Here is a 56,892-nt window from a genome sequence, read left to right as displayed (position 1 = left end):
GTTTCGGAAATCGTTTCGGAAATCGTTGCGGAAATCGGAGCGCGAGTCCGTGCGGAAATCGGAGCGCGTTTCCACGCGCGATTCGGTGCGAGCGGGCGCCGGAGCCGGCGCCTCGTCGGCTTCCGCACGCGGGCGGCGCAGCAGGAACAGGCTGCGCCAGGTTTCGCCAAACACCATCGGCGCGGCCAGCCCCAGCACGGCCAGCATCATCAGCAGCGCGCCGGTCCAGCCCAGCATGCCGGACACCGTACCAGCCAGCGCATGCCCCAAGGCGCCACCGGCCGTGGCGCCTTCGCCCTCGCCGCCAGTCAGCGCTTCCAGCGTGGCACTGGCGCCCAGCACCAGCGCCGTACCCATCCATATACGCAGCGAGCCACGGCCGAACAGGCGGCGATCGCCGGCAAGCACACGGCCTACCGTTCGCCAGACAAGCGGCAACAGCCAGAAGGTCGACAATCCGAACCAGCCCAGACCCATTTTAGATATGACACGTTCAAAACCACGGGCAGCGATTGTAGCGGGTCTGGCTGGGCGGGACGGGGCCGGCGCGGAAAAACTTACGACTTTGCCACGCCTTATTGACTCGGCGCCCCGATGCCGGCACGGAATGGATACTTCGCGAAGATCAGCCCCACCACCTGCTCGATCATCAGCTGGCTGGTCTGCCGCTCCGGCTCGCTGGCATCGCCCTGGGCCACCCCTTCCCATACGAGCTGGTTCTTTCTGGCGTCGACCAGATCGATGTTCAGGGTGCCCTCGGTATACGTATAGGTATCGCTGTAGAAGCCGTAGCCAGGCCACGGCGCATAGAGGCCGCCCCGGTAGGCGTAGTAGCCCATATAGCCCGGCGGCGGCATCGGCGCCGGGTTGCTGACGATCTTCTGCTGGAACTGCATGTTGAAGTTGACCAGCAGGTCGGGCTGGCGCGGCGCATATTCATAGCCACGCGCCGTCATCTCCTTCGTCACCGCATCCTTCAGATACTGCGTTGTCAGGCTTTCATAGCCCTGCCGGTCCGTGCCCAGGCGCGGCAGGAAGGCAAAGGTGCGGTACTGGGAAAAATCGGTGCTGTGGTTGTAGTCGGTACGGATATCGGGGCCGGTGGCGCAACCTGCCAGCGCAGCGGCCAGCGCCGCGCCGAGGGCAGCCGGTACGCGAGACATCATCAGGCCTGCCATGGCAGTCTCCCTGGGTTCCGCCGGGTCGAGCGTTCCGGCTTGCTAGTTCGGGCTAGTTCTTGCTAGTTCCACTTGCCGTCGACACCGCCCACGCTCAGCCGGCCTGCCCCCAGCAGGGCCACGACCAGCGCCGCCGCCAGGTACATCCCCTGCAGTTCGAGCGCCCAGCCGCCCGTGGGGGCCATCTCGCCCAGTTGCTTTGCATGGACCAGCGCGAACGCAAACAGCATGTTGAGAACGACGATGACGCCGGCCAGGCGCGTCCAGAGCCCGATGATCAGCAGGATGGGCGCAACGATCTCGCCGATATAGACGCCGTAGGCCAGCGCGGCCGGCAGGCCGGCTTGCGTCACCACCTGCGTGACAAAGCCCGGGCCGGCCATCAGCTTCGAGATGCCGTGCAACAGGATGAGCACGCCCAGCACGATACGGAGAATGGCCTTGCCCAGATCCTGCGTTCCTTGCGTGCGACCCATCGCGGTGGCTCCTTGCAGTTTGATGCAGGCGCATGTGACCTGCACAACTACCTTAGATCGTGCCAGCGTGAAGGTAAAGGCGCAGCGTCGCCGTGCATGCGCCGGCGTCGATTCAATCCGCGTCTGCCTTCTGCGCGCCAGATCGCGCGGGGGGTGGCTCGGTGGGCGGCGCAGCATGCATCGGCACGCCGGCCGTCATCATCATGCCGACCTTGCGCGCGTGTTCCGGCAGGACTTCGGCCAGGAAATCGAGGAAACGGCGCAGCGCCGGCGTAACGCCCTGCCGGGACGGAAACACCGCGTGCAGCACGCCCATCGGCAGGTCCCACTGGGGCAGCACCACTTCGAGGTCGCCGCGCTCGATATCGTCGCGGCAGTACATGCGCGGCAGCATGGCCACGCCCACGCCGGCAATCGCCGCCTCGCGCAGGATCGCGAACTCGTCGGAAACCAGGCGCGGATCGTAGCCAATATTGACGGGCTCGCCGGCCTTGTCGAACAGCGTCCAGACATGGCGCCCTTCGTGCGGTTTCTGCCCCACCCCCGGCATGCCTTCCAGCGCCTGCGGCGTGCGCGGCCGGCCGATGCTGTCCAGCAGCGCGGGGCTGGCCACGAGCTTCAGGTCGCTCTTGCCAAAGGTACGCACCGCCAGGCTGGAATCGTCGAGCACATTGCGCACGCGCAGGGCCAGGTCATAGCCCTCCCCGATCACGTCGACCCGGCGGTTGGTGGCTTCGATCTCCAGTTGGATACCGGGGTTGGCGCGCATGAAATGGCCGATATTGGGTGCCAGCAGGATCTGCACGATCGCCACGGGACAACTGACCCGCAGGCAGCCGCCCGGCTGTTCGCGCGACTGTTCGATCACTTCACGCGCGGCTTCGGCGGCCTGGAGCATGTCGCGGCAATGCGCATAGTAGGACTCACCGAGTGGCGTTACGCGCACCTGACGCGTGGTCCGGCGCAGCAGCTGCACACCCAGGTCGCGCTCCAGTTGCGCGATACGGCGGGACAGGCGCGACTTGGGCACCCCCGTGGCGCGGCTGGCGGCGGAAAAACTGCCGTGCTGCACCACCTGGGCAAACAGCGACAAATCGTTGAGATCCTGCATGGTCAGCGCTCCGTTGCATCCATAGAACAATCATTTGCATTTTGCCTCACTACCGGCATCAATGGCCAGCCTATATCTTTCAGCCATCCCAACCGAACTTAGTGGAGCCAGACAATGAACATCCTGAAGATCGATTCGAGCGTACTGGGCGACAACTCCGTCTCGCGCAACCTGACCGCCGGCATCGTGGCGGACCTCGTCGCCAAGAACCCCAGCGCCAAGGTCACCGTGCGCGACCTGGACCGCGAAGCCCCTGCCCACCTCGGCAACCATCTGCTGCCCGTGCTGGGCGGCCCGAAGGACGGACTGAATGCCGCCCAGCAGGCCGAACTGGACATCACCGAGGCATACCTGGCCGAATTCATGGCCGCCGACGTGCTCGTGATTGGCGCACCGCAATACAACTTCGGCATCCCGAGCCAGCTCAAGGCCTGGATCGACCGCATCGCACAAGCCGGCCGCACGTTCCGCTACACCGAGAACGGTCCGGAAGGCCTGGCCAAGGGCAAGAAGGCCATCGTGGTGTCGTCGCGCGGCGGCGTGCGCCAGGACGGCGCGGCGCTGGATCTGCATGAAGTGACCGTCGACGTGGTGCTGCGCTTCCTGGGCATTACCGATATCTCGTTTGTCCGCGCCCACGGCCTGGCCATGGGTCCGGAAGCCCGCGAGGCCGGCCTGACCACGGCCAAGACCGAAATCGCCGCCCTGAACGACGCGCTGCGCGCTGCCGCCTGAGCCGGCTGACGGTTTCCAGCTGGTTTTCGACTGGAGCCGTATCCCCGCCTCCGTGAAGCACCCGGTGCCGCTCCCCTTGGCGCCGGTTGCTGCCTGAGACAGGTATCCCCAAACCGGGATACCTGTCTTTTTTTTGCGCCCCGGCCTGCGCACGTGGACTGTAGGCATTGGCCTACATGGATCGTGGAAGTCACCCGGCTCGCCCCCCGGCGAGGATGGGTCTATGATGATTCGACTTTCTGGACAACCTGCCAGAACCTGCGTCCGCCATCCGGGAGCCTGCATGACCGCCGCCTCAGCCCTGCTGCCTGCCAACGCCAGTCATCCTCCGCACGAACCCGCGCTGCTGAGCCAGTATCGCCATGTGCGCGCCGCGACCGAGGCGCTGGTGGCTGACCTGTCCGATGCTGACGCCACCGTGCAGTCGATGGACGACGCCAGCCCCGCCAAATGGCATCTGGCCCATACGACATGGTTCTTCGAGGAGTTCGTGCTCGGCGCGCGCATTCCCGACTACGAGCCGGTGGACCCGCAGTATCGCTACCTGTTCAATTCCTATTACGAAGCGGTTGGCGCGCGCCATCCCCGGCCACGGCGCGGGCTGCTGACGCGGCCGTCGCTGGACGAGGTGCTGGCCTACCGCGAGGCCGTGGACGACAGCATGTTCACGCTGCTGATGTCCGCCCAGACCGACGACGAAGCCGCGCTGATCACGCTGGGCCTGCATCACGAACAGCAGCACCAGGAACTGCTGCTGACCGACATCCTGCACCTGTTCGCCCAGAATCCGCTGCGGCCAGCCTACGCGCCCGCCATGACGGTGCCGGTCGTGGCCGACCCGCGCCCCGCGCCCGACTGGATCGCGCTGCCGGGCGGCATCGTTACGATCGGCCATGGCGACGACGGCTTTGCGTTCGACTGCGAAACGCCGCGCCACCAGACGCTCCTGCAGCCGTACGTGCTGTGCTCGCACCCGGTGAGCAACCGCCAGTGGTTCGAGTTCATCGAGGACGGCGGCTACCAGACCGCCGGACTGTGGCTGTCCGATGGCTGGCGCTGGGTCTGCGACCACCGCATCGAGGCACCGCTGTACTGGGAAGATCGCGAGGGTACCTGGTGGCATATGACGCTGCGCGGCATGCAGCCCGTGGACCCGGAAAGCCCGGTCACCCATGTGAGCTTCTTTGAAGCCGACGCCTTCGCACGCTGGGCCGAGCGCCGCCTGCCCACCGAGGCCGAATGGGAACACGCGGCCCGCAACCTGGCGGCGACCGGCAATTTCATCGAAGGCCGCTCACTGCGGCCGCTGCCGGACCGCCAGAACACATCGAACGTCCTGCGGCAGATGTTCGGCGATGTCTGGGAGTGGACGGCCAGCGCCTTCCTGCCCTATCCGGGCTTCCGGCCAAGCGCCGGCGCCGTGGGCGAGTACAACGGCAAGTTCATGAGCAGCCAGATGGTGTTGCGTGGCGGGTCGTGCGTCACCCCCGAATCGCATATCCGCGCCACCTACCGCAACTTCTTCTACCCGCACCAGCGCTGGCAGTTCACGGGTGTCCGGCTGGCGGATGACGTTTGAGGGCTGGCGAGCCGTCAAGCTTGTTCGCCGCATTTTCTGCGGCGAATAAAGGCGCCAATCGCCGCGACGCCGTGTATCGCGCGTCGACCACCCCATCCGGCGCCATATCGAATCCTTTTTCGTCACTTCTTGTCCGTCTTCTGGCAGCGCTTTTCGGCCGGTACGGCCACGGTTGTCTGGCAAGACATCTTGGCCGTTAATTGCGTTAATAAGCAAACCAGACGTCCTTCACCCTTCCCGCAACCGCCGCCAGAGCGTGGTGGCGCTGATGCCCAGTTGCGCGCAGGCGGCGGCGCGGTTGCCGCCGCATTCCGCCAGCACGCGGCGGATATGTTCGGCCTGGCTCGCCTTGGCCACACCCGCCAGCGACTGGACACCTGCCGCGCCCAATACCCCTGCTCCACCTGGTTCGGGAGCTTCCGTGGCGGGGGGCTGCAGGACGGCCATGTCGTGTCCGGAGAACAGTTCCGGGACGGCGGCCTGCAGTTCGCGCTGCAGGGCGGCGGGGGCGAGGTCCGTTCCGGCGACGAGCACGGCGATGCGTTCTGTCACGTTTTCCAGTTCGCGGATATTGCCCGGCCAGATATAGCGGGCCAGTCGGGCGCGCACCAGATCGGGCAACAGCTGCGGCGTGTCGATACCGAGCCGCTCCTGGGCACGTCGGTACAGCAGCGCGGCCAGCGCCGGCAGGTCGGCGGCGCGATCGCGCAGCGGCGGCATTTCGATCCGCAGGATATTGAGCCGGTAGTACAGGTCCTGGCGGAAGGTTCCTTCGCGCACCAGTGCGGCCAGGTCGCGGTGCGTGGCGGCGATCACGCGTACGTTGACCGGCACCGCTTCGAGGCCGCCAATCGGCAGCACCTGTTTTTCCTGCAGCACGCGCAGCAGTCGTGTTTGCAGGGCCGGCGGCATGTCGCCCACCTCGTCCAGGAACAGCGTGCCGTTGTGGGCTGACTCGAACAGGCCTGCCTTGCCGCCGCGCCGCGCCCCGGTGAACGCCCCCTCTTCGTAGCCGAACAGTTCGGATTCAAGCAGGGCCTCGGGAAACGCCGCGCAGTTGACCGCGACAAACGGGAACGCGCGACGCGGGCTGGCATCGTGCATGCCCTGCGCCAGCACCTCCTTGCCGGTGCCGCTTTCCCCGCTGACCAGCACGGTCGAATCGACCACCGCATAGCGCCGCGCCAACGCCCGCAGGTCGCTCATGGCGGGGGAATCGCCGGCCAGATCGTCCAGGCTGTAGCGCACGCCCGCCGCCCGGGCCCGCGTGCGCGAGCGCAGGTTACGGTCGGCACGATGAATCGCGTTGGCGTCCTGGATCGTCAGCACCGCGCCGGACGAACCGGCCTCGCCGACGATCGGAATCCGGTTCACCACCACCATCCGGTCGCCCAGCCGATGGATCGCTTCGAGTTCGCGCGCGCCGCTCTGCATCACGCCGTCGAGCGACAGGCCGGGCGCCAGCGTGGACAGCTTGCGCCCTACGGCCGCGCCGGCGGGCGTACCCAGGAAGCGCTCCATCGCCGGATTGAACGCCTGGACGCGCCCTTCGGCGTCCACGGCCGCCACCCCTTCGTTCAGATGGGCCAGGATGGCATTGACGTAGTCGCGCCGCGTGGATTCGATACGGCGCAGCCGCGCGGCCTCGATCGCATCTTCCAGCGCCAGCCGCACTGCGTTGCCCGAATACAGGAACACGCCCATCAGCCCGTACTTGTCGGCCAGGTCGGTCACCATGCCGGGCCCCACCACCACGCGGATGCCCTCTTCCTTCAGCGCGCGCACGCGCGCCGTGGCGTCGTCTTCGGTCAGGTAGGTGTAGCGGGGAATATCGAGCCCGAAGGCGCCCACGAACTCGTCCACCTCGGCGTACGTGGACGCATGCGTGACCAGCGCCACCTTGGGCGATATGCGCCGCGCCGTGGCCAGCGCGCTCATGACGTCGAAGCCGGTGACCTTGACCAGCACTACCGGCACGTCCACGTGCTGGCGCAGATAGGCGCCGTTGGAGCCCCCGGCCACCACCACATCGACGCGGTTCTCGCGCGCTTCGCGGTTGATGGCACTGGCCGCCGACTCGAACGCCCGCCCGACGATGCGAAATTCCGCGCGGGCGGCGTAAGCCGGAATCAGGTCGGCGAAGGCACGCGACAGCCGGCTGATCCCCATCGCCCAGATGCGTGGGCGGGCGCCGGGAACGGCCGGGGAAGCCGGATTGAGCGGAATCGGGGTGGGTAGCGACGACATGGCAGCGAGACACGGTGGAACGACCTGCCGATTGTGCGCGCATGCCCCGTGCATTTCAACTTTGAAATGCAAACCGTGCACACCTGAAATTCACGCCAACGGATTTGTGATGCCGACAACCTTTCACGGGACCGTCCGCTGTGCGCAAACATCACCTAACCCACTGACCCATAAGGGTTTCTGCCTACCGGAATGACGCACGGGCCGCGCCAGCCGCCGGCGCCGGCCCGCTGGCACACCCCTTGCGCTAAAGAGCCGCCCTGCCCCCGAAGCAGGATTGAACCAACAAGAGATTCCACGCCATGACTTTTTCCGCCAACGAACTTGCCCGCTCCGCGGGTGCCCGCTTCCGCCAGGCCCTGATCGACGAAACCCCGCTGCAGATTCCGGGCACGATCAACGCCAACCATGCGCTGCTGGCCAAGCGCGCCGGGTATCGCGCGATCTACCTGTCGGGCGGCGGCGTGGCCGCGGGCTCGCTGGGCCTGCCCGACCTGGGCATCTCGAACCTGGACGATGTGCTGACCGATATCCGCCGCATCACCGATGTCTGCGACACGCCACTGCTGGTGGACGTCGACACCGGCTTCGGCTCGTCGGCCTTCAACGTGGCACGTACCACGCGTTCGCTGATCAAGTTTGGCGCCGCCGCCATGCACATCGAGGACCAGGTCGGCGCCAAGCGCTGCGGCCATCGCCCGAACAAGGAAATCGTCGGCCGCGACGAGATGGTGGACCGCATCAAGGCCGCCGTCGACGCCCGTACCGATGAGAACTTCGTCATCATGGCCCGCACCGACGCGCTGGCCGTCGAAGGCCTGGACGCCGCCATCGAGCGCGCCGTGGCCTGCGCCGAAGCCGGCGCCGACGCCATCTTCCCGGAAGCCATGACCGACCTGGACATGTATGCCAAGTTCGTCGACGCCGTGAAGGTGCCCGTGCTGGCCAACCTGACCGAGTTCGGCGCCACCCCGTACTTCACGCTCGACGACCTGCGCGGCGTGGGCGTGGCCATGGCGCTGTACCCGCTGTCGGCGTTCCGCGCCGCCAACAAGGCCGCCGAGAACGTCTTCGCGGCCATCCGCCGCGACGGCACGCAGAAAAACGTGGTGGACACCATGCAAACGCGTGCCGAACTCTACGAGCGGATCGACTACCATGCCTACGAGCAGAAGCTCGATGCACTGTTCGCCCAAGGCAAGGCCCGGTAACGATCACGCACACGTTCACGTTATTTTGTGCGATGCGGTCTTTTGCGCTGCAATAGGACACCCCACCATGGCTGCACGCACCCCAAACACTCGAAATCGAATCAAGGAGACCCAGATGTCCGAAGCCCAACCGCTGGCCACGCCGAAGCCCAAGAAATCCGTCGCCCTGTCGGGCGTTGCCGCTGGCAACACCGCCCTGTGCACCGTTGGCCGTAGCGGGAACGATCTCCACTATCGCGGCTACGACATCCTCGACATCGCAGAAACCTGCGAATTCGAGGAAATCGCCCACCTGCTGGTGCACGGCAAGCTGCCGAGCAAGGCCGAACTGGCCGCCTACAAGACCAAGCTGAAGGCCCTGCGCGGCCTGCCCGCCAACGTGAAGGCCGCCCTGGAATGGGTGCCGGCCAGCGCCCACCCGATGGACGTGATGCGCACGGGCGTGTCGGTGCTGGGCACCGTGCTGCCGGAAAAGGACGACCACAACACGCCGGGCGCGCGCGACATCGCCGACCGCCTGATGGCCAGCCTGGGGTCGATGCTGCTGTACTGGTATCACTACAGCCACAACGGCCGCCGCATCGAGGTGGAAACCGACGACGAATCGATTGCCGCGCACTTCCTGCACCTGCTGCACGGCGAAGCCCCCAGCAAGCTGTGGGAACGCGCGATGCAGACGTCGCTGATCCTGTACGCAGAGCACGAGTTCAACGCGTCGACGTTTGCCTGCCGCGTGGTGGCCGGCACCGGTTCCGACATGTACTCGGCCATCTGCGGCGGCATCGGCGCACTGCGCGGCCCGAAGCACGGCGGCGCCAATGAAGTGGCGTTCGAGATCCAGAAGCGCTACGACACCCCGGACGAGGCGGAAGCCGACATCCGTCGCCGCGTGGAAAACAAGGAAGTGGTCATCGGTTTTGGCCACCCGGTGTACACGATCTCCGACCCGCGCAACGAGGTGATCAAGGAAGTGGCGCGCAAGCTGTCGAAGGACGCCGGCTCGACGAAGATGTTCAACATCGCCGAGCGCCTGGAAACGGTCATGGCCGACGCCAAGAAGATGTTCCCGAACCTGGACTGGTTCAGCGCCGTGAGCTACCACATGATGGGGGTGCCCACCGCGATGTTCACGCCGCTGTTCGTGATCGCCCGCACGTCGGGCTGGGCCGCGCACGTGATCGAGCAACGGGTCGACAACAAGATCATCCGTCCGACGGCCAACTACACCGGCCCGGAAAACCTGAAGTTCGTGCCGATCGAAAAGCGCGCCTGATTTACCGCAACAACAACAGTGCCGCCACCCGGCCCGGCTACCTGCCGGGCGGTGGCAGGCACGCAAAGTCCTCACGTCGCCATGAACACTGCCTACCGCAAGCCGCTGCCCGGGACAAAGCTCGATTACTTCGACGCCCGCGCCGCCGTCAATGACATCTCCCCGGGCGCCTGGGACAAACTGCCGTACACGTCGCGCGTGCTGGCTGAAAACCTGGTGCGCCGCTGCGACCCCGCCACGCTGACCGATTCGCTCAAGCAGCTCATCGAACGCAAGCGTGACCTCGATTTCCCGTGGTTCCCGGCTCGCGTGGTCTGCCACGACATCCTGGGCCAGACCGCGCTGGTAGACCTGGCCGGCCTGCGCGATGCCATCGCCGACCAGGGCGGCGACCCGGCCAAGGTCAACCCGGTGGTGCCGGTGCAGCTGATCGTCGACCACTCGCTGGCCGTGGAATGTGGCGGCTTTGATCCCGACGCGTTCACCAAGAACCGCGCCATCGAGGATCGCCGCAACGAAGACCGCTTCGATTTCATCAACTGGACCAAGAAGGCGTTCCGCAACGTCGACGTGATCCCGCCGGGCAACGGCATCATGCACCAGATCAATCTGGAGAAGATGTCGCCCGTGATCCATGCCGACCACGGCGTGGCCTACCCCGATACCTGCGTGGGCACCGACAGCCACACGCCGCACGTGGACGCGCTGGGCGTGATCGCCATCGGCGTGGGCGGCCTGGAAGCCGAGAACGTGATGCTGGGCCGCGCGTCGTGGATGCGCCTGCCGGACATCGTCGGCGTGGAACTGACCGGCCGCCGCCAGCCCGGTATCACCGCCACCGACATCGTGCTGGCCCTGACCGAATTCCTGCGCAAGGAAAAGGTCGTCGGCGCCTATCTGGAATTCCGTGGCGAAGGCGCGTCGAGCCTGACGCTCGGCGACCGCGCCACGATCTCGAACATGGCGCCCGAGTACGGCGCCACCGCCGCGATGTTCTTCATCGACGGGCAGACCACCGAATACCTGCGCCTGACCGGCCGCGACGAAGCCCAGGTGCAGCTGGTGGAAACCTACGCCAGGGCCACCGGCCTGTGGGCCGATGCGCTGAAGACGGCCGAATACGAGCGCGTGCTCCATTTCGATCTGTCCACCGTGGTCCGCAACATGGCCGGACCGTCGAACCCGCACAAGCGCCTGCCCACGTCCGACCTGGCCGCGCGCGGCATCGCCGGCAAGTGGGAAGAAACGCCGGGCCAGATGCCCGACGGCGCGGTGATCATCGCCGCCATCACGAGCTGCACCAACACCAGCAACCCGCGCAACGTGATTGCCGCGGCGCTGCTGGCCCGCAACGCCAATGCACGTGGCCTGACGCGCAAGCCGTGGGTCAAGTCGTCGCTGGCGCCGGGATCGAAGGCGGTGGAGCTTTACCTGGAAGAAGCCAACCTGCTGCCCGACCTGGAAAAGCTCGGCTTCGGCATCGTGGCGTTCGCCTGCACGACCTGCAACGGCATGTCGGGCGCGCTCGACCCGAAGATCCAGCAGGAAATCATCGACCGCGACCTCTACGCCACGGCCGTGCTGTCCGGCAACCGCAATTTCGACGGCCGCATCCACCCGTACGCCAAGCAGGCGTTCCTGGCGTCGCCCCCGCTAGTGGTGGCCTACGCCATCGCCGGCACGATCCGCTTCGATATCGAGCAGGATTCCCTGGGCACGGATGCCAACGGCAAGCCGGTGTACCTGAAGGACATCTGGCCGAGCGACGAGGAAATCGACGCGATCGTGAAGCAGAGCGTGAAGCCCGAGCAGTTCCGCAAGGTCTACGAGCCGATGTTCGCGCTGCACGCCGAGAACGACACGTCGATCGACCCGCTGTACGACTGGCGCCCGCAGAGCACGTACATCCGCCGTCCGCCGTACTGGGAAGGCGCGCTGGCCGGCGAGCGCACGCTGCGCGGCATGCGCGCGCTGGCGGTGCTGGGCGACAACATCACGACCGACCACCTGTCGCCGTCGAACGCCATCATGCTCAACAGCGCGGCCGGCGAGTACCTGGCGAAGATGGGCCTGCCGGAAGAAGACTTCAACTCGTACGCCACGCACCGTGGTGACCACCTGACCGCCCAGCGCGCCACGTTTGCCAACCCGACGCTGCTCAACGAGATGGCCGTGGTCGACGGCGCGGTCAAGAAGGGATCGCTGGCACGCATCGAGCCCGAGGGCAAGGTCGTGCGCATGTGGGAGGCCATCGAGACCTACATGGACCGCAAGCAGCCGCTGATCGTGGTGGCCGGGGCCGACTATGGCCAGGGCTCGTCGCGCGACTGGGCTGCCAAGGGCGTGCGATTGGCCGGCGTGGAAGCCATCGTCGCCGAAGGCTTCGAGCGCATCCACCGCACCAACCTGATCGGCATGGGCGTGCTGCCGGTGGAATTCCTGCCCGGCACCAACCGCCTGACGCTGGGCATCGACGGCACCGAGACGTTCGACGTGGTCGGCCAGCGCCGCCCGCGCGCCGAACTGACGCTGGTCATCCATCGCAAGAACGGCGACCGCGTGGAAGTGCCGGTGCTGTGCCGGCTGGACAGCGACGAGGAAGTGTCGATCTATGAAGCCGGTGGCGTGCTGCAGCGCTTTGCCCAGGACTTCCTGGAATCGTCGCGCGCCGCAGCCTGACCGGTGATTAGGAAAATTACGATGGCTCACGTACCTCAAATCAAGATTCCCGCCACGTACCTGCGTGGCGGCACCAGCAAGGGTGTGTTTTTCCGGCTGCAGGATCTGCCCGAATCGGCGCAGAAGCCAGGCGAAGCCCGCGACCGCCTGCTGATGCGCGTGATCGGCAGCCCCGATCCGTACGGCAAGCAGATCGACGGCATGGGCGCGGCCACGTCGAGCACCAGCAAGACGGTGATCATCGCCAAGAGTTCGCGTCCTGACCACGACGTGGACTACCTGTTCGGCCAGGTGTCGATCGACCAGCCGTTTGTGGACTGGAGCGGCAACTGCGGCAACCTGTCGGCGGCCGTGGGGCCGTTCGCGATCAGCAACGGCTTTATCGAGGCATCGCGGATTCCTGAAAACGGCACCGTGACCGTGAAGATCTGGCAGGCCAATATCGGCAAGACGATCATCGCGCACGTGCCGATCACCAACGGCGCGGTGCAGGAAACCGGCGATTTCGAGCTGGATGGCGTGACCTTCCCGGCGGCCGAAGTCCAGCTCGAATTCATGGACCCTGCCGCCGAGGAAGGCGACGACGGCGGCGGCGCGATGTTTCCGACCGGCAACCTGGTCGACGACCTGGAAGTGCCCGGCGTGGGCACGCTCAAGGCCACGATGATCAACGCCGGCATCCCGACGATCTTTGTCGAGGCCGAGGCCATCGGCTACACGGGCACCGAACTGCAGGAGGCCATCAACGGCGATCCGAAGGCGCTGGCGATGTTCGAGACAATCCGGGCCTACGGCGCCAAACGCATGGGCCTGATCCAGGATATCGACGAAGCCAAGAAGCGCCAGCACACGCCCAAGGTGGCGTTCGTGGCCCGCCCCACCACCTATACCGCGTCGAGCGGCAAGACGGTGGAGGCCAGCGGCGTGGACCTGCTGGTGCGCGCGCTGTCGATGGGCAAGCTGCACCACGCGATGATGGGCACGGCGGCGGTGGCCATTGGCACGGCAGCGGCTGTGCCGGGCACGCTGGTGAACCTGGCGGCCGGCGGCGGCGAGCGCGAGGCTGTGCGCTTCGGCCATCCGTCGGGCACGCTGCGTGTGGGCGCACAGGCCGCGCTGGTCGACGGCCAGTGGACCGTGCAGAAGGCCATCATGAGCCGCAGCGCACGCGTGCTGATGGAAGGCTGGGTGCGCGTGCCGGGAGACGCGTTCTAGCCGATCACGCCTTCAGTGAGACTGGCCTGGGCCGGTCTCGGACTTCTCTGAAATTGTCATCACCGGGCGGCATGCTTCCTCATCGAAGCATGCCGCTTTGTCTTATCTGGCATACGTTTCCGGGTTGCAAGGATTCTGTTGAAGTTGTCGACGCAACATCGGGGCGTGGTTATAGTTCTCGCTCCGTTGACGAACCATTGCGGATCGCGACGGCTCCACGAACCAATCAAAAGCGGCCTATGCTGTTTCCACAAGAATCACGCACCGCGCCGACAAGAGGAGAATCATGCAACGACCTGCCAAGCTCACCACCCTTGCCACCCTGCTGCTGTCGGCCGCGCTGCTGACCGGCACCGCGCACGCGCAACTGGCCCCTTCGGCCAGCGCCACCGCGCCTGCCGGCACCACGGCTGAAGCGCGCAAGGCCAACATCGTCATCATCGGCACCGGCGGCACCATCGCCGGCGCGGGGGCATCGGCCACCAACACCGCGGCCTACCAGTCCGCCGTGGTGCCCGTGGACAAGATCATTGCCTCGGTGCCGGAAATCTCGAAGGTCGCCAACGTCAAGGGCGAGCAGATCTTCCAGATCGGTTCCGAGAGCTTCAACAACGAGCGCCTGCTGAAGCTGGCCAAGCGCGTGTCGGAACTGCTCAAGCAGCCTGACGTGGACGGCGTCGTCATCACGCACGGCACCGACACGATCGAGGAAACCGCGTACTTCCTGAACCTGACGCTCAAGAGCGACAAACCCGTGGTGGTGGTGGGCTCGATGCGCCCCGGCACGGCGCTGGGCGCCGACGGCGCGCTGAACCTGTACGACGCGGTGCTGGTGGCATCGAGCCCGGCCTCGAAGGGCAAGGGCGCGCTGGTGGTGCTCAACGATGAAATCCACACCGGCCGCGACGTGACCAAGACCAACACGTTCAAGACCGAAACGTTCCGCTCGCCGTTCGGCCCGCTGGGCTACGTGGTGGAAGGCCGCACGCTGTACTACCGTACGCTGGCCCGCCCGCACACGCTGCAGACCGAATTCGATATCGACAAGATCGACAAGCTGCCCGAAGTGGCCGTGGTCTACGCCTACGGCAACGTGAATCCGGCCAGCATCGACGCGGCCGTGAAGAACGGCGCCAAGGCCATCGTCTACGCCGCTACCGGCAACGGCAGCGTGGGCGATTACATGGTGGAGCCGCTCAAGGCCGCGCAGGCCAAGGGCGTGCAGATAGTGCGGGCCTCGCGCACGGGCAGCGGCATCGTGGTGCGCAATGCCGAGCAGCCGGACGACAAGTACAACTGGATCGTCACCGACGACCAGCTGCCGCAGAAGGCGCGCATCCTGATGGCGCTGGCACTGACCAAGACCAACGACCCGAAGGCCCTGCAGCAGATTTTCTGGAAGTATTGATCGCTTGACGCGGGCCCCGGCACCCCGGGGCCTTGCCTTACAGCAGCGCCGTGCTCATCAGCGCCTTGGCGGCGAGCACGGCCTCTCCTTCGCGCTCGGCATAGACCGACACCTCGGTCACCACCTGGCGCTTGCCCCGGCGTACCACGTCGGCCACGGCACGCAGCGTCGCGGACTTTGCCGGCGCCAGAAACTGGATCGACAGCGATCCGGTCGCCCCACCCTTCACCACCTCCAGATCCACCGCGCTGAAGGCCGCCGCCGCGCCGGCCACATCGATCAGCGTGGCGATGACGCCGCCGTGGACCATGTCGCCCACCGTGATGTGGTTCATGCTGAATGGCAGCAGCAGCTCCACGTGATCGGGCGCCACCACATCGAAGCGAATCCCGAGCGAGCGCGCCACGGGCGATCCGCCCAGCACCGATTCGAGCATGGCGGCATTACGGGGATCGACAGACCTTGTGGACATTGAGCGCCTCCCTGGCATCAGCTGGACTGGAATCATGACCCGTCAAGGGTAGGTGCCAGTCAAGCGGTCCACAATGACTTCAGGGGTAATTCCCAAGTGCCGAAAGCGCCGGTGCGGGGCGTTTATAATGTGCGACCGGCCGATACACGGCCTCTTTCCGCAGCCCCCGCTTCATGTCCGCCAATACCCCCGATTCGTTCACTCCGCCAGCCACTTCCGCCCAGGACGAGGCCCAGACGCGCCTGAGCGACCGCCCGGACAGCCCCTGTATCGGCATCTGCTCGACCCTGTTCGACGAGATTTGCCAGGGTTGCGGCCGCACCGCCGCCGAAGTCAGCAACTGGGTGTTCTATAGCGAGGAAGAAAAGCAGGTGATCTGGGAACGGATCACGCGCGAAGCCACGGCGTGGCGATTCCGCCAGGAATAGCCGAGTGGACGCGACTTGCGCTTTTTCTGTCGCACTTTCACGATAGTTTTGACAAGTTGATGCGCGCCAAGATCGGCCATTTCTGATCTCCCCAGAATGCGCGAGCGGAAAGTTCCGCTGCATCGGGAGATTGAGCATGGCAACACGTGCATTGCAGCGCCGACCATGGCGCACCGGCTGGGCTCGCCACCTCGGGTCCTTGCTGTTCTGGCTGTCGGTGGCTGCCAGCGGGCAAGCCCTGGCCGGCCAGGCATGCGTCTACACAGACACGGATTACCAGGGCGAAAAGCGCTGCTTCGACATCGACGCGCGGGTCGATGTGCCGGATGGCTTTGCCTTCAAGTCGGTCAAGCTCGCTTGGGATACCGAGCTTGTTGTCTCCACCGGCGCGAAATTCGCAGGTCAGGTGCGGCGCTTCACCGGAGACTATCCGCAGACGTTTGGCACTTCCGCCATGACCTTCAGCACGTTCCTGGCGGTGCCAAGGGCGTGCGTCTACAAGGACGCCAAGTTCCAGGGCCGGGAAAACTGCTTCGCGCCGGGCGCGCTGGAGTGGACGCTGTCCGACAGCGTCGACAGAAACGCATCGTCGTTGCTGATGGCGAAGGATCTCGCCTTCTATGCGTTCTCGGACCAGCTCGGCAGAGGCGAATCGTACAGCCGGTATTCCGGTGTCAACTTTTTCGAGGCGTTCAACGACAAGGCGCGGTCGCTTCAGGTCGTCAGAACGCGTCTGAATTGCAGCGTCGATTGTCCCGTTGGGTTTTCGGAGGGCTACAACCTTGCCGATATCCTCGAACGGGAATCCGCCAAAACCCCTGACGGCAAGCGCCACCCTTTGAGTCAGGTGGTAATGACCGTCGAAACCAGCTCTCGGCAAGACTTTTACGTCTATGTCGGCAACGCACTGCGCATCAACTTCACCGCGCGTACTGCGGATATCGAGGATGCGTACACGTTTCGTCCCGTCGCCAAGTTCGACCTCGATGCTGACACGGCATTCGTTTCCATCGCGCTGGCCTACGATGACCCCGAGCACCTGGATGTCCAGCTTGTCTCCTCGGACCGGATGCGGAAAGTGGTGGGTACATCTCCCATTGCCACCGTGCCACGGCCTGCCGCCCCGCTCGGCACGACACTGGCGATCGATAACGAAAGCAGCGAGGCGATCCGGATTGCGGGCCTGTCATTCGCCCTGGTAAAGCCGGAAGCGCGGCTGCAACCGCCGACCCGTTGCTGGCACAGCGAGATGCTCGCCGTCGCCACCTACTTCCTGGGTCAGTGCAGCGCCCCATCCTTGAGTCCGGCGGGCCAGGATCGGGATGCCATTCGTTACTCGGCAGGGGCTGCGGCGTATACGGGCTTCAACGCCGTGATATCCGGGAAGCCCAGAACCGCAGCGCCGGAAACCAGGCTCGTGTCCTATACGGCCATGGGTCGCAATCCCATGGCCGTCTATGCGGCTGCCCGCGTCTGCCGCGCGGAAATCGAGCACATCGCCACACCACGCATGCGACGGGGCGTGGACGATCCAGCCGATTGCATCAGCCGGACGATGACGATCATTGCGCTGTTCCAGACGCTGTTCGGCCCCCAGTGGGATTCGGACAGGTTCGAGCAGGTCATGTCGAGCATCCTGACCCACGGCACCACTGGCTATGCAACATCGAACCCGGAGGTCGAAAATCAACTGATCGCCGCCGTACAGGAGCGGGATCGCACGACGACGCGTGACAATCGCCGGCAGACCGCGATGGCTGCGTATCGCGCTGCCGACCAGGTCTTCCAGGTATCACGCAACGGCACGATGGACATGGAGGTGGCTGCAGCCCGCATGCACGCTGCGGGCAACGGTCAACTCGTGCTGTCCGATGCGGCCCCGGCGACGCTCGCTGAAGCGCAGAGCGCGCCACTGGGTCGATATCAGATTGACTTGCGCACCTACCAGCCGCAAACCGTAACGCCCCGGGTTTTGAGGAACGGGCGCTGGGAGCAGGACGCACGGAATCCGTTCACGTACGAGATCCATAGCTGGGACAACATTCCGATCATGCTCCGCCTGTCGAGCGTGCTGCAGGGCTGGCGCGACGACTATCGCCGCTTCGCCGGCGACAACGCCCTGTCACCGGGCCAGGTTTCCCTGGCGCATACCGGCCGAAGGATGGCCGACAGCATGGTCACGTCCATTGCGGAAGGCGAACCTGCGATCTATGTAGTGGTGCTGTACCGGGGCTTTCCCGTCTCCGTCCTGCTGGGCAGCATCGACGAGGACGACCCCACCAAGGCGGATGTGGGTACGGTCGTCAGCGCGCCGCAAAATGTCCTCTATCGTGACAGCGCCGTACGCGGCGCCGCGAGTCACGGATTGCAGGCGTATCTGAACCATCTCCACGGCAGGGGTGTGACCGATGTCTTCACATCAGCCATCACGGCACCCTCCGCGCTGGTCAAGCAACGGGCGGGTTTCAAGCTCATAGAGCCCCTGGACCAGGACGACGCCAGTTCCGACGACGACGCAAGGCGTCGCCGCTAGGTCGCCACGCACTACGTACCAATGCTGGCTGAGGGAACGATCATGGAGCCGGCCTCACCCTCCAGCCAGCCGTTTCTCCATATCCTCGACGACATGGTTCGCCACGCGCTGGCGGGCCAGCTTGCGCCAGCTTTCAGCCAGCACAGGCAGTTCCGCCATCGCGGCAAGCGCCGCCAGGTTGAGCCGATCCACGTAGAGCACGTGCAGCAGCCGCTGCAGGTTCCAGTCGGGATACGGCCGCGCCACCAGCACCAGGTGATCGCCAGCGGACACCTCGCCCTCCTCGATCACGCGGTAGTACCAGCCCGTGCGGCCACTGCCTTGCACGGCGCGCGACATGCCCGCAAACCCGAAGCGATGATTGAGCTTCCAGCACGGCTGGCGGGCCTGCGAGACCTCGACCAGTGCCGTGCCCAGCCGGAAGCGGTCGCCGATACAGACATCGGCCTCGGTCAAACCCGTCGTGCTCAGGTTTTCGCCAAACGCGCCGGCGTGCTGGAGCAAGTCGCCATTGCCGCCGTGCCCCGCCAGTTCCTCGCGCCAGCCCGCATAGTGGTCGCGCGGATAGTGGTGGAGTGCCTTCTCGGGGCCGCCGTGGTGTTTCGGATCGCCCTGCTCGTCGATGTCGAGCCCGATGGTGGTGACGCGCACCGGCCCGTCGACCGCCGCCTTGGCAATGCCACTCGGCACGCCCTTGGGGCCGAACGGCCGCACCCGGCCTGCCAGCAGCACATCGATCCGGACGTCGATATTGTCGGTACTACCCCTGCTCACAGCCCCGCTTCCTCCATCCATCGGGCAAACATCAGCTCGCCGGCACTGGCTACGGTGGCGCCAATCTCGGCCGTACGGCGGCGGATCGTGCGCGGGTCGACACCGGCCTTGGCCAGCTCCACGGTATGGCCGATCAGCCAGGTCTCGATATCGCCGGCCTTCACTTCGGGATGGAATTGCAGCGCCAGCACGTGCCTGCCGATGGCGTACGCCTGGTTCGGCGTGGCGGCAGTGGATGCCAGCCGTTCGGCGCCCTCCGGCAGGTCGAAGGTATCGCCGTGCCAGTGCAGGACTTCCCAGTCGGCGTTGGCCAGCACCGCCAGCGGCGAACGGCGGCCGGCGTCGGTCGGCTGGATCTGGCCCCAGCCAATCTCGCGCGTACCCGGATAGACCCGCGCGCCCGAGGCGGCGGCAATCAGCTGCGCGCCCAGGCAGGCGCCAATGATCGGCAGTTCGTCTTCCAGGCGTTGGCGGATCACGCCGATCTCGGCCTCCAGCCATGGGTAGGCTTCGGTCTCGTAGACACCGATGGGGCCACCCAGCACCACCAGCAGGTCGGCCGGGTCGGTCTGCACCAGCGTGAGGTCGTCCACGCCCGCCTGGTAGATGCGGATGTCATGGCCGCGGTCGCGTGCCACATCGGCAATCACGCCCGCATGCTCGAAGGCTACGTGCTGGATGACATCGGTCCGTAACTGGCGCCTGGGTTCGCTCATCGACTGACACTCCTGCTGGAAATTGTGGCTGGGATATGAATGCGGTCCCATACGATACCGCACTGCATCATGGCTTGTCTTTCACCGGCTGCAAGACCAGCGTGTCGAAGCTGTCGCCCCCGGGATTGCGCCGGTGCCCACCAATCGTGATGTACTGCACCGCCGCCCATTTGTCGGTCCAGTCCCGGTAGTGCGGCGACAGCGCATTGCCCGATTGCCCGGTCGACGACATGAAGCGCGAATCGGACAAGTCAGACAGGTCGTAGATCGCGCGCAGGCTGGCCGCATGGGTATTCTCGAACGGCGCCGCTTCGTCGCGCAGGCTGTGCCGGCCCACGTCCACGGTGTAGGTGTCGCCGCCGGTGCGCACGCGGATATTGAACAGGCCGGCCAGATACGGCACCTTGCCGAACGGCTTGTGCTCCGAGCGCGCCGCATGGGCCTTGCCCCAGCGCCATTTGGCCGGGTCGTCGCCGTAGCGCTGGTCCAGGTCCGCGATGGCGCGCTGCCAGGCCAGGCCGATCGTCGCGGCGCAGGTCTCGCGCGCGGTGGTACGCGCGTTGTCACACCAGAACGCCCCGAGCCCCTTCGGATCGCGCATCGCATTGAGCATCGGCAATTGCACGTTGCGCTGGTCCCACAGGCTGTTGAACATGGGGTCCCCGACCTTGTCCTCGAACAGCAGGCGCGACAGCTCGCGCAGCCAGGCCGTCACCACCAGCGGCTCGGTCCGGTCGGCGTCCATCGTGCCATCCCACTTGCGCAGCGCGTCGAACAGCCGACGCTCGCGTTCCGGGCGCGCGGCGTCGCTGGCCACGGGGGCAGCCAGCAGCAGCGGCAAGGCATCGCGCACGGCCAGCGACACCACATCCTTCTGGATCTTGCCGAAGGTCTCCGGCGTGTGGCGCGGCTCGGCGTCCAGCAGCGTCTGGATGCGCTGGGCGCGATACGGCACGCTCCATTCGCTGGTGATATAGAACGGGTAGTCGTTGTCGACGATCTTCTGGTTGGCCGTCACGATCGTCCCCGACGGCGGATTGAAGCGCCGCGGCAGCTCATCGAACGGAATGAAGCCCTGCCAGTCGTAGCGCGCGTCCCAGCCCGGCGCGGGCGCCAGCCCCATCAGGTCGTTGTCGGCCCGGCGGATCGGCACCAGTCCCGGCGCGATATAGCCGATATTGCCGTCCACGTCGGCGTAAACGATGTTCTGCTGCGGCGAGTGAAATTCGCGCAGCGCGCCGACGAAACTCTTCCAGTCCGTGGCCATGCCCATCTTCAGGCTGGCCTGGAAGGTCCGGTCGTCCGGCCGCAGCGCCGTCCACTGGAACGACACCACATACTGTGCGCCCAGCGGCTTGGCCGCCGTGCTGATCGGCTCGGCCACGTCCGACATCACCGGGCCATGTCGCGTTGTCCGGACATTGAGCGTCAGGTCGGGCTGCCCCTTGATCCTGATGACCTCCTGGCGCGTCTCGAATTCGGCCCAGCCGTCGGGGGTCTGGTAGCGATTCGGATTGGCCGGGTCGATCCGTTCGATATACAGGTCCTGCACATCGGGCGCGGTATTGGTGAACCCCCAGGCGATCCGCTTGTTGTGGCCCAGCACCACCAGCGGCGCGCCGGGCAGCGTGGCGCCGGTCAGGTCCAGCCCCGGGGCCTGCAGGTGCGCGAAGTACCAGAGTCCGGGCGCCTGCAGCCCCAGGTGCGGGTCATTGGCCAGCAGCGGCTTGCCGCTGCGCGTGTGCGCGCCCGACACCACCCAGTTGTTCGACCCCATGCCGTCGACATAGCCAGCCGGCGCGCGTTCGGACAGCTGCGCCATGGCCGTGGCCACGGGGGCCAGCTTGCGATAGAAGCTGGCGTAGTCCATCGTCCGCAGCGGCTTGTCACCGGGATACGGCGCCAGGATTTCGGCGATGCGTGCCGTGGGCAGTTGCTGGGCCAGGCTCATGCGCAGCACTTCCTGCCGCCAGTTGCCGCCCAGGTCCCAGGCCATCATGGTCTGCCAGCCCAGCGTGTCGGCGGGCTCCCAGTGCTCGGGCCTGGTGCCGAGGATCAGGAATTCGGGGGGCAGCGCCGCCTTGCGGGTATCGATATAGGCATTGACGCCGTCGGCATAGGCTTGCAGCACCGCGCGTGTCTCAGGGGGCGTCTGGGCCAGCACGGCTTCGGCATTGCGCCGCACGCCCATGGTGCGCAGGAAGCGGTCGGTGTCGAGCGCGCTCGGGCCCAGGATCTCGGCCAGCCGGCCAGCCACGATGCGCTTGTTCATCTGCATCTGCCAGAGCCGGTCCTGGGCATGGACGTAGCCCAGCGCATAGTAGGCATCCAGCGCGTTGCCGGCCTGGATATGGGGTACGGCGTTGCGATCACGTACCACCACCACGCGGTCGCGCAGTGCGGGCAGGCGCATCGTGCCGGCGGTATCGGGCTGCGAGGCCTGGCGATACCAGATATAGCCGCCGATGGCGCCCGTCAGCCCGATCAGCAGCACGCCCGACAGTATCCAGCCCAGCCGTTTGAACCAGCGCATTCGACGTATCTCCCCGTGGAAAGACGCAAGCATCGCAGATTTCCGCGCAGACAAGAATGCCCGGACTCGCCGGGCATTGCGGTTGGCGTCGGTCGGAAGACCCGTCAGGCGGGCTTCTTCAGTTGCAGCGACTTGTATTCGAGGAATTCCTCCAGCCCGAACTTGCCGCCTTCGCGGCCGTTGCCCGACTGCTTGAAGCCCCCGAACGGCGCATTCATGTTGAACGGGCCGCCATTGATATCCACCTGGCCGGTGCGGATGCGCCGCGCCACCTTGATGGCACGCGTTTCGTCGCCAGACCAGACACCGCCGCCCAGGCCATAGACGCTGTCGTTGGCGATGCGGATCGCGTCGTCCTCGGTGTCGTAGCAGATCACCGACAGCACCGGCCCGAAAATTTCTTCCTGGGCGACGGTCGCCTTCGGGTCGACATTACCCAGCACGGTCGGCTTGACGAAGAAACCGCGGTCGAAGCCGGCCGGGGTATCGGGGCCGCCGGCCACCAGTTCGGCGCCCTCTTCCAGCCCGCGACGGATGTAGCCGGTGACGCGCTCCTTCTGCACAGCGGAAATCAGCGGTCCCATGCGCGTGGTATCGGCCAGCGGGTCGCCCACGGCAAAGCCTTCCACGACCTTGGCGGCGATGGCCTTGATTTCGTCATAGCGGCTGCGCGGCACCAGCATGCGGGTATGCGCCGAGCACGTCTGGCCGGAATTCAGGAAGCAGGCGCTGATGGTGCCCTTGACGGCCACCGCCAGGTCCGCGTCGTCCAGGATCACCGACGCCGACTTGCCGCCCAGTTCCAGCGCCACGCGCTTCACCGTGTGCGCGGCCAGTTCGGACACCCGCTTGCCGGCCCGGGTGGAACCGGTAAACGACACCATGTCGACGTCCGGATGGCTGGCCAGCACCTCGCCCACCACCGGCCCGTAGCCCGTCACCAGGTTGAACACGCCAGGGGGCAGCCCGGCCGCCTCGATCACCTCGGCCAGCACGAAGGCATTGAGCGGGGCCACTTCCGACGGCTTGAGCACCACGGTGCAGCCCGCCGCCAGCGCCGGCGCTACCTTGAGGGTGATCTGGTTCAATGGGTAGTTCCACGGGGTGATGGCCGCCACCACGCCCACGGGCTCGCGCACGACCAGCGAATTACCCACCTGCTCCTCGAAGGTGAAGCCCTCCAGCAGCGCGGCGGCCTGGCCCCAGTTGTATACCGGCCCACCCACCTGGATGGCGCGCGCCAGCTTGATCGGCATGCCCACTTCGCCGGCGATCAGCTGGGCCAGTTCCTCGGTGCGGTCCTTCAGGCCTTCGGCAATCTTGCGGATGTAGCGGGCGCGCTCGGCGGGCGGCGTGGCGGCCCAGCCATCGAATGCCGCACGGGCGGCCGAGATGGCGTCCTCGGCGTCACGGGCGTGACCCTCGGGAATCTTGCCCATGACCGCCTCGGTGGCGGAATGGATCACTTCGATGCTGCCGGTGCCGTGGGGTGCCACCCACTTGCCGTTGATAAACAGTTTGTCTCGTTGTTGCATGGCCACAGCCCTCATCAGGTGGATCGGCAATTGCAAAATTTTTGTTACTTTTATGGAGCACCACATTGTAGGCCGGTTTGCGGATTCGGATTTTCAACGCCGCGCGCCGGTCCGGACAACAAGATGGCGATAATCGGCCGCGCAGACACTCGATCCGAGGGCCTCGCCGCGGGCGGCCGATCCATAACAAAAGGAGCGAGACATGGTCGACCCGATCTATCACAAGACGGAGGCTGGTCAGGAGGAAATCCGCACCCGCGCACGCAAGCTGGACCAGAAAATGCGCGCGCTATTGCTGATCGTGAACGGAGAACGCGCCAAATCGGCGCTGTTGGCGCAAGTTGGTGGGCTGGGCGTGGCCGAGGAGGCCTTCGACACCCTGCTGGCGCTGGGGCTGATCGAGCCACTGCCCGACCTGTCCGGACAGGCATCGCCTTCGTCCGGGGCGTCGGCGTCTTCGTCCGCGCGGCCCACCCGGCAGGCAGGCGCCCGCAAACCCGCCGACACCAATCTGTTCGCCGCGTATTCGGGCTTCAATTCGGCGGGTGGCAAGGGCATCGACGACCGCGTGGAAGAGCGCGACATGCTGGCTGACACCACCATCGCGCCGGCCATGGCGCCCGTGGCCGCCAGCGCCCCGGCCGGCGCCGACGGCTACAAGCGGCTTTACCACTTCTATACCGACGTCATCGGCAACCACCTGGGCCTGCGCGGCTACGTGCTGCAGGTGAAGGTAGAAAAGGCCTCGACCGTGGTCGAACTGGCGGCCCTGCGCGACACGCTGGGCACCGCGCTGCAGAAATCCAAGGGCGACATCACCGCGCACGCGATCATCGACCAGCTCGACGACCTGCTGGCGGAGATGGGCGTAGCGCCGGCGCGATAGGCCGCCGCCGTACGTGCGGTCTGGGCTGCGCTGCAAGATTTCCGGCTGGCACAGCCCAGTAATATCGACACCCCGAAAAAGGGGGCTGGCGCGCCCCCTTGCACGGCTCGCCTACGCCCCGGCATCCTCCTGCGGTGCCGGCGCCGTACTGCCCACCGAATACCAGTCCACCTTGCGCGTGATGGCCATGATGCCGGCCAGCATCACGAACAGCAGCAGCGAGCCCAGCACCAGTGCGTTGTCCTCGGACACCAGCAGCCCATACAGCGCCCCATACAGTGCGGTCAGCAGCCCCGCAAAGCCCGCGCCGCGTTGCCAACTGCGCAGCACGAAGGTGAGATAAAAGCCCAGCAGTCCGATGCAGGCCGTGCTGGCCGCCAGGTAGGCCACCAGGAATGGCGCGTGCTCCGACAGGCTGGCCAGCAGCAGGAAGAACATCGCCAGGGCCAGCCCCGCCAGCAGGTACTGGATGGGGTGGATGCGCAGCGCCTTGACCAGCTCGAACATATACAGCCCGGCAAAGGTCAGCAGCACGAACAGCAAGCCATATTTCACGGCCCGCTCGGCCTTGACGTAGACGTTCACGGGCTCCATCAGCGTGACGGACGCCGCCTGCAGCGACATCCGGTTGCCAGGCCCCGGGTTGCCGGCCAGCTGGTCGCGCACGCTGGTATTGAAGGCCGTGACGGCCCATTCCGCGGTAAATCCCTTGTCGGTCACCGTACGCTGGCGCGGCAGGAAATTGCCGTCGAAGCTCGGATGCGGCCACGGGGAGCGCATCGTGAACTGGTTGTGATCGGCCACCGGCACCAGCGCCATCGACCGCGCGCCCAGTACCGCCAGCGTCAGGCTGAACGGCACGGTACGGGCATCGAGCGGCTTGCCCGCGGCACCGCCCACGTCGATCCGCGCGTGCAGGCCTTGCGGCAGGCTCTCGAACCAGGCGCCCTGCTGAAGCCGCACCGGCTTGCCGTCGAGTTGCATGACGGGCTGCGACACCAGGCCGCGCATGTCGCCCACCCCCAGCACCACATACGGCTGGCCCATCTCGAAGCGGACATGGCCGACTGACTTCGACAGGTCTTCGTCCGACTTCAGGTCTGGCAACACGATCGTGCCCTGCCATTGCGTGGCGGTCTCATGGACGATGGTCTTGTGGATGCCGCGATAGCGCTCGCCGGGCGTCACGTCGGCACGCACCTGCAGCGTCTTCGGAAACACCAGCAGCCGCCGGCTTTCCTCCCGATTCTGCTGCGGCGCGTTGCCGGCCACTGCCACGGCCACCACCTCCTTGTACGGCACGACGATGATGGGGCCCGTCAGGGTCTGGGGGCCGGCATAGCTCTGCCAGATGCTTTGTTCGGCGGCGTCGCGGTACTGGCTGCGTTCGCGCACGATGCCAAGCACCATCTGCAGCGCAACCCACAACAGCAGGATGACGCCGGCAATGATCGCGATTCGGTAAAACAGGGCCTTGTTCATGGGAGTCTTGCGAGTGGAGATGCCGCAAGACTAGCCACCGTGCGTGAGCGCAGGATGGGGCCGGCAAGGAGCCAGCGAGACGCCGGCGTGAAGTGTGTGAAGTGCGTGAAGTTGCCCGGACTGGCCGCGAAGGCTGCCGCATCAGGCTACCGCATCTGGCCGCCGCCCTGCGCGACCTCAGGCCACCACCGGCAGCACCAGTTCCGCGCGTGTCCCGCCATCTTCGCGGTTGGCCACGGCAATCGTCCCCTGGTGCAGCAGCGCCACCTCGCGCACCAGGCACAGGCCCAGGCCAGTGCCACGCTCTCGACCATCCGGGCGCGGCAACGAGTAGAAGCGCTCGAACAGCCGGGGCATCGCAAAGTCCGGGATGCCCGGCCCACGATCGTCAATCCTGAGCACGACCTGATCGGGCCCCGTCGAGTGCGCCAGGGATACGTCGATGACGGAACCCGCCGGCGCGAAATCGAGCGCGTTCTCCAGCAGATTGACGATGGCCTGGCGCAACAGGAACACGTCGCCGTTGATCGCCGGCAGCGCGTCGGGCGGCTGCCAGCGCAGTTGCACGCCCCGCTGGCGCGCCCTCGGCTCCAGCGACTGCACGATCTGCCCGATCTCCTCCGCCAGCAGGACCGGCTCGCGCTTTTCCAGGTGCTGGCGCTGTTCGACTTCGGCCAGCGTCAGCAGTTTGCGGATCAGCAGGTCCAGCCGTTGCGTCTGTCCCCGGATATTGCCGAGAAAGCGCTGGCGGTCGGCGGCCGGCATGTCTTCCTCCAGCAGCTCGGCCGCGCCGCCGATGGCCGCGAGCGGACTCTTCATCTCGTGGGTCAGCGTGTGGATGTAGTGTTCCACGTACTGCTTGTCTTCCAGCCGCAGACGCATGGTCTCCACGGCCCGGCCCAGCTCGGCAAGTTCGCTGGCGCCCCGCAGCGGCATCTCGGCACGTTCGCCGGCGGCCACCGCACGGGCATAGCGCTGCAGCTTGCGCAGGCCGATCACGAGCCAGAGCGTACACAGCACGCCAATTGCCGCCGCACCGCCGATCAGCAGCAGGCCGTAGGTCAGGATCACCCCCTGGCTGCGCGCGATGAACGGTGCCACGGTCTGGTTCGGCTTGGCCACGGTCAGCGCGCCGATGATGCGCGAGCCGTCGCGGATCGGCGCGGCCACGTACATCACCGAACTGCTCTCGTCGGCGGGGTCCGAACGGGTACTGCGGGCGCCATACTTGCCCTGCAGGGTCAGGTAGACGTCGTTCCAGCGCGAATAGTCGGCACCGACCGCCTGGCCCGCCGTGTCGAAGCGTACGATGCCGTGGTCATCGGTGACGTAGATGCGGTAGCCCACCGCGTCCTTGTGCGTGCCCCAGACGCTGGCATCCACCGGCTGTTCGCGCAGTTGGGCCAGGCGCCGGGCGAAGGCCCCGTCGGCAATCTGGCCGGCCTTCAGGTCGTCGGCCGCCAGCACGGCCAGCACATGGGCGGTGTCCACCAGCGTGTCTTCCATGGCTTGGCGCACCCCCGGCTTGACCTCCTGCACGAACACCCGCAGCGTCAGGAACGTCGCCAGGCCGACCACCAGGAAAAAGCCGAAAAAAATGCGCAGGCCGATGTGCATGGGCGGGATCGGTCGGTTCAGGCGTGGGGTGCGTGGGGGACGCTGGAAGCGTCAGGCGCTTCCAGCGAATAGCCCATGCCACGATGGGTGCGGATCGGATCGCCTGCCGGGTCCACGTCGCGCAGTTTGGCGCGCAGGGTCTTGATATGGGTATCGACGGTGCGATCGACCGTGTCGAGCGCGTCATGCCAGACCAGGTCCATCAACTGGGCCCGGCCATAGATGCGGCCCGGATGCTGCACCAGCAACGCCAGCAGCCGGTATTCGTATCGCGTGAGATCCAGCCACTGGCCTCGGTAGGCCACCCGCGCGCCTTCCGCGTCGTGCTGGAAGCCTGTCGGTCGCCCGGCCGTGGTTGCCGTCGGCACCGCCGCCGGGGCTGCCGGTTCGGCCTGTGGCCGGGCGCGACGCAGGATCACGCGCACCCTGGCCGCCAGTTCCCGGGGCGAGAACGGCTTGACCACATAGTCGTCGGCGCCAATCTCCAGCCCCACGATGCGGTCGATTTCCTCATGGCGCGCGGTCAGGAAGATCACGGGCACATCGGAAAACGTCCGCAGCGTGCGGCAGACCTCAAACCCGTTGATGTCCGGCAGGCCGATATCGAGCACCACCAGATCGGGCCGCTGCATGCGCAACCGGGCCAGCGCGTCGCCGCCCAGCATGCAATGCTCGGCCTGCATGCCATCCGTACGCAGCGCGTACAGGATGGTATCGGCGATGGCGGATTCGTCTTCCACCACCAGGATGGACGGTTGTTTCATGGGCGGGCGCGGCAGGATGGGCGGTGCGTATTATCCGCCATCGCGCTGGGCAGTGGTCGAACCTTCAGGTACGGCCAGCAACCGGCGGAGCCGGCTGAGGAAAGCAGGGATGTCAATCTGGCGGCGGCGATGCATGGCAGGCTCCGGAGGCGAATGGAGCGGCCAGTGTCGTGGCGGTCGGTGAAGGGACGGTGAGGCGAGCGTGAAGTGGCGACCGGCCCGTTGGCATCGGCTGTGAAAAAAGGGGGTTCGTCGGCTGGTGACTGGCAGGTCAAGGCGAACTGTTACCCAGCCCGGCAGCGATCTGCATGATCGAATCCGCGCCATCCTCGCCGACGACCGACTTGGCGGCCGCCTGCGCGCGCGCCCATGCCGGTCCTGCACGCCCCAACAGCGACGTTCCGGCCTTTGTGATGCAAAGCGGCCGGCTCCGCCCATCTTCCTCTGGAAAGCTCTCCGTCACCCATCCCTGCGCAAGTAGCGGTTGCAGGTTGCGTGTCATCGTGGACCGGTCGTGATGGTTTCGCCGCCCCAGGTCTGCACGGCTGATGGGTCCAAGTTCATGTACCAGAACCAGAAGCGTCAGTTGCGGGGCATTGATGCCGAAGGGGCGTAGCGCGTCATCGTAAATCGCGGTCAGCACCCTGGAGATTTGCCGTGTCCGCGTGATCAGGCAGGTCCTGAGTATCTCCTGGGCCATCGAAGGTCGCGTGGCGGAACTCATTTCAGCATTCACTTAGTTGTCGAACACGCGTAAGTCTAGAGCAGTTCGCTGCTGAATGCTGCCGATCACCGAGGGCGAGACTGAGGTCCGGCGCAGCCGCTCCTGTCTTGTAACCCACGGTAACTCAACTAGCCTCAGATACACATCGATACGTTTCTGGCTCCTCGACGCCATACGCGAGATACATCGTTTTTCTTCAATGCTGCATATGCAACATAACGACACCGACCGATATGCAACCCGTTCTGTCCCGGTCCGTTCGTCGAGATGAAAGTCGAGGTGAAAGATATGAACATGCAACATCAGGCAACCCTGCGCAGCGCGCTTGCCTCTGTGACACGTACGGCCGCCGCCGTCGGGATGACACTTGCTGCCGCGCTCGCGTCGCCGGCGCATGCGGATGCGCCCGGACCAGACATCAGTCATCTGGCTATCCATGACGATATGCAGCTTCGGAGGATGGTCACGCACAACGACCATGCCAAAGGGACGGTATTGCTTTTGCATGGCTTCCCCGAAACGCTGCATGCCTGGGACAGCATTGCCCAGACACTCGGTGCGGAATATGAAGTTCACGCCTTCGACTGGCCCGGATATGGCGAGTCATCACGTCCGACACCCGACCGGTTTGCATACGCGCCCGCGGACTACGCGAAGGTGCTCAAGGCCTATATCGATCGTGCGGGCATCGACAAAAGCAAGCTGGTGATCTACGCCACCGATATCGGCGCACTGCCTGCGCTGATCGCCGCCTTGGACGACCCTGGCGTCGCCAAATCCATCATTGTTGGAGACTTTGCCCCCTTCGATCGCCCCCAGTTCATGCAGGAGCGGCTCCAGGCGTTGAAGGACCCAAAGTCCGCAAAGGCGGTGCGCGACGCCTTCAACACCACGCGCGATGAAATCCTTGAGAACGCCTTCACGCGCGGTCTCGCCCCTGCGCTGCGCTACGAGTTGTCTGCCACGTACAGGGCCGACCTGGCGCGCGGGTGGCAAAACGGCGCGCTGACTTCGGCAGATGCGTTCTATCACTATTACTCGCACTTCACGCGCGACCAGGACGCCTTCGAGGCGAGGCTCGACAAGCTGAAAACGCCGATCAAGGTCATCTGGGGCGACCAGGACCTCTACATCCACAAGGAAATGGGCATCGAATTCGCGCGGCGACTCGGTGCGCCGATTGAATTGCTTGCGCAAACCGGTCATTACCCGCACTTGCAGCACCCACAGCACGCCGTGCGCGAAATCCGCGCGGCATTGCCTTGAACGCATGAAACCGAGTCGCGCCGGCCTCGCCACATCGGCGCGATTTCAGAAACCCCGTGGCGGATTCCCATCCACTCCCTGCAAACCATCATGAGCACCTCCAACGATAAAGTTATCTATACCGGTACCACGCGCGTCACGGGCGGGCGCAATGGCAGCGCAACAAGCTCGGACGGCCGGCTTGCCGTAGCGCTGTCGAAGTTCGGCAGCCATGGCGCGGGTACCAATCCCGAACAGCTTCTTGGCGCAGGTTGGTCAGCGTGTTTCCTGAGCGCAATGGGCAAGGCGGCACTCGTGGCAGACGTCGCCCTGCCAGCCGACGCAGCGGTGGAAGCGCACATCGACCTGGTTCAGGCCGGTGACGCATTCCATTTGGCTGCACGGCTGCATGTCAGCCTCCCCGGCGTCGACCCCGCCTTGGCGCGTACGCTTGCCGGCCGGGCGCATGAGATCTGCCCGTACTCGAAGGCAACACGCGGCAATGTCGACGTCCAGATCCATATCCTCTGAGGACGCGACATGACAACGACACGGCTTCTCTTTGCAGCATTGCTTGCGGCGTCCGGCGCGCTGCACACGGCAACCGGGCTGGCGCAAGCGCCTGGGATCCATCGAACCGATCTGATCCAGCGCGACCTCGTCCTGCCTGGCCATCAGGGCGTGCAAGTCAAGGTCGACTTCGATGTAGGTGCATTTGCGCCGAAGCATGTGCATCCCGGCGAGGAAATCGCCTATGTGTTGGCGGGCACGCTGGAATACCAGCTCGGCAACCAGGCGCCCGTAACGCTGCAGGCCGGGGACGCATTGTTCATCCCGGCAGGGATGCCGCATTCCGCACGCAACGTTGGCAAAGGGAAAGCCTCGGAGCTTGCCACGTACATCGTCCAGAAAGACGCGCCGCTGGTGACGCCAGCGAAGTAATCGGCGCGAGACGCATCTCTTGAAGGATCCAGAAATGACTTCCTACGACTCCCCCACCGCCGACGAACTTGTCGGCACACCGGATCGCGCTCGACGCAGGCTGCTGCTCGGTGGCATGGCATCGGGCGCCCTGGCGATGATGCCTGGCGCCACGGCTATCGCCGCGTCTGCCCAGGCAGCCCTCGACGCGACTCAGGACAATATTCGTCCGTTTCGGGCGAATTTCCCCCAAACGGCGCTCAACGATCTGAAGCGACGCTTGGCCGCCACGCGATGGCCCGACGCCGGGCCGGTCGCCGATCGGTCACAGGGCGTCCAGTTGGAAAGGATGCAGTCGCTGACGCGCTATTGGGCCACCAGCTACAACTGGCGCAAGGCCGAGTCGCGGCTGAACGGCTACCCGCAGTTCGTCACAAGAATCGATGGCGTGGACATTCATTTCGTCCACGTACGTTCTCGGCATGCCAATGCCTTGCCGCTCGTGATGACGCACGGGTGGCCCGGATCGATTTTTGAACTGCTGGGTACCATCGGCCCGCTTACCGACCCTACGGCCCACGGCGGTACGGCTGACGATGCCTTTCATCTGGTATTGCCATCCATCCCCGGCTTCGGCTTCTCGCAGAAGCCGGTGGACGGGGGGTGGAATCCGGAACGGATTGCACGTGCCTGGGATACGCTGATGAAACGTCTGGGCTACCACCGCTATGTATCCCAGGGCGGGGACTGGGGCGCCATCATCTCCGATGCCATGGGAAGACTTGCGCCTGAAGGATTGCTGGGTATTCACGTCAACCGGATCGAACGCGGCACCACGTTGCCGGCCCCCATAGCCATGGCATTGAAGACCGGGAGCCCCGCGCCAGCGAATCTTACGGCTGAAGAAAAGCTTGTCCTCGACGAGGCCAGGGATTTTCTGAACAAGGGGTTCGGCTACGCGGCCATCATGCAAACACGGCCCCAGACCATTGGGTTCGGCCAGTCCGACTCGCCCGTGGCGCTGGCCGCATGGATTTACGACAAGCAGGCAGACTGGGTTTTAACACGGGGAGACCCGGAACGGGCACTGGGGCGAGACGCCCTGTTGGACAACATCACGTTCTACTGGCTCACGAATACCGGGGCATCCAGCGGACGAATCTATTGGGAAACGAGTGTTGCAGGCGCCAAGAGCGCACCCATCACGGTGCCAGTGGCAGTCACCATTTTCCCCGGCGAAGTCTATCGACCGCCCAAACATTGGCTGGAGCAGACTTATCCCAAGCTCGTCTACTACAACCGCGTACAGAAAGGCGGTCACTTTGCCGCCTGGGAGGAACCGGCCCTGTTCAGCGAAGAAGTACGCGCAGCGTTCCGACCGATGCGCAATGCCCTGAGCCCTGCCCTGCCATCTGACGCCTCGAAGCCAGGTTGACGGGCAGTGCCACGCTGAGTTGTCGACCACAGGCGTCACTACCGGCGCCTGCGTGAGGAATCCGGCGGCAACCGTCGCACTGCGATCCCATGCGCGGCCCGCTGCAGCGGGCCGCGCGGATACGCCGGGCTACTTGCGGACTGCCCCGGTCCTGTCAGGCCATTTCCGTGGCAGCTTCCCCAGCCAGCTCGGCTTCCGTCTCGTCGGCCGCCGTGATTTCCGCGTTCGCGTTGTCAACGTCGGCAACCATGTCGCCCAGACCGATGGCGACCGTGATGTTCGGCGTCCAGTTCTGGCGGTCGGTGCTGACCTCCGCAAACGTGGTCACCGTCGCGGTGTAGCCCTGCGCTCGAAGGTCGTCGGCCAGTCGCTGCGCGCGCGGTTCCAGCGCCGCTTGCGGATTCTCTTCGTTGATGTCGAGTACCAGCTTGGTCTCGAATTCTTCCTTGCCCTTCTGGATCGCCGCTTGCATGGCCTTGAGTTGCTTGTTCGCGAGCGCGACGAGCTTGCTGTACCTGGATTCTTCCTGACTGGCGCGCAGTGCCTTGGCGGCGTTGATGATTTCGGTGCGGTCCACGAACATGATTGCCTTTCGAGCTTGGAGGGAGAGAAAGCGCAGGCGCCGCACGGGCCTGACCACAGGAGTCAGCTTTTTCCGGGGGGCGACAACTACTGTATAAATATACAGTGTTCGCCACCTGACCCGCAAGGAGTAAAGGGGAAAAAGTTTCTGACCACGGAAGCGCGGGCGCCCTTCCCCGAAATTCGCCCCAGACATGAAAAAAGCCGGCGCGCCTGATGGCGGGCCGGCTTTTCTGGCGAAATGACGATGCGGCGAAGCCGCGGAAATTACGCCTCGATGCCTTGCGACTGCAGGTACTCGTCGTACGTACCCAGGTAATCGGTGATCGTACCGTCGGGACGCACTTCGATCACGCGCGTGGCCAGGCCGTTGATCAGTTCGCGGTCATGCGACACGAAGATCAGCGTGCCGGGGAACTTGTCCAGCGCGATCTGCAGCGATTCGATCGACTCCATGTCCATGTGGTTGGTCGGCTCGTCCATGGCCAGCACGTTGTGGCGGCCCAGCATCAGCTTGCCCCAGATCATGCGGCCCTTCTCGCCGCCGGACAGCACCTTGACGTTCTTCTTGATGTCGTCGGCCGAGAACAGCAGGCGGCCCAGCGTGCCGCGCAGCGACTGGTCGTCGTCACCGGCCTGGGTCCACTGGCTCATCCAGTCCATCACGTTCACGTCGTTCGGGAATTCCTCGTACGTGTCCTGCGGCATGTAGCCGACGTTGGCGTTCTCGGCCCACTTGACCGCGCCGCGGTCCACTTCCACCCCGCGCTGCACGCCCGTTTCCACAATGGTGTTCAGCAGGCTGCGCAGCAGCGTGGTCTTGCCCGCGCCGTTCTCGCCGATGATGGCCACACGCTCGCCGGCCTGGACGGCCATCGACAGGTTGTTGATGATCTTGCGGTCGTACGTCTTGGTGATGTCCTCGACTTCGACGGCCAGGTTGTGCAGCTTCTTCTCGAACTCGAAGCGCACGAACGGATTCTGGCGCGACGACGGCTTGATGTCCTCGACCTTGATCTTTTCGATCTGCTTCGCGCGCGACGTGGCCTGGCGGGCCTTCGACTTGTTGGCCGAGAAGCGGCGCACGAAGTCCTGCAGTTCGGTGATGCGTTCCTTGGCGCGCGCGTTGGCGGCCACCTGGCGCTCGCGGGCCTGCATCGACGCCTGCATGTAGTCGTCGTAGTTGCCCGGGTAGACCTTCAGCGTGCCGTAATCCATGTCGGCCATGTGCGTGCACACCGAATTCAGGAAGTGGCGATCGTGGGAAATGATGATCATGGTGGAGTTGCGCTCGTTGAGCACGTCTTCCAGCCAGCGGATCGTGTTGATGTCCAGGTTGTTGGTCGGTTCGTCGAGCAGCAGGACATCCGGGTTCGAGAACAGCGCCTGGGCCAGCAGCACGCGCAGCTTCCAGCCCGGGGCGATGTCGCTCATCGGACCCTGGTGCTGGTCGGTCGGGATGCCCACGCCCAGCAGCAGTTCGCCGGCACGCGCCTCGGCCGTGTAGCCGTCGTACTCGGCGTACTTGGCTTCCAGTTCGGCGGCGCGCATGTAGTCTTCGTCGGTGGCCTCGGGGTTGGCATAGATGGCATCGCGCTCGCTGGCGGCGGCCCACATTTCCACGTGGCCCATCATCACCACGTCGAGCACGCGGTTGTCTTCATACGCGAACTGGTCCTGGCGCAGCTTGCCCAGGCGGATGCCCGGCTCCAGCATGACCGTACCCCCCGACTGCTCCAGGTCGCTGCCCAGGATCTTCATGAAGGTGGACTTGCCGCATCCGTTCGCGCCAATCAGGCCGTAGCGGTTGCCCTCGCCGAACTTGACCGAGATGTTCTCGAACAACGGCTTGGGGCCGAACTGCATGGTGATGTTTGCGGTAGAAAGCACGTCTGAACCTTGTCTGGAATGTGGGTGTGCCCTGTGGGCATCACCTGCTGGCAGCCGGTTTCTGGCGGCACGCACCCGATTGGCGTGCCCGGCGCAGCGAAAATGAGGAAATAACCCGTGATTTTACCACTTACGGAGGGCATTCGTCAGCCATCGGCCACGGGTGCGGCCCCGACGGCCCACAGGCTGGGCGCTGTTACAGCGTCGGGTATCCCGTCAATGCCAGGGTGAAGCCGTCGCCGCTGGCCTCCAGCCGCGCCTGGGCGCCCACCGGCAGCGTCAGCTTGCGTGGGCAGTGCCCGAACGGCAGGCCGGTCAGCACCGGAATATCGAGCTGTTCGCGCAGATAGTCGAACACGGCATCCATGTTGTAGCCGTTGTCGTAGTCGGTGGTGCGGTAGTTCGAGAAGTCGCCCATCACGATGGCCTGCTGCCCCGCCAGCACGCCGGCCTGCAGCAGTTGCAGCAGCATGCGCTCCACGCGGTATGGCGGTTCGTTGATGTCTTCCAGGAACAGGATGCCGCCCGGCACCTTCGGCATGTAGGGCGTGCCCAGCAGGCTGCACAGCATGGCCAGGTTGCCGCCCCACAGCGTGCCTTCCACCGTACCCGCAGCCGCCGCTTGCGGTGCGGCCACCTCGATCCGGTATGCCGGGTCGCGCAGGATGGCCTCGAAGTGCGTCCACATGAACGGATCGACGTGTTCCTCGCCGAAGTCGGCCAGCAGCATCGGCCCGGCAAACGTCACACCGCCCGTCGCGGCCAGGTAGGCCAGCTGGAATGCGGTGAAATCGCTGTGACCGATGATCGGCGTGCCGCTGGCGCGCGCCTGTTCCGCAATGCGCGCGAAATCGATGCTGGCCAGCAGCCGCGCCAGGCCGTAGCCACCGCGCACGGCCAGGGTCAGTTCGCCGGGCGCGCCAGTGCCGATGGCATGCAGGTCAGCCAGCCGCTCTGCATCCGTGCCGCCAAAGCGCAGGTAGCGGCGCGCGAGGATGTCCGGATTATTGACGTGGTAGCCGTGGTGCTTGAGCCAGGCGCAGCCGCGCGCGGCAATGGCCACGTCGTGCGGGTAGCCGGAAGAGGCGATCAGTCGAACTTCGATGGGTTGGCGCATGCTTCGGATGTTGACGGTACGACGCTCGGAAGCAGGAATTCTCGCCTAATCGGCTGCCGTTGGCGAGGATGGCGAGGGCGGCGCAGCCTGCCCCTGATCGACCTGTGCTTCGCCGCCAGCCCGCGCCGCTTGCTCGGCGGACTGCTGGGCGGCTTGCTGGGCGGCTTGCTGGGCGGCCTTCTGCGCACGGCGCCGCGCGCCAAAGAAATCGCGCAGCATCTGACCGCATTCGTCAGCCATCACACCGCGCGCCAGCGTGGTCTGGTGGTTCAGCGTGGCCTGCGCGAACAGATCCACGACACTGCCCGCTGCACCGGTCTTGGGATCGGTGGCGCCAAACACCACGTGCTTGAGCCGCGCATGGAGGATGGCGCCGCTGCACATCGCGCAAGGCTCCAGCGTCACGTACAGCTCGCACTCGGGCATGCGGTAGTTGCCCAGCACCTTGGCGGCGGCGCGCAGCGCCTGCATTTCGGCGTGGGCGGACGGGTCGACCGAACGAATCGGCAGGTTGTGGCCGCGCGCGATGATCTGGTCGTTCCACACCACCACGGCACCCACCGGCACCTCGCCGGCCGCCTCGGCCAGGCGCGCTTCTTCCAGCGCCACCGTCATGTAGAAACGGTCGCGCGTGGCTTCGTCCTGGAACTGGGGCGCGCCGGACATGGACAGATCAGTCCTGGGCCGGCAGCGAGAACGGCGCGCTGACCTCGGCCCAGCAGTTCGGCGTCTCGAACAGCACCAGCTTCGTCAGTTGCAGGTGGTGGCCGAAGCAGTCCTTGAACACGGGCGCCAGGATGTCGAACGCTTCCTGTGCCAGGTTCTCGACGGTCGGGATGCTGTCGATGACCACGGTCTTGTGGTTGTCCATCGACTGCAGGAAGTTCAGCAGCGCGGTGTCGCCACGATAGATCAGGAACGCATGGTCCCACTTCGACACCAGATGCTCGTTGGCCAGCGTCTTGATGTCGCCAAAGTCCAGGATCATGCCGTCATCGGACGCGCCTTCCTGGCGCAGCACCTCGCCAGACAGCGTCAGGTCCAGCCGATAGCGATGGCCGTGGATGTTGCGGCACTGGCCGCCGTGGCTCGGGATGCGATGGCCGGCATCGAATTCGAGCCGGCGTGTGATGGATACTTGTTTGCTCATGTGTCAGCGAATGCCCAGCAGCTTGTGGGTCTGCAGCGACAGGCGCCAGCGCGGATGACGCTGGCAGAAGTCGACCGCGGCGGCCGTATTCTGCCGCGCCAGCGGGCCATCCATGGCCTGCACCAGGAAATAGCGGAAATCCAGTTGCTCGTATGCCGCGAAGTCCTGACCCGCCTGCGGCATCACCACCTTGAGTTCGTCGCCCTTCTTCACGACCAGTTCCGAACCCATCTTCGGGCTCACGCAGACCCAGTCGATGCCCTCGGGCACTTCGATCGTGCCATTGGTCTCGATGGCGATCTCGAAGCCCTGCGCATGCAGCGCGTCGATCAGCGGCGCGTCAAGCTGCAGCAGCGGCTCGCCGCCCGTGCAGACCACCAGCGGCTGGCCGCCGGCGCCCTGCGGCCATTCGGACGCCACCACGGCCGCCAGCTCCTGCGCGGTCTTGTATTTGCCGCCGCGCGTACCGTCGGTACCCACGAAATCGGTATCGCAGAACTGGCACACGGCGCGGGCGCGATCTTCCTCGCGGCCGGTCCACAGGTTGCAACCCGAGAATCGGCAGAACACCGCCGCACGGCCGGCGTTGGCGCCCTCGCCCTGCAGCGTATAGAAGATTTCCTTGACGGCGTATGTCATGCGTATGCGACGGTTGGAGTGCGTGTGGAGTTCCTGCTCAAAAATTAGGCAATAGCCGTGGCGCGAGCAACCGGCGATTGTATCAAGAACCTAGGGTTTCTGCTAAGTCCATCGCAATGGGCCGAATTAATGGCCGTCTGGCACCCCCTGGCGAGCATTTCTTGATTTCAGATCAAATATCTTCTGCCGATCGACGGCTTTTTCGGCAAGAAAGGCGCTGGCACACTGCGCTCCGACCTTGAATACCGGAGCTTGCCATGCCCATTGCCCTGCTGGCACTGACGATCAGTGCCTTTGCCATCGGAACCACCGAATTCGTGATCGTCGGCCTGATTCCCACGATCGCCGCCGACCTGCACATCAGCGTGCCCTCGGCCGGCCTGCTGGTCAGCCTCTATGCGCTGGGGGTGGCCGTGGGCGCCCCGGTGCTGACGGCGCTGACCGGCCGCCTGCCGCGCAAGGCGCTGCTGCTGTCGCTGATGGCGCTGTTCACGGCCGGCAACCTGCTGGCCTGGCAGGCGCCAAGCTATGAATCGCTGGTGGCCGCGCGCGTGCTCACCGGCCTGGCGCACGGCGTGTTCTTCTCGATCGGATCGACCATCGCCACCAGCCTGGTGCCCCGCGAAAAGGCAGCCAGCGCCATCGCCATCATGTTTACGGGGCTGACTGTCGCGCTCGTTACCGGCGTGCCGCTGGGCACGTTCATCGGCCAGCACTTCGGATGGCGCGAGACCTTCCTGGCCGTCTCCGCACTCGGCGTGATCGCGTTCATCGGCAGCCTGCTGTTCGTGCCGTCGACGATCCGCCACGCCGCGCCAGCGACGTTGCTGCAACAGGCACGTGTGCTGGCCGAACCCCGCCTGCTGCTGGTCTATGCCAAGACCGCCATCGGCTACGGCGGATCGTTCATCCCGTTCACGTTCCTGGCGTCGATCCTGCAGGATGTGTCGGGCTTCAGCGCCGGCGCCGTTGGCCTGGTGATGCTGGTTTATGGCGTATCGGTCGCCATCGGCAATATCTGGGGCGGCCGCCTGGCCGATCGCCACGGCCCGATTGCCGCGCTGCGTATCGTATTTCTACTACTGGCCGTCGTGCTGTTCGTGCTGACCTTCACCGCGCCGCATCGCTGGCTGGTGCTGGCCACAGTGCTGGCCTGGGGCGCCGTCGCCTTCGGCAACGTGCCGGGCCTGCAGGTGTACGTGGTCAAACAGGCCGAACATCACACGCCGCAGGCCGTGGACGTGGCGTCGGGACTCAATATCGCCGCCTTCAACCTGGGCATTGCTGGCGCGGCATGGGCCGGCGGGCTGATCGTCGAACACTTCGGCCTGATGCATACTCCGTGGATCGGCGCACTGGTGGTGCTGGTGGCCTGGGCTTTGACCGAACTGAGCGGCCGGCTCGACCGTGCCGCAGGCATCGACGTACGGGCTGGCGGCATGCCCGCCGGGGCCCTGCAGCACTGACCTCGATCGCGCGCACGCGCCTCCAAAGGAAAACGGGCCCGCGGGCCCGTTTTTCCTTTTGGGGTTTCGGTTTAGCGCGGCGCGCCCAGGAAATCCATCTTGCCGATCTGCACGCCCTTGTGGCGCAGCAGGTCGTAGGCCGTGGTCACGTGGAAGTAGAAGTTCGGCAGCGCAAACCCCAGCGTGTAGCTCTTGCCGTCGAACGTCACCGGGCCAGCGCGCAGTTTCAGCTCCACCACGCGCGTCTCGCTGCCTTCAAGCTGCTCGGGACGGATCGACTTCAGGAAGCCCACCGTCTTGGCGATACGTTCCTGCAGTTCCGGGAACGTGGTCTCGTTGTCCGGATACGACGGGATGTCGATACCTGCCAGCCGCGCCGCGCAGCCCTTGGCCGAGTCGCTGGCCCGTTGCACCTGTGCGGGCAGCGCGTCCATGTCGGCAATCAGACGGGTCTGAAGCAGCTCGGCGGCGTCCATGCCCTGGGCCTTGGCATGCGCCGCGCCTTTTTCGAGGATCGCGGACAGGTTGGTCAGGGCCCGGATAAACACCGGGATCGATACGTCGTACATCGAGAGGGCCATGGGGGCTCCTTGGATGGGTCGTGGGATGTCGTGGGTGGGCGTGACAAGTGCGTGGTCCGGCGGCGCGTGGCGCAGGGTGCGCTGCGGGCTGGCACCTGCCGGTGTCGCAGGCGAGAGCATAGACCGGAACCGCCGGGTCTGCTGGGCTAGCGTCCGAGCCTTGCCAGCCATGCGTCGGCATCGTCGATGCGGAACTCGATCCACATTGGCAGGTGGTCGCTGATGCGATAGGTACGCCAGTCCTTGAAGCTGCGCCCGGGCCGGGCCTGCCGTTCCGATGCGTAGGCATCGGCGTCGGCCAGGCGGTAGACATGCTCGTACACATCGAATACGCCAGCCCGGCCGGTCGGCGCCATGCACGACAGGCGTCGCAAATAGGCGATCTGGTCGTAGTGCCGGTTCTTGTCCACATTCGACCCGGGTACGGACTGCAGCGCCTCCGGCACGACAAACCCCGCCCGCGTGATCGCTTCCATCGTCACGTCGTGCCAGTTGAAGATATTGAAGTCGCCCAGCAGGATCAGGTTGCCCGCGTCGGCCTTCACACCGGGCGCCGGCTGCGGTGCGGCCGACAGTTTGCCCGCCGCCTTGGCGATGGTCTGGCCGAAGGCCGTGATCTCCGCCAGCCGCCGCGCGTCGTCGGGCTTGCCGGTGCCGTAGTAGATATGGACGGTGGCCAGCGTCAGGTAGGCCCATCCGGCCTGGAATCCCGCCAGATACGGCGAGCGCGCCAGTTGCACCGGTGCCGGCCCTGACCTGCCCGCACGGGGCAGCACCAGTTCGGCAGCCAGCCCGGTGAAGCGCACCTTGCGCCGGTCGTACAGATAGGCCATGCGCTCGGCGTTGCCGGACGTGCCCAGCGTGACATCGGTCACCAGATACCCCCACCACGGCCCAAGCATGCGCTGCAGCCGCTGCAACGGGTACAGGCCATCCCTGACTTCCTGGATGGCGATCAGGTCAAAGCGGCTCAGGATCTCGGCGATATAAAGGTAGGACTCGTCCGAGCGGTAGCCATACTTGCCGCTGTCGAACTCGCGGATGTTCCAGGTGGCCAGCAGTAGCGTATCGGTGGCCGTCCGGGCGGGGATGTCGGTCGCAAGGGCCTGGCGCAGGCGCGTCAGACCTTCGATGGCACGGGCACGCGCTTCGGGCTCTGCGATGTCCGCGATGAAGTCGTAATGGGTCATGGGATGGCTGTCGTCAAATGCCGGCCATCGTCAGGGCCACACAGGGCAGTCGCATTGGCATGCGTCAAGGCCCCACCGGGATGGTGCCGATTCAAACGAACGACGATGCCGCGCCAGCATCCAGGGACTGCATCCACACCAAATGGCAGGCAGGCGGCGCCGAAACGCCAAAACTCGGCCGGGAGATCTCAGGAAGCATCCGCGGCCTGCCGTAATTCCAACGTAGAATTCGACAGCCGGCGCACACCATCGGCGCAATGTCTTTAAATCTGGATGTACGTCGATCTCCTCACCCTTTACCTTCTAGCGATTGGAACGCTGCTCGCCAGCGCGGGCATGATGTTCTGGGAGCATCTGGCCAACCCCCGGCACAGCCAGGCCCTGCGGATTCTGACGGCAGGATTCACGACGCTCGCCGTCGGCTGCGTGGCGGTGCTCTTTCGGCGGGCCATGCCAGGTGTGCTTGGTTCAGCACTTGCCAACCTGCTCATGCTCTGCGGCTACCTGCTGATCCTGAACGGCGTCGCGGCCCTCAGCGGACGGCGCTACCGCGTCACCGTGGTGGTCGTGCTGGTCGGCACGGCAATCCTGTGGGCAGTTTCGGGCACACGATGGATCGATGCTGTCTGGAATTACATCAGCGCCTTCCCGATTGCTGTCATCAGCGCCATGACGGCGCGCGAAATGCTGCGCTGTGACGCGCTGAAGCCGTTCTTCGCGCGGCACATCGTCGTGGTCGTAACGGGTGTCCACGCCCTGCTCTATGCCGCGCGGGCTTTTGCCTTGCCCTGGCTCGTGACGGCATACGGGCCAGCCATGCAGTCCATTGCCAGCAAGATCACCATGTACGAGGGCGTGCTGTATTCAGTGATCCTGCCGATGACGATCCTGAAGCTGATCCGCGAGGACAGCCATACCCAACTGCTGAAGGAATCCCAGACCGATTACCTGACCCGCCTGGGCAACCGGCGTTGGTTTTTTGAGCAGGGCAAGCGCATTCTCGATGCCGAAGACCTGCGCGGACCGATAGCCGTGCTCGCTTTCGACCTGGATCAATTCAAGGCCATCAACGACCGCTACGGCCATCAGGCCGGTGACGAGGTATTGAAGTCATTCGCGGAGATCGCCCGCAGCGCAATGGGCCCTGAAACCCTGCTCGCCCGCATCGGCGGCGAGGAATTCGCCGCGTTGCTCTATGGCGCGGATGCGCACCGTGCCAGGACACTTGGCGAGACCGTGGCGGCCCAGTTTGCTGAAAATATCGCGGCCCGAATCGGCGGCGTTGGCATCCCGGCGACGGTCAGCATCGGGCTGGCACAGTTCGAGCATGGCACACGTGTGCTTAGTGATGCACTCGTTGCGGCGGACAAGGCGTTGTACCGGGCCAAGGCGCTGGGGGGAAACCGACTCGAAATCGCGCGGACCGAGGAGCGGTCGACGGCGGTGTAAGGCTGGCGAAGATGGCTGCCGGAGAAGGTGGCGAACGAAGGCAGCGGAGGAAAGTGGCCGTGGAGGCCGTGTGAAGCGAGGTCTGGGAGGCGGATATCCGCAGATATCCGCCCAACCCGAGATCGGAACCCGCGCATCCGGCCCTGCAAGGCGCCGGATGGCTCAGGCCCCGGGGATTATTCCCACTCGATCGTTGCAGGCGGCTTGCCCGAAACGTCGTACACCACGCGATTCAGCCCGCGCACCTCGTTGATGATGCGGTTCGAGCAGCGGCCCAGCAGCGCGTACGGCAGGTGCGCCCAGTGCGCGGTCATGAAGTCCGTGGTTTGCACGGCGCGCAGCGCCACCACGTAGTCGTACGTGCGGCCATCGCCCATCACGCCAACCGACTTCACGGGCAGGAACACGGCAAAGGCCTGGCTGGTCAGGTCGTACCAGCTCTTGCCCACCTGGTGCGCCTCGCACATGCCGGCGGCGGCATCCTGCTCGGTAGCGATGGTCTTGCGCAGTTCTTCGATGAAGATCGCGTCGGCGCGGCGCAGCAGATCCGCATAGTCGCGCTTGACCTCGCCCAGGATACGTACACCCAGGCCCGGGCCCGGGAACGGGTGGCGGTAGACCATTTCCGGCGGCAAGCCCAGCGCCACGCCCAGTTCGCGCACTTCGTCCTTGAACAGGTCGCGCAGCGGTTCCAGCAGCTTCAGGCCCAGCGTCTCCGGCAGGCCGCCCACGTTGTGGTGGCTCTTGATCGTCGTCGCTTTCTTGGTCTTGGTGCCGCCCGATTCCACCACGTCCGGGTAGATCGTGCCCTGCGCCAGCCACTTGGCATTGCTCAGCTTCTTCGCTTCGGCCTGGAATACTTCCACAAACTCGCGGCCGATGATCTTGCGCTTCTGCTCCGGATCGGTCACGCCGGTCAGGTGCCCCAGGAACTGATCCGAGGCATCCACGTGGATCACCTTGGCGTGCAGCCGGCCGGCGAACATGTCCATCACCATCTTGCCTTCGTCCAGGCGCAGCAGGCCGTGATCGACGAACACACAGGTCAGCTGGTCGCCAATGGCGCGATGGATCAGCGCGGCGGCCACCGACGAATCGACACCGCCGGACAGGCCCAGGATCACCTCTTCATCGCCCACCTGCTCGCGGATCTTGGCCACGGCCTCGGCAATGTGGTCGCCCATCACCCAGTCCGCCTTCGTGCTGCAGATCTGCAGCACGAAGCGCTCGAGCATCTCGCGACCCTTCGCCGTATGCGTGACTTCCGGGTGGAACTGCACGGCGTAGTAGCCACGGGCCTCGTCGGCCATGCCGGCGATCGGGCAGCTCGGCGTCGAAGCCATCAGCTTGAAGCCGTCGGGCAGCGCCGTCACCTTGTCGCCGTGGCTCATCCAGACCTTCAGCATGCCGTGGCCTTCCGGCGTGTTGAAATCCTCGATGCCCTTGAGCAGGTTCGTGTGGCCATGGGCGCGGACTTCTGCGTAGCCGAACTCGCGCGAATCGCTCCATTCCACCTTGCCGCCCAGTTGCACGGCCATGGTCTGCATGCCGTAGCAGATGCCAAGCACCGGCACGCCCAGGTCCCACACGGCCTGCGGCGCGCGCAGCTGGTGGTCTTCGTAGGTGCTGGCGTGGCTGCCCGACAGGATCACGCCCTTCGGCGCGAACTCGCGGACGAATTCGTCGGTGACGTCGTTCGGATGGATTTCGCAGTAGACGTGCGCTTCGCGAACGCGGCGGGCGATCAGCTGCGTGACTTGCGAACCGAAATCAAGAATGAGGATTTTGTCGTGCATGATTGGCAGTGGGCAGTGCGTCCGGATCGGGTTCGGTCATGACCTCGGTGCCCGGGCCATAGCCGGGCGGCGGCGTGATGACCGGCTCGCGCCGGTATTCGGGGGATGCGGGGGATGCGGGGGACGTCGCCGGTCGCGCCGGGCGGCCAATGCCGCCGTCGGCAACATCGGTCACGTCGGTAACGTCAGTCGGATATTGAACGCCGGCCGCGCGTGCTTCGCGGTCGGTCCTGGCCTGCTCGGCCAGCGCCCGTTCGCGCAGTCGCACCTTCTTGGCCGACGGGATCTGCACGATGGCGAAAAACAGCAGCATGGCCGCCAGCGTCAGCAGCCAGACCTTGCCGGCCGGCTGGACGGGCATGTCCAGGAACAACGTCCATGCGGCCACCAGTATCGCGCTGGCCAGGTTGATCAACCCTGCGACGCGCGCCACGGGCACCGTCATGTGGCCGTTGAACGTGGCCGTGAACAGCAGCCACGACATGCCAAGCGTGACCACGCCCAGCAGCTGGCCGAACAGGGCCGGCACGGGCGCCGGCAGTTGCAGCGCGGCATACAGCGTGGTGAACGGCGACATCAGCAGCAGCAGGCCAAGCAGCAAGTCGAGCAATGCATCGAAAAACAGCACGGCTCGCAGCAATACCTTCATGGGCGCTCCTTATTACGGCGCGGCCGCGCGGGCCCCGTCAACCTCGACAGAACCGGCGCGGCCGTGGTGCCCGTCAGGGCAGGCCAGATCGACATCAATCGATATGGTAGTTCGGCGCTTCCTTGGTGATCTGCACGTCGTGGACATGCGACTCGCGCATGCCCGCTGCGGTGATCTGCACGAACTCGGCCGATTCGTGCCACTGCGGAATCGAGCTGGCGCCGCAATACCCCATCGACGCGCGGATACCGCCGGTCAGCTGATGGATGATCGCCTGCACCGGCCCCTTGTACGCGACGCGGCCCTCGATGCCTTCCGGCACCAGCTTGTCGACGTTGGCGGTGTTGTCTTCCTGGAAGTAGCGGTCAGCGGCGCCGTCCTTCATCGCACCGACCGAACCCATGCCACGGTAGCTCTTGAACGAGCGGCCCTGGAACAGGAACACCTCGCCCGGCGCTTCCTCAGTACCCGAGAACATGCCGCCCATCATCACGGTGTGGGCACCGGCCGCCAGGGCCTTGGCCACGTCGCCCGAGTAGCGGACGCCGCCATCGGCGATCAGCGGCACGCCCGTGCCCTTGAGCGCCTCGGCCACGTTCGATACGGCGGTGATCTGCGGCACACCCACGCCTGCCACGATACGCGTCGTGCAGATCGAACCCGGGCCGATACCGACCTTGACGCCGTCGGCGCCATGCTCGACCAGCGCCAGCGCGGCGGCGCCGGTGGCGATATTGCCACCCACCACCTGCACCTGCGGGAAGTTCTGCTTGACCCAGCGCACGCGGTCCAGCACACCCTGGCTGTGGCCGTGCGCGGTATCCACCACGATCACGTCGACGCCGGCCTTGACCAGCAGTTCCACGCGTTCATCATTGTCCGGACCCACGCCCACTGCCGCGCCTACGCGCAGTTGGCCGTGTGCATCCTTGCTGGCCAGCGGGTTGTCCACGGCCTTCTGGATGTCCTTCACGGTGATCAGGCCGCGCAGCTCGAACGCACTGTTGACCACCAGCACACGCTCCAGGCGGTGGCGGTTCATCAGGCGCTTGGCTTCTTCCAGCGGCGCGCCTTCGGCCACGGTCACGAGCTTTTCGCGCGGCGTCATCTTGGCACGCACGGGTGCGTCCAGTTCTTCCTCGAAACGCAAGTCGCGGTTCGTGATGATGCCGACGACGATCTTTCCTTCGAGTACCGGGAAACCCGAAATGCCGTGCTGTTGCGACAGCGCAATCACATCGCGAACCTTCATGTCCGGCGAAATGGTGATCGGGTCACGCAGCACACCCGATTCGTAGCGCTTCACGCGCGCCACTTCACGGGCCTGGTCGGCGGGCTTCAGGTTCTTGTGAACAATACCGATACCGCCGGCCTGCGCCATGGCAATCGCCAGGCGCGCTTCCGTCACCGTATCCATGGCAGCGGACAGCAGCGGAATATTGAGTTCGATCGAACGGGTCAGTCGGGTGCGGAGGGAAACATCCCGGGGCAGGACGGCCGAATAGGCCGGGACGAGCAGCACGTCATCGAATGTGAGTGCTTTCTGGACAAGACGCATAGCGAATCCTCTAGGCGCAAAAGCAGATTATACAGGAATGCAGGATTTGCTGATGCGTTGTTGCAAGCCGTTTGCTATTCTCGGCCACCTTTTTCAAGCAAGGCATCTGGAGACTATGGGAATCGGCGTACTGTGCGGCCTGCTGGCAGGCGCTTTCTGGGGGATGGTGTTTATCGCGCCCAAGCTGCTGCCGGTGTTTTCCCCGTGGGAATTGGCAATCGGCCGATACCTGGCGTACGGCGTGGTGGCGCTGATCGCCGCCCTGCCGCTGATGCGCCGCATTGCCCGCAAGCTGACGCGCGCCGATTGCGTAGCCCTGCTCCGGCAGGCCTTTACCGGCAACCTGCTCTATTACGTGCTGCTGGCGTTCGGCGTGCAACTGGCCGGCGTGGGGCCCACGTCGCTGATCATCGGCATCCTGCCGATCTCGGTCACGTTGATGGGCCGGCGTGACCATGGCGCCGTCCCGCTGCGCCGACTGGTGTTGCCGCTGCTGGTGGTGGCGGCAGGCATCGCCTGCATCAACGTCGACCTGTTCGGCGGCGGTGGCGGCGCACATGGCGCGGCCGTGTCGGACGCGATGATCCGTCCCGTGTGGCAGAAAATTGCCGGCGTGCTCTGTGCAGCCGGGGCACTGGTCTGCTGGACGCTCTACGCCGTGGACAATGCACGCTACCTGCAGCGCCACCCGCACTTCAGTGGCAACGAGTGGTCGGCGCTCTATGGGCTGTCCACCGGACTGGTGTCGCTGATCCTGGCGATTGCCGGCTGGCTCGCATTCGGCGACACGCTGACGGCCCCCGGCAACGCACGGGACTGGCAGTGGTTCTGGACGGTCAATACGGCGGTTGCGCTCGGAGCGTCGCTTATTGGCAACAATCTCTGGAACATTTCCAGCCGCCGATTGCCGCTGACGTTGTCTGGTCAGATGATCGTCTTCGAGACGCTGTTCGCGCTGGCATACGGGTTTGTGTTCGATCACCGCTGGCCAAGACCGCTGGAAATTGCCGCAATTGTGTTGCTGATGGCCGGCGTGGCCTGGTCCGTACGCTTGCATGCGACGGACAAGTCTCAGTAGACTAGCGCCCAATGCTGTGGGGGTCACATCGAAAGTCAACCCCACTAGCGTCTAGTGCCCAGACAACCGCTCGACCCGCTCACGAATTCGCCATGAAACGATCGTCCGCGCTGTACCTGCTCATTGCCGCAAGCCTGGCCATCCCCGGCACCGCCTTCTCCCAGTGGCAATGGAAGGAAGCCAACGGTCGCACGGTCTACAGCGATACCCCTCCGCCGCCCTCCGTCCCGGAACGCGCCATCCTGGCCGCACCGGGCCGCATGGCCGGCGCCTACCGCCCGCTGGAGTCGGAAACCGCCAAGGCAGACGGGAAGGCAGATACCAAGGCCACCCCGGCGAATGGCCCACGCATGCAGACCGTCAGCGCCAAGGCCAAGGCCGACAAGCCCGTCGACGCCGACGACGCGTTCCGCGAGCGCCGCGACGCGCGGATCAAGGCCGACCTCGATGCCGCCACCAAGGAACGCGACCAGTTGGCCCGCGACGACCGGTGCCAGCAGCTGCGCAACTACGCCACCGGCCTGAGCGCTGGCGTGCGCGTGTCCCGCTCGGCTGCCGACGGCGCGCCGGTTCGGCTGAACGACGACGAGCGCGCGGCCGAACTGGCGCGCACGAACGATTCGATCAACCAGCAGTGCGCCAGCTGACACGCTGACGCCTTGACAGCAGGATTGCCGCCGTTGGGCGGCAATCGATGGCTGAGGCTCAGGCGCCCTGCCCGCCCCCACGACGCAGCCATTTCTGGCCCTCGCGCAACCCGGACGACCGGGTTTTCTGCACGCGCTTGCGCCGCGCCGTCTTCGGATCGGCCGTCAGAATGCGGTAGACCTCAACCCGGTCACCCTCGCGCACCACGGTTTCCAGCGTCTTGAGCTTGCCGTAGATGCCCACCCGCATCGTGGTGGGGTCGACTTCCCGGTGCGTCTCGGTCAACCCGCTGGACTGGATCGCGCCGACGATGGTCGTGCCCGCCGGGACGGCGACTTCCTTCAGGAAAACGGCATCCGGACGGGCATAGCAGACCGAAACGTGCACGGTAGCCGCAACCTCAGTTTTGCTTGGCATAGACCACCTCGGCCCGTTTGACAAAGGCATCGACAAACGTATTGGCGATCACGCTGAACGCCGGACCGATGATTTTTTCGAGAATGACACTCGAAAACTCGTAGTGCAGGTGAAATTCGATCTTGCAGGCATCGGCACGCAGGGGTGTGAACCGCCAGGACCCGTTGAAGGTCTTGAAAGGACCGTCAGCGAACGTCATATCGATGCGTGTCGGACGTTCCTGGGTATTGCGTGTGTGAAAGTACTGCTTGATGCCACTGAAATGGATATTGATCTTGGCATCGAGCAGCGTATCGGTCTGCTCAAAGACCTCGACGCCACCGCACCATGGCAGGAACTTGGGATAGTCCTCCACGCGCGTGACCAGGTCGTACATCTGTTCGGCCGAAAAGCCGAGCAGGACGGATTTATGGACGTCTGCCATGTATACAGATTGCGGGCGCCTCGGGGCTGGGCCGGGCCGGAGCGGTTTGCTAAAATCAGGATTTTAGCCGACAGCCGCGAACACGGCACGCCCTGGCACGCTCGGCCGCAGTCATGTTGCTGCGCACCCTCACCGCCGCCGCCCTGCCAGGCCGCGCCGGCCCATATTTAGGAAATCACCTCCCGCATGACGATCGCTGACAACAAGAAGGCTTTTTTCGACTACTTCATCGAAGAGCGCTATGAAGCCGGGATCGTGCTGGAAGGCTGGGAAGTCAAGGCGATCCGGGCGAACCGCGTACAGATCAAGGAAGGCTACGTGGTGGTGCGCAACGCCGAGATGTTCCTGATTGGCGCCCACATCAGCCCGCTGCAAAGCGCCTCCACGCACATCACGCCAGACCCGGTGCGTACCCGGAAGCTGTTGCTCAAGGCCGACGAGATCAAGAAGTTGATCGGCAAGGTGGAACAGCGTGGCTACACGCTTGTGCCGCTGAACCTGCACTACACACGCGGCCGCGTGAAGTGCGAGATTGGCCTGGGCAAGGGCAAGAAGCAGTTCGACAAGCGCGAGACCGAAAAGAACCGCGACTGGCAGCGCGAAAAGGCGCGCCTGATGAAAAGCGAGAAGGAATAAAAACGGAGGCCTCGGCCTCCGTTCTCGTTTCCAGCGACGCCAGCCGGCGTCAAAGCACCTTCTCGGCCTTCTGACCTTTCACAATCTGCAGCGCCGAGGCAATCATCGAGCTCATCTCGCCAAGGTTGCCCGGCACGATCAGCGTATTGCCCTGCTTGGCGAGGTTGCCGAAGGCCGCCACGTATTCCTCGGCCACCTTCAGGTTGACGGCCTCCGCGCCGCCCTCTCCGCGAATAGCGTGGCCGATCTTCTCGATTGCCTGCGCATTGGCTTCAGCCACCGCCAGAATCGCGGAGGCCTCGCCCTGCGCCTTGTTGATGGCCGCCTGCCTTTCACCTTCGGACTTCTGGATGGCCGCTTCGCGCGCCCCGGATGCCAGGTTGATCTGCTCCTGCCGCTTGCCTTCAGACGCAGCAATCAGCGCCCGCTTTTCGCGCTCCGCCGTGATCTGGGCCTGCATCGCGTGCAGGATTTCCTTCGGCGGCGTCAGGTCCTTGATCTCGTAGCGCAGCACCTTCACGCCCCAGTTGGCCGCGGCCTCGTCGAGGGCGTTGACCACGCTGTGATTGATGAATTCGCGCTCCTCGAACGTCTTGTCCAGTTCGAGCTTGCCGATGACCGACCGCAGCGTGGTCTGCGACAACTGCGTGATGGCCACCACGAAATTACTCGATCCGTACGACGCCTTCATCGGATCGGTCACCTGGAAGTACAGCACGCCGTCGACCTGCAGCTGCGTGTTGTCCTTGGTGATACACACCTGGCTCGGCACATCGAGCGGAATTTCCTTAAGAATGTGCTTGTAGGCCACGCGGTCGATAAACGGCACGACAATCGACAGCCCTGGCGTCAGCGTCGCATGGTATCGCCCCAGCCGCTCCAGCACCCAGGCGTGCTGCTGCGGCACGATCTTGATGGACTTCGCAATCAGTACGATGGCGGCGATGAGCAGAATCAGCGGAAACAGACCGAGCTGATAGGCAAGCATGTACGACTCCCGTCAAAGAGAAAAAATTGCAAGGCGGAAACAAGCGTCAGGCTAGCGCGCCGACACAATAAGCGTAGCGCCACGGACTTCGACAATCCTGTAGCGACCGGGCGCCGGATCGGTCCCAGGGGCCAGTTCCACGTTCCAGTCGGCGCCGCGATAAGGCACGCGGGCGCGCCGGAAGGCATCCCAGGTGGACACTTCGACTTCCTGTCCGATATCGAGATTCACATCGGGATCGGTCGCGGCATCCGTGCGACGCAGCCTGCCGAACCGCGTACGGCGCAGCGCCACGATGGCCACGATGGCGACCAGTGCCGCCGTAACCGTCTGCATGGGCACCTCGGCACCGAGCAGCGCCGCAATGCCCCCGGCTGTCACGCCGCAGGCGACCATCAGGAGATAAAACGTGCCGGAGGCCATTTCCGCGATCACCAGCACCACGGACGCAGCAAACCAAAAGTAGTACGACGTCATCCCGTTCCTTTCCAGCCAGGAAAACACCAGCCCGAAAAAACAAAACCCCCGCCAAACGCCTACGGCGTCTGCGGGGGCAGTTGGAACACCTGACCGCAGGGCCGGTGCCACACGGCGCGCCAGCCAATCAGGCCGGACACCGTTAGTTCGGGTACGTCGCTATTGTGACGCGAAATGCCTTAGGAAGCCAGTTGCTGCCAGGTTTGCACGACCGAATCAGGATTCAGCGAGATCGACTTGATGCCTTCCTTGGCCAGCCAGGCCGCAAAGTCCGGATGGTCGGAAGGACCTTGGCCGCAAATGCCGACGTACTTGTCCAGGCGCAGCGCCGTGGAAATGGCGCGCTGCAACATGAAAATCACGGCCGGATCGCGCTCGTCGAAATCCTTGGCCAGCAATTCCATGCCCGAATCGCGGTCCAGGCCCAGCGTCAGCTGCGTCAGATCGTTCGAGCCGATGGAGAAACCGTCGAAGAACTGCAGGAACTCTTCGGCCAGAATCGCGTTCGACGGGACTTCGCACATCATGATGATGCGCAGACCATTCTCGCCGCGCTTCAGGCCGTGCTTGGCCAGCAGTTCGATCACACGCTCGGCCTGGCCCAGCGTCCGCACGAACGGCACCATGATTTCGACGTTGGTCAGGCCCATCTCGTCGCGCACGCGCTTCATGGCCTTGCATTCCATCTCGAACGCTTCGGAGAAGTCGTCGGCGATGTAGCGCGAAGCACCACGGAAGCCCAGCATCGGGTTTTCTTCGTCCGGCTCGTAGCGCGAACCACCGATCAGCTTCTTGTACTCGTTCGACTTGAAGTCGGACAGACGCACGATCACCGGCTTCGGATAGAACGCGGCGCCGATCGTGGCAATGCCCTCGGCCAGCTTGTCGACGTAGAACGCACGCGGGCTGGCGTGGCCACGGGCCACCGACTCCACGGCCTTCTTCAGATCGGCATCGACCTGCGGATAGTCCAGAATCGCCTTCGGGTGAACGCCGATGTTGTTGTTGATGATGAATTCCAGGCGAGCCAGGCCAACACCGTGGTTCGGGATCTGCGCGAAATCAAACGCCAGCTGCGGATTGCCGACGTTCATCATGATCTTGGTCTCGATCTCCGGCATTTCGCCGCGCATGACCTCGGTGACTTCGGTTTCCAGCAGACCGTCGTAGATACGACCTTCGTCGCCCTCGGCGCACGACACCGTCACCAGCGTGCCGTCCTTCAGCAGGTCGGTGGCATCGCCGCACCCGACCACTGCCGGCACGCCCAGTTCACGCGCGATGATCGCGGCGTGGCAAGTACGGCCGCCACGATTCGTGACGATGGCCGCGGCGCGCTTCATCACCGGCTCCCAGTTCGGGTCGGTCATGTCGGCCACCAGGACGTCGCCCGGCTGCACACGTTCCATCTCGGACGGATCGTTGATCACACGAACCGGACCGGTACCGATTTTCTGGCCGATCGCACGTCCGCTGGTCAGCACTGCCGACGTACCCTTCAGCTTGAAGCGCTGCTCGGCCTTGCCGGCTGACTGGCTCTTCACGGTCTCCGGACGTGCCTGGAGGATGTAGATCTTGCCGTCCTTGCCGTCCTTGCCCCACTCGATGTCCATCGGGCGGCCATAGTGCTTCTCGATGATCATCGCGTAGCGGGCCAGCTCGTTCACATCGTCATCGCTGATCGAATAACGGTTGCGCAGTTCTGGCGGTACATCCACGGTCTTCACGCGACCGGCTTCGCCCGGCTTCGTGAATTCCATCTTGATCAGCTTCGAGCCGATCGAACGACGGATGATCGGATACTTGCCGGCCTGCAGCGTCGGCTTGAAGACGTAGAACTCGTCCGGGTTCACGGCGCCCTGCACCACCGTTTCGCCCAGGCCGTAGCTCGACGTGATGAACACCACGTCCGGGAAGCCCGACTCCGTATCGATCGTGAACATCACGCCCGATGCGGCCAGGTCCGAACGGACCATGCGCTGCACACCCGCCGACAGGGCCACCACGTCATGGGCGAAGCCCTTGTGCACGCGGTACGAAATGGCGCGGTCGTTGTACAGCGACGCGAACACGTGCTTGATCTTGTCGAGCACGTCGTCGATGCCGCTGACGTTGAGGTACGACTCCTGCTGACCTGCGAACGAAGCGTCGGGCAGATCTTCGGCAGTGGCCGACGAACGCACGGCGAACGATGCCTCGGCGCCTTCGCGCGCCGACACGCGTGCATAGTGCTCACGGACTTCTGCTTCGAGTCGCGGCTGGAACGGGGCCGAGGCCACCCAGCTGCGAATCTCGCCACCGGCCTCGGCCAGGGCCTTCACGTCATCGACGTCGAGCGTCTTCAGGCGTTCGGAAATGCGGGCGGTCAGGTTGTTGTGTTCGAGGAAGTCGCGGAATGCCAGCGCGGTGGTGGCAAAACCGCCGGGAACGCGCACGCCGGCACCGGCCAGCTGCGAGATCATCTCGCCAAGCGACGAATTCTTGCCGCCGACGGTTTCCACGTCCTGCATGCGCAGTTCTTCAAACGGCAGCACGTAGGCGCCGTTATCTACCTGGTTGGTCATAAAAGCCTCAAAACAAAGTAAGAAATCTTTTGCACCGACCGGTATGTTGTTGGAGTTCTGGCCCCGGCGGATCGCTTGGCTGAGCAATTCCGTGTGACATCGGATACTTCCGATGCTGCAATGCACATTGTCGACAATCCGGCTGCATATCGTTGCCTGACCGGGATTGGCGGAATTGCTTAGCCAAAAGATCGCCGCTATTCTACCGTGCCGCACCGCACTTTCGCTCAGCGGCTGCTCCAAAAATAATTGTTCAGACATGTCCTTGCCCGAAGCGCCTGACGCGTCGCAACCTGCGCCAGCCATGACTTCCCAGTCTTCTTCATCCCCGGCCGGCTCCCAGCCTGCGGCTGAGACGGCTGCCGCCGATCGCCCTGCCGTCCGTACGGTTTTTATTGTGTCGGATGGCACAGGCATCACGGCCGAGACATTCAGCCATTCGATCCTGGCCCAGTTCGAGATGCGCTTCCGCAAGGTACGCATGCCGTTCGTGGACACGCCCGAAAAGGCACATGTGGCCGTCAGCAAGATCAACGAGGCGTTCTACAACGAGGGCGTGCCGCCCATCGTCTTCACCACGCTTGTCAACGCCGAGTCCAACAAGGCGATGCGCCGTGCCAAGGGCATGATCCTGGACATGTTCCAGACGTTCATCGAGCCGCTGGAGAAAGAACTCGGGCTGAAGTCCACGCACGCGATCGGCCGTTTCCACCAGAACGCGGATACCGAGGCTTACAAGAACCGGATCGAGGCGATTAACTTCTCGCTGGCTCATGATGACGGGCAGTCACACAAGAACCTCCAGGACGCCGACGTGATCCTGGTTGGCGTGTCGCGTAGCGGCAAGACGCCGACCAGCCTGTATCTGGCCATGCAATACGGCCTCAAGGCTGCCAACTATCCGTTGATTCCCGACGATTTCGAGCGTGGCCGCCTGCCGTCGGCGCTCTATGCGTTCAAGCCCAAGATATTCGGGCTGTCGATCGATCCCCAGCGGCTGACGGAAATCCGTAACGAACGCCGTCCGGGCAGCAAGTACGCGGCGGTAGAGAACTGTCGCTACGAGGTCAACGAGGCCGAAGCGATGATGCGCCGCGAAGGCATCAAGTGGTTGTCGTCCACGCACAAATCGATCGAGGAAATCGCGACGACGATCCTCCAGGAAATCAAGGTCGACCGCGACAACTATTGAAGCGCGCGATTTTTGAGAATCGTCTTCTTGGCAGGTGATGGCTGGAGGTGAAAGATGACGTCATCGACGTTTTCATTCATGAACCATGTCCATCGCCATGACAGCAGACCAGTTTTCAGATCACCCTGGATCGGGGCATGCCGGCCCCGCACCGCAGCATCGCGCCAAACCGCACCACGACTGGCGCATCGCCGCCACCATCTTCACCGCCGTTTTCATCGCCCTCGGCGGCATCTTCGCCATCCTCGAGTATTCCGGGCGTCAATCTGACAAGACGAACGAGAATATCTACTACCGGTTCGATGCGGTGGATGAACGGCTTGGCGTGATGGACCGCCAATTCCAGGCAGCAGACAAGCGATTCGACGGCGTCGACCGCCGGATCGACAGGCTTGAAGCGAAGGTTGACGAGGGCTTCGCCAAGGTAGACCAGCGATTTGAAAAAGTGGACGAGCGATTCGACAAGATGGACGAACGCTTCAACAAACTTGAGGCAAGGTTCGACAGGAAATTCGATCAGATCGAAAAAAACTTCGATCAAATCAACGAGAACTTTGCCCAGGTTACGGACGTCCTGCAAACGCTGGTCGAACAAAAGGCACCTTCCGGTGCGGCAGCATCTGACCAAGCACGGGGCAGCCGCCCTCGCTAACGGACCTCGCTCAACCCGCTCGCCGCTGGCGCACCGCTTCAAACAGACAGATGGCTGTCGCGGCTGCTACGTTTAGCGACTCCAGGCCGCCAGGTTGCGGAATGCTCACCTTGCGCGAGACACGTGCCATCCATTCGGGGCTGACGCCTGCCCCTTCGTTGCCGACTACCCAGCCTACCGGCTGGGTCAGGTCGGTATCAAACACGGTGGCGTCGGCATGCGAGGACGTTGCAAGCAGCGGCACGGCCAGCCGGGGGGCAAGCATATCGAGCGTGCAGTGCTCGACGATATTGAGATGAAAGTTCGCGCCCATGCCGGCACGCAGTGTCTTGACGGACCAGGCGAACGCACATCCTGTGATCAGGAATGCGTGGGCGATACCAGCAGCCGCGGCACTGCGCAGGATCGAGCCAACATTGCCGGCATCCTGGACGCCGTCAAGGATGATGCAATCCGTCTTAATCTGCGCGGGCAGATGACCCGCAGGCGTGTCGATCACGAACAGCAGGTCAATACCGTTCGCCACATTGCTGATCTGGCTGAACAGCGTATCGGCCAGCACGACCACGCGC

The 56,892-nt window shown here is 64.8% G+C and carries 52 protein-coding genes (2 of these 52 only partly in view); 21 read left to right on the top strand and 31 right to left on the bottom strand.

All coding sequences use genetic code 11. The annotated features are described in order from the left end of the window. From CYJ10_RS25605 to CYJ10_RS25590, 4 genes are all read right to left on the bottom strand, one after another. On the bottom strand, nt 1–477 hold the 5' end (the start) of the coding sequence (locus CYJ10_RS25605; RefSeq protein WP_101684251.1) for an FtsK/SpoIIIE family DNA translocase. It extends 3,000 nt beyond the left edge of the window; the window shows 477 of its 3,477 coding nt (coding positions 1–477); it begins with the start codon at nt 475–477; its stop codon lies off the left edge, out of view. A gap of 98 nt (nt 478–575) precedes the next feature. Continuing rightward, entirely contained in the window at nt 576–1,178 is a 603-nt protein-coding gene (locus CYJ10_RS25600) for a DUF4136 domain-containing protein (protein WP_257993529.1), read from the bottom strand. A 62-nt stretch (nt 1,179–1,240) separates the two neighbouring features. Continuing rightward, nucleotides 1,241–1,654: a DoxX family protein gene (locus CYJ10_RS25595; protein WP_101684250.1), complete on the bottom strand. Its 414-nt coding sequence runs from the start codon at nt 1,652–1,654 to the stop codon at nt 1,241–1,243. Nucleotides 1,655–1,766: 112 nt separating this feature from the next. After that, nucleotides 1,767–2,765 (bottom strand): LysR substrate-binding domain-containing protein, encoded by a 999-nt coding sequence (locus CYJ10_RS25590; protein ID WP_101684272.1) that lies wholly within the window; start codon nt 2,763–2,765, stop codon nt 1,767–1,769. 114 nt (nt 2,766–2,879) lie between these two features. On the opposite strand from CYJ10_RS25590, the gene CYJ10_RS25585 reads away from it, so the two are divergent. After that, on the top strand, nt 2,880–3,500 hold the full coding sequence (locus tag CYJ10_RS25585) for an FMN-dependent NADH-azoreductase (protein WP_101684249.1): 621 nt from the start codon (nt 2,880–2,882) through the stop codon (nt 3,498–3,500). Nucleotides 3,501–3,783: 283 nt separating this feature from the next. After that, nucleotides 3,784–5,079, top strand: coding sequence for an ergothioneine biosynthesis protein EgtB (gene egtB / locus CYJ10_RS25580; protein WP_101684248.1), 1,296 nt, complete (start codon nt 3,784–3,786; stop codon nt 5,077–5,079). A gap of 228 nt (nt 5,080–5,307) precedes the next feature. On the opposite strand, the gene prpR is transcribed toward egtB, so the two are convergent. Next, on the bottom strand, nt 5,308–7,248 hold the full coding sequence (prpR, locus tag CYJ10_RS25575) for a propionate catabolism operon regulatory protein PrpR (protein ID WP_374703311.1): 1,941 nt from the start codon (nt 7,246–7,248) through the stop codon (nt 5,308–5,310). A 380-nt stretch (nt 7,249–7,628) separates the two neighbouring features. Between prpR and prpB the strand changes: the two genes are divergently transcribed. From prpB to CYJ10_RS25550, 5 genes are all read left to right on the top strand, one after another. Beyond that, nucleotides 7,629–8,537, top strand: coding sequence for a methylisocitrate lyase (gene prpB, locus CYJ10_RS25570; protein ID WP_101684246.1), 909 nt, complete (start codon nt 7,629–7,631; stop codon nt 8,535–8,537). Nucleotides 8,538–8,652: 115 nt separating this feature from the next. After that, entirely contained in the window at nt 8,653–9,810 is a 1,158-nt protein-coding gene (prpC, locus tag CYJ10_RS25565; protein ID WP_101684245.1) for a bifunctional 2-methylcitrate synthase/citrate synthase, read from the top strand. A gap of 81 nt (nt 9,811–9,891) precedes the next feature. Next, nucleotides 9,892–12,489, top strand: a complete 2,598-nt coding sequence (gene acnD, locus CYJ10_RS25560) for a Fe/S-dependent 2-methylisocitrate dehydratase AcnD (RefSeq protein ID WP_101684244.1) — start codon at nt 9,892–9,894, stop codon at nt 12,487–12,489. 21 nt (nt 12,490–12,510) lie between these two features. Next, nucleotides 12,511–13,704 (top strand): 2-methylaconitate cis-trans isomerase PrpF, encoded by a 1,194-nt coding sequence (prpF, locus tag CYJ10_RS25555; protein WP_101684243.1) that lies wholly within the window; start codon nt 12,511–12,513, stop codon nt 13,702–13,704. A 286-nt stretch (nt 13,705–13,990) separates the two neighbouring features. Further along, nucleotides 13,991–15,112, top strand: coding sequence for an asparaginase (locus CYJ10_RS25550; RefSeq protein ID WP_101684242.1), 1,122 nt, complete (start codon nt 13,991–13,993; stop codon nt 15,110–15,112). Between the two features lie 37 nt (nt 15,113–15,149). On the opposite strand, the gene CYJ10_RS25545 is transcribed toward CYJ10_RS25550, so the two are convergent. Next, entirely contained in the window at nt 15,150–15,584 is a 435-nt protein-coding gene (locus tag CYJ10_RS25545) for a PaaI family thioesterase (protein ID WP_101684241.1), read from the bottom strand. Between the two features lie 173 nt (nt 15,585–15,757). Here CYJ10_RS25545 and CYJ10_RS25540 point away from each other — a divergent pair, with 173 nt between their 5' ends. Both CYJ10_RS25540 and CYJ10_RS25535 read left to right on the top strand, forming a co-directional pair. Next, the gene (locus CYJ10_RS25540) at nt 15,758–16,012 is read left to right on the top strand and encodes a DUF1289 domain-containing protein (protein ID WP_101684240.1); all 255 of its coding nucleotides are present in this window, start codon (nt 15,758–15,760) and stop codon (nt 16,010–16,012) included. A gap of 136 nt (nt 16,013–16,148) precedes the next feature. Further along, nucleotides 16,149–18,545 (top strand): hypothetical protein, encoded by a 2,397-nt coding sequence (locus CYJ10_RS25535; protein WP_146002120.1) that lies wholly within the window; start codon nt 16,149–16,151, stop codon nt 18,543–18,545. A 54-nt stretch (nt 18,546–18,599) separates the two neighbouring features. On the opposite strand, the gene CYJ10_RS25530 is transcribed toward CYJ10_RS25535, so the two are convergent. The 4 genes from CYJ10_RS25530 to CYJ10_RS25515 form a co-directional block, all read right to left on the bottom strand. After that, the gene (locus tag CYJ10_RS25530) at nt 18,600–19,319 is read right to left on the bottom strand and encodes an MOSC domain-containing protein (protein ID WP_257993528.1); all 720 of its coding nucleotides are present in this window, start codon (nt 19,317–19,319) and stop codon (nt 18,600–18,602) included. Beyond that, nucleotides 19,316–20,035: a glutamine amidotransferase gene (locus CYJ10_RS25525; protein WP_101684237.1), complete on the bottom strand. Its 720-nt coding sequence runs from the start codon at nt 20,033–20,035 to the stop codon at nt 19,316–19,318. Before CYJ10_RS25525 ends, CYJ10_RS25530 begins: the two co-directional genes overlap by 4 nt. Nucleotides 20,036–20,102: 67 nt before the next feature. Further along, on the bottom strand, nt 20,103–22,568 hold the full coding sequence (locus tag CYJ10_RS25520; protein WP_101684236.1) for a penicillin acylase family protein: 2,466 nt from the start codon (nt 22,566–22,568) through the stop codon (nt 20,103–20,105). A 104-nt stretch (nt 22,569–22,672) separates the two neighbouring features. Continuing rightward, nucleotides 22,673–24,103 carry an aldehyde dehydrogenase family protein gene (locus CYJ10_RS25515; RefSeq protein ID WP_101684235.1) on the bottom strand — a complete coding sequence of 477 codons (1,431 nt, stop codon included), beginning with the start codon at nt 24,101–24,103 and terminating at the stop codon, nt 22,673–22,675. A 202-nt stretch (nt 24,104–24,305) separates the two neighbouring features. Between CYJ10_RS25515 and CYJ10_RS25510 the strand changes: the two genes are divergently transcribed. Next, nucleotides 24,306–24,989 (top strand): hypothetical protein, encoded by a 684-nt coding sequence (locus CYJ10_RS25510; protein ID WP_101684234.1) that lies wholly within the window; start codon nt 24,306–24,308, stop codon nt 24,987–24,989. Nucleotides 24,990–25,100: 111 nt separating this feature from the next. Here the strand turns inward: CYJ10_RS25510 and creD are convergent, their stop codons facing one another. The 4 genes from creD to CYJ10_RS25490 form a co-directional block, all read right to left on the bottom strand. Further along, on the bottom strand, nt 25,101–26,471 hold the full coding sequence (gene creD, locus CYJ10_RS25505) for a cell envelope integrity protein CreD (protein WP_101684233.1): 1,371 nt from the start codon (nt 26,469–26,471) through the stop codon (nt 25,101–25,103). Between the two features lie 177 nt (nt 26,472–26,648). Next, on the bottom strand, nt 26,649–28,088 hold the full coding sequence (creC, locus tag CYJ10_RS25500; RefSeq protein WP_101684232.1) for a two-component system sensor histidine kinase CreC: 1,440 nt from the start codon (nt 28,086–28,088) through the stop codon (nt 26,649–26,651). A gap of 17 nt (nt 28,089–28,105) precedes the next feature. Beyond that, complete coding sequence (creB, locus tag CYJ10_RS25495; protein WP_101684231.1) at nt 28,106–28,852, bottom strand: two-component system response regulator CreB; 747 nt, start codon at nt 28,850–28,852, stop codon at nt 28,106–28,108. Nucleotides 28,853–29,123: 271 nt separating this feature from the next. Beyond that, the gene (locus CYJ10_RS25490) at nt 29,124–29,552 is read right to left on the bottom strand and encodes a MarR family winged helix-turn-helix transcriptional regulator (RefSeq protein ID WP_257993527.1); all 429 of its coding nucleotides are present in this window, start codon (nt 29,550–29,552) and stop codon (nt 29,124–29,126) included. Nucleotides 29,553–29,864: 312 nt separating this feature from the next. Here CYJ10_RS25490 and CYJ10_RS25485 point away from each other — a divergent pair, with 312 nt between their 5' ends. The 4 genes from CYJ10_RS25485 to CYJ10_RS25470 all read left to right on the top strand — a co-directional run bounded on the left by CYJ10_RS25485 (nt 29,865) and on the right by CYJ10_RS25470 (nt 33,177). Beyond that, the gene (locus CYJ10_RS25485) at nt 29,865–30,842 is read left to right on the top strand and encodes an alpha/beta fold hydrolase (RefSeq protein ID WP_257993526.1); all 978 of its coding nucleotides are present in this window, start codon (nt 29,865–29,867) and stop codon (nt 30,840–30,842) included. 90 nt (nt 30,843–30,932) lie between these two features. After that, complete coding sequence (locus tag CYJ10_RS25480; protein WP_101684229.1) at nt 30,933–31,352, top strand: Ohr family peroxiredoxin; 420 nt, start codon at nt 30,933–30,935, stop codon at nt 31,350–31,352. Between the two features lie 9 nt (nt 31,353–31,361). After that, entirely contained in the window at nt 31,362–31,763 is a 402-nt protein-coding gene (locus CYJ10_RS25475) for a cupin domain-containing protein (RefSeq protein WP_101684228.1), read from the top strand. A gap of 34 nt (nt 31,764–31,797) precedes the next feature. Beyond that, nucleotides 31,798–33,177 (top strand): epoxide hydrolase family protein, encoded by a 1,380-nt coding sequence (locus CYJ10_RS25470; protein ID WP_101684227.1) that lies wholly within the window; start codon nt 31,798–31,800, stop codon nt 33,175–33,177. A gap of 154 nt (nt 33,178–33,331) precedes the next feature. Here the strand turns inward: CYJ10_RS25470 and CYJ10_RS25465 are convergent, their stop codons facing one another. The 6 genes from CYJ10_RS25465 to queE all read right to left on the bottom strand — a co-directional run bounded on the left by CYJ10_RS25465 (nt 33,332) and on the right by queE (nt 38,555). Next, on the bottom strand, nt 33,332–33,805 hold the full coding sequence (locus CYJ10_RS25465; RefSeq protein ID WP_257993525.1) for a hypothetical protein: 474 nt from the start codon (nt 33,803–33,805) through the stop codon (nt 33,332–33,334). Between the two features lie 221 nt (nt 33,806–34,026). Further along, nucleotides 34,027–35,649, bottom strand: a complete 1,623-nt coding sequence (locus CYJ10_RS25460) for an ABC-F family ATPase (RefSeq protein WP_101684225.1) — start codon at nt 35,647–35,649, stop codon at nt 34,027–34,029. A 196-nt stretch (nt 35,650–35,845) separates the two neighbouring features. Further along, nucleotides 35,846–36,766, bottom strand: coding sequence for a muramoyltetrapeptide carboxypeptidase (ldcA, locus tag CYJ10_RS25455; RefSeq protein WP_101684224.1), 921 nt, complete (start codon nt 36,764–36,766; stop codon nt 35,846–35,848). Nucleotides 36,767–36,811: 45 nt separating this feature from the next. Further along, nucleotides 36,812–37,432 carry a tRNA adenosine(34) deaminase TadA gene (tadA, locus tag CYJ10_RS25450; protein ID WP_257993524.1) on the bottom strand — a complete coding sequence of 207 codons (621 nt, stop codon included), beginning with the start codon at nt 37,430–37,432 and terminating at the stop codon, nt 36,812–36,814. Between the two features lie 7 nt (nt 37,433–37,439). After that, entirely contained in the window at nt 37,440–37,916 is a 477-nt protein-coding gene (locus CYJ10_RS25445) for a 6-pyruvoyl trahydropterin synthase family protein (protein ID WP_101684223.1), read from the bottom strand. A 3-nt stretch (nt 37,917–37,919) separates the two neighbouring features. Further along, the gene (gene queE / locus CYJ10_RS25440) at nt 37,920–38,555 is read right to left on the bottom strand and encodes a 7-carboxy-7-deazaguanine synthase (protein WP_101684222.1); all 636 of its coding nucleotides are present in this window, start codon (nt 38,553–38,555) and stop codon (nt 37,920–37,922) included. Between the two features lie 257 nt (nt 38,556–38,812). Here queE and CYJ10_RS25435 point away from each other — a divergent pair, with 257 nt between their 5' ends. Further along, nucleotides 38,813–40,021: an MFS transporter gene (locus CYJ10_RS25435; protein WP_101684221.1), complete on the top strand. Its 1,209-nt coding sequence runs from the start codon at nt 38,813–38,815 to the stop codon at nt 40,019–40,021. A gap of 71 nt (nt 40,022–40,092) precedes the next feature. Here CYJ10_RS25435 and CYJ10_RS25430 read toward each other — a convergent pair whose 3' ends face one another. Then, the gene (locus CYJ10_RS25430; protein WP_101684220.1) at nt 40,093–40,602 is read right to left on the bottom strand and encodes a DUF1993 domain-containing protein; all 510 of its coding nucleotides are present in this window, start codon (nt 40,600–40,602) and stop codon (nt 40,093–40,095) included. Between the two features lie 146 nt (nt 40,603–40,748). Continuing rightward, nucleotides 40,749–41,792, bottom strand: a complete 1,044-nt coding sequence (locus CYJ10_RS25425; protein WP_101684219.1) for an endonuclease/exonuclease/phosphatase family protein — start codon at nt 41,790–41,792, stop codon at nt 40,749–40,751. A gap of 273 nt (nt 41,793–42,065) precedes the next feature. On the opposite strand from CYJ10_RS25425, the gene CYJ10_RS25420 reads away from it, so the two are divergent. Further along, the gene (locus tag CYJ10_RS25420; protein ID WP_101684218.1) at nt 42,066–43,241 is read left to right on the top strand and encodes a GGDEF domain-containing protein; all 1,176 of its coding nucleotides are present in this window, start codon (nt 42,066–42,068) and stop codon (nt 43,239–43,241) included. 176 nt (nt 43,242–43,417) lie between these two features. Here CYJ10_RS25420 and guaA read toward each other — a convergent pair whose 3' ends face one another. The 3 genes from guaA to guaB all read right to left on the bottom strand — a co-directional run bounded on the left by guaA (nt 43,418) and on the right by guaB (nt 47,244). Further along, on the bottom strand, nt 43,418–45,037 hold the full coding sequence (gene guaA, locus CYJ10_RS25415; RefSeq protein WP_101684217.1) for a glutamine-hydrolyzing GMP synthase: 1,620 nt from the start codon (nt 45,035–45,037) through the stop codon (nt 43,418–43,420). Next, a complete protein-coding gene (locus CYJ10_RS25410) occupies nt 45,012–45,686 on the bottom strand; it encodes a hypothetical protein (protein WP_101684216.1) in 675 nt (224 codons plus the stop codon). The genes guaA and CYJ10_RS25410 overlap by 26 nt, the downstream gene beginning before the upstream one ends. A 94-nt stretch (nt 45,687–45,780) precedes the next feature. Continuing rightward, on the bottom strand, nt 45,781–47,244 hold the full coding sequence (gene guaB / locus CYJ10_RS25405; protein WP_101684215.1) for an IMP dehydrogenase: 1,464 nt from the start codon (nt 47,242–47,244) through the stop codon (nt 45,781–45,783). A 115-nt stretch (nt 47,245–47,359) separates the two neighbouring features. Between guaB and CYJ10_RS25400 the strand changes: the two genes are divergently transcribed. Further along, a complete protein-coding gene (locus CYJ10_RS25400; protein WP_101684214.1) occupies nt 47,360–48,322 on the top strand; it encodes a DMT family transporter in 963 nt (320 codons plus the stop codon). A 92-nt stretch (nt 48,323–48,414) separates the two neighbouring features. Continuing rightward, nucleotides 48,415–48,969, top strand: a complete 555-nt coding sequence (locus tag CYJ10_RS25395; RefSeq protein ID WP_101684213.1) for a DUF4124 domain-containing protein — start codon at nt 48,415–48,417, stop codon at nt 48,967–48,969. A 58-nt stretch (nt 48,970–49,027) separates the two neighbouring features. Here the strand turns inward: CYJ10_RS25395 and CYJ10_RS25390 are convergent, their stop codons facing one another. Then, the gene (locus tag CYJ10_RS25390) at nt 49,028–49,387 is read right to left on the bottom strand and encodes an RnfH family protein (RefSeq protein WP_101684212.1); all 360 of its coding nucleotides are present in this window, start codon (nt 49,385–49,387) and stop codon (nt 49,028–49,030) included. After that, the gene (locus tag CYJ10_RS25385; RefSeq protein WP_101684211.1) at nt 49,371–49,811 is read right to left on the bottom strand and encodes a type II toxin-antitoxin system RatA family toxin; all 441 of its coding nucleotides are present in this window, start codon (nt 49,809–49,811) and stop codon (nt 49,371–49,373) included. The genes CYJ10_RS25390 and CYJ10_RS25385 overlap by 17 nt, the downstream gene beginning before the upstream one ends. Before the next feature lie 186 nt (nt 49,812–49,997). Here CYJ10_RS25385 and smpB point away from each other — a divergent pair, with 186 nt between their 5' ends. Then, nucleotides 49,998–50,447 (top strand): SsrA-binding protein SmpB, encoded by a 450-nt coding sequence (smpB, locus tag CYJ10_RS25380; protein WP_101684210.1) that lies wholly within the window; start codon nt 49,998–50,000, stop codon nt 50,445–50,447. 49 nt (nt 50,448–50,496) lie between these two features. Here smpB and CYJ10_RS25375 read toward each other — a convergent pair whose 3' ends face one another. The 3 genes from CYJ10_RS25375 to ppsA form a co-directional block, all read right to left on the bottom strand. Then, nucleotides 50,497–51,435, bottom strand: coding sequence for an SPFH domain-containing protein (locus CYJ10_RS25375; RefSeq protein ID WP_101684209.1), 939 nt, complete (start codon nt 51,433–51,435; stop codon nt 50,497–50,499). 51 nt (nt 51,436–51,486) lie between these two features. Beyond that, nucleotides 51,487–51,912, bottom strand: coding sequence for an NfeD family protein (locus CYJ10_RS25370; RefSeq protein ID WP_101684208.1), 426 nt, complete (start codon nt 51,910–51,912; stop codon nt 51,487–51,489). 179 nt (nt 51,913–52,091) lie between these two features. Continuing rightward, a complete protein-coding gene (gene ppsA / locus CYJ10_RS25365; protein ID WP_101684207.1) occupies nt 52,092–54,476 on the bottom strand; it encodes a phosphoenolpyruvate synthase in 2,385 nt (794 codons plus the stop codon). Nucleotides 54,477–54,735: 259 nt separating this feature from the next. Between ppsA and ppsR the strand changes: the two genes are divergently transcribed. Both ppsR and CYJ10_RS25355 read left to right on the top strand, forming a co-directional pair. Next, nucleotides 54,736–55,668, top strand: a complete 933-nt coding sequence (gene ppsR, locus CYJ10_RS25360; RefSeq protein WP_101684206.1) for a posphoenolpyruvate synthetase regulatory kinase/phosphorylase PpsR — start codon at nt 54,736–54,738, stop codon at nt 55,666–55,668. 85 nt (nt 55,669–55,753) lie between these two features. After that, nucleotides 55,754–56,320 (top strand): hypothetical protein, encoded by a 567-nt coding sequence (locus CYJ10_RS25355; RefSeq protein ID WP_101684205.1) that lies wholly within the window; start codon nt 55,754–55,756, stop codon nt 56,318–56,320. A gap of 10 nt (nt 56,321–56,330) precedes the next feature. On the opposite strand, the gene CYJ10_RS25350 is transcribed toward CYJ10_RS25355, so the two are convergent. Beyond that, nucleotides 56,331–56,892: the 3' portion of a TrmH family RNA methyltransferase gene (locus CYJ10_RS25350; RefSeq protein WP_101684204.1), read on the bottom strand. It continues 221 nt past the right edge of the window; the window shows 562 of its 783 coding nt (coding positions 222–783); its start codon lies off the right edge, out of view; the stop codon is at nt 56,331–56,333.

The organism is Cupriavidus pauculus (genome assembly GCF_002858765.1).
GTDB lineage: Bacteria > Pseudomonadota > Gammaproteobacteria > Burkholderiales > Burkholderiaceae > Cupriavidus > Cupriavidus pauculus_B.
This window is presented reverse-complemented; position numbering and strand designations above follow the sequence as displayed.

Excerpts from the sequence above, each read along its gene's own strand:
- CYJ10_RS25600 (WP_257993529.1), bottom strand. The coding sequence starts at position 1,178 with ATGGCAGGCCTGATGATGTCTCGCGTACCGGCTGCCCTCGGCGCGGCG.
- CYJ10_RS25595 (WP_101684250.1), bottom strand. The coding sequence starts at position 1,654 with ATGGGTCGCACGCAAGGAACGCAGGATCTGGGCAAGGCCATTCTCCGT.
- CYJ10_RS25590 (WP_101684272.1), bottom strand. The coding sequence starts at position 2,765 with ATGCAGGATCTCAACGATTTGTCGCTGTTTGCCCAGGTGGTGCAGCAC.
- CYJ10_RS25585 (WP_101684249.1), top strand. The coding sequence starts at position 2,880 with ATGAACATCCTGAAGATCGATTCGAGCGTACTGGGCGACAACTCCGTC.
- egtB (WP_101684248.1), top strand. The coding sequence starts at position 3,784 with ATGACCGCCGCCTCAGCCCTGCTGCCTGCCAACGCCAGTCATCCTCCG.
- prpR (WP_374703311.1), bottom strand. The coding sequence starts at position 7,248 with ATGGGGATCAGCCGGCTGTCGCGTGCCTTCGCCGACCTGATTCCGGCT.
- prpB (WP_101684246.1), top strand. The coding sequence starts at position 7,629 with ATGACTTTTTCCGCCAACGAACTTGCCCGCTCCGCGGGTGCCCGCTTC.
- prpC (WP_101684245.1), top strand. The coding sequence starts at position 8,653 with ATGTCCGAAGCCCAACCGCTGGCCACGCCGAAGCCCAAGAAATCCGTC.
- acnD (WP_101684244.1), top strand. The coding sequence starts at position 9,892 with ATGAACACTGCCTACCGCAAGCCGCTGCCCGGGACAAAGCTCGATTAC.
- prpF (WP_101684243.1), top strand. The coding sequence starts at position 12,511 with ATGGCTCACGTACCTCAAATCAAGATTCCCGCCACGTACCTGCGTGGC.
- CYJ10_RS25550 (WP_101684242.1), top strand. The coding sequence starts at position 13,991 with ATGCAACGACCTGCCAAGCTCACCACCCTTGCCACCCTGCTGCTGTCG.
- CYJ10_RS25545 (WP_101684241.1), bottom strand. The coding sequence starts at position 15,584 with ATGTCCACAAGGTCTGTCGATCCCCGTAATGCCGCCATGCTCGAATCG.
- CYJ10_RS25540 (WP_101684240.1), top strand. The coding sequence starts at position 15,758 with ATGTCCGCCAATACCCCCGATTCGTTCACTCCGCCAGCCACTTCCGCC.
- CYJ10_RS25535 (WP_146002120.1), top strand. The coding sequence starts at position 16,149 with ATGGCAACACGTGCATTGCAGCGCCGACCATGGCGCACCGGCTGGGCT.
- CYJ10_RS25525 (WP_101684237.1), bottom strand. The coding sequence starts at position 20,035 with ATGAGCGAACCCAGGCGCCAGTTACGGACCGATGTCATCCAGCACGTA.
- CYJ10_RS25520 (WP_101684236.1), bottom strand. The coding sequence starts at position 22,568 with ATGCGCTGGTTCAAACGGCTGGGCTGGATACTGTCGGGCGTGCTGCTG.
- CYJ10_RS25515 (WP_101684235.1), bottom strand. The coding sequence starts at position 24,103 with ATGCAACAACGAGACAAACTGTTTATCAACGGCAAGTGGGTGGCACCC.
- CYJ10_RS25510 (WP_101684234.1), top strand. The coding sequence starts at position 24,306 with ATGGTCGACCCGATCTATCACAAGACGGAGGCTGGTCAGGAGGAAATC.
- creD (WP_101684233.1), bottom strand. The coding sequence starts at position 26,471 with ATGAACAAGGCCCTGTTTTACCGAATCGCGATCATTGCCGGCGTCATC.
- creC (WP_101684232.1), bottom strand. The coding sequence starts at position 28,088 with ATGCACATCGGCCTGCGCATTTTTTTCGGCTTTTTCCTGGTGGTCGGC.
- creB (WP_101684231.1), bottom strand. The coding sequence starts at position 28,852 with ATGAAACAACCGTCCATCCTGGTGGTGGAAGACGAATCCGCCATCGCC.
- CYJ10_RS25490 (WP_257993527.1), bottom strand. The coding sequence starts at position 29,552 with ATGGCCCAGGAGATACTCAGGACCTGCCTGATCACGCGGACACGGCAA.
- CYJ10_RS25485 (WP_257993526.1), top strand. The coding sequence starts at position 29,865 with ATGAACATGCAACATCAGGCAACCCTGCGCAGCGCGCTTGCCTCTGTG.
- CYJ10_RS25480 (WP_101684229.1), top strand. The coding sequence starts at position 30,933 with ATGAGCACCTCCAACGATAAAGTTATCTATACCGGTACCACGCGCGTC.
- CYJ10_RS25475 (WP_101684228.1), top strand. The coding sequence starts at position 31,362 with ATGACAACGACACGGCTTCTCTTTGCAGCATTGCTTGCGGCGTCCGGC.
- CYJ10_RS25470 (WP_101684227.1), top strand. The coding sequence starts at position 31,798 with ATGACTTCCTACGACTCCCCCACCGCCGACGAACTTGTCGGCACACCG.
- ldcA (WP_101684224.1), bottom strand. The coding sequence starts at position 36,766 with ATGCGCCAACCCATCGAAGTTCGACTGATCGCCTCTTCCGGCTACCCG.
- tadA (WP_257993524.1), bottom strand. The coding sequence starts at position 37,432 with ATGTCCGGCGCGCCCCAGTTCCAGGACGAAGCCACGCGCGACCGTTTC.
- CYJ10_RS25445 (WP_101684223.1), bottom strand. The coding sequence starts at position 37,916 with ATGAGCAAACAAGTATCCATCACACGCCGGCTCGAATTCGATGCCGGC.
- queE (WP_101684222.1), bottom strand. The coding sequence starts at position 38,555 with ATGACATACGCCGTCAAGGAAATCTTCTATACGCTGCAGGGCGAGGGC.
- CYJ10_RS25435 (WP_101684221.1), top strand. The coding sequence starts at position 38,813 with ATGCCCATTGCCCTGCTGGCACTGACGATCAGTGCCTTTGCCATCGGA.
- CYJ10_RS25430 (WP_101684220.1), bottom strand. The coding sequence starts at position 40,602 with ATGGCCCTCTCGATGTACGACGTATCGATCCCGGTGTTTATCCGGGCC.
- CYJ10_RS25425 (WP_101684219.1), bottom strand. The coding sequence starts at position 41,792 with ATGACCCATTACGACTTCATCGCGGACATCGCAGAGCCCGAAGCGCGT.
- CYJ10_RS25420 (WP_101684218.1), top strand. The coding sequence starts at position 42,066 with ATGTACGTCGATCTCCTCACCCTTTACCTTCTAGCGATTGGAACGCTG.
- guaA (WP_101684217.1), bottom strand. The coding sequence starts at position 45,037 with ATGCACGACAAAATCCTCATTCTTGATTTCGGTTCGCAAGTCACGCAG.
- CYJ10_RS25410 (WP_101684216.1), bottom strand. The coding sequence starts at position 45,686 with ATGAAGGTATTGCTGCGAGCCGTGCTGTTTTTCGATGCATTGCTCGAC.
- guaB (WP_101684215.1), bottom strand. The coding sequence starts at position 47,244 with ATGCGTCTTGTCCAGAAAGCACTCACATTCGATGACGTGCTGCTCGTC.
- CYJ10_RS25400 (WP_101684214.1), top strand. The coding sequence starts at position 47,360 with ATGGGAATCGGCGTACTGTGCGGCCTGCTGGCAGGCGCTTTCTGGGGG.
- CYJ10_RS25395 (WP_101684213.1), top strand. The coding sequence starts at position 48,415 with ATGAAACGATCGTCCGCGCTGTACCTGCTCATTGCCGCAAGCCTGGCC.
- CYJ10_RS25390 (WP_101684212.1), bottom strand. The coding sequence starts at position 49,387 with ATGCCAAGCAAAACTGAGGTTGCGGCTACCGTGCACGTTTCGGTCTGC.
- CYJ10_RS25385 (WP_101684211.1), bottom strand. The coding sequence starts at position 49,811 with ATGGCAGACGTCCATAAATCCGTCCTGCTCGGCTTTTCGGCCGAACAG.
- smpB (WP_101684210.1), top strand. The coding sequence starts at position 49,998 with ATGACGATCGCTGACAACAAGAAGGCTTTTTTCGACTACTTCATCGAA.
- CYJ10_RS25375 (WP_101684209.1), bottom strand. The coding sequence starts at position 51,435 with ATGCTTGCCTATCAGCTCGGTCTGTTTCCGCTGATTCTGCTCATCGCC.
- CYJ10_RS25370 (WP_101684208.1), bottom strand. The coding sequence starts at position 51,912 with ATGACGTCGTACTACTTTTGGTTTGCTGCGTCCGTGGTGCTGGTGATC.
- ppsA (WP_101684207.1), bottom strand. The coding sequence starts at position 54,476 with ATGACCAACCAGGTAGATAACGGCGCCTACGTGCTGCCGTTTGAAGAA.
- ppsR (WP_101684206.1), top strand. The coding sequence starts at position 54,736 with ATGTCCTTGCCCGAAGCGCCTGACGCGTCGCAACCTGCGCCAGCCATG.
- CYJ10_RS25355 (WP_101684205.1), top strand. The coding sequence starts at position 55,754 with ATGTCCATCGCCATGACAGCAGACCAGTTTTCAGATCACCCTGGATCG.